Consider the following 57,279-nt stretch of genomic DNA (forward strand, 5'->3'; position numbering starts at 1 on the left):
GCTGTGGCTGTCGCGGCGGCGCGGGGCGGGGGGGGGGGCCGGCGGGCTGGCGGGGGCCCGCCCGGGGGGCCGCCCCCCCGCCCCCCCCCCCCGGCCAGGCGAGGTCGGTGCGCGGTGCCACGCCGAGCACCTCGCGGACGATCTCCGCCCCGGCGCCGTCCCCGGGTGCTGCCTCGTCGGCGGTGCTGTCGGCGGGTGCGCCGGTGGGCGCGGCCGCCGCGCCGTCGGTGAGGTCCCCGGCCGCGTCGTCCAGCGGCTGCCGCGCGGTGCCTGCCGGGGTGCCCGGCAGGGTGCGCAGCACCGCGGCCGGCCGGCCGGCCGCGACCAGCGCCTGGGCATCGACGTCGGCGTAGGGGAGGGCAGCCACCGGGTGGTCGTCGGCCAGCCGGCGCAGCCGCGCCAGCAGGTCCGCGGCGGCGGTGCTCCCGGTGCCGGCGCGCGGTTCGGCGTCCGGTGGGTCGACGGTGTACCCGCCGGCGGCCATCGTCGCGAGCTCCTCCAGCAGCGCCGGGTCGACGGCGAGGGTGACCGGCACCGCCGGCGCGCTGTCGCCGGGCGCCGCCGCCGGCACCCGCGGGAGCTGCTCCAGGGTGGCGAGCGCCCGGTCCAGGCGGCCGCCGGGCGCGACCTGGCCGGCGAGGTCGTCGTCGGTGAAGGCACCGCTGGGGCCCCGGTGCGGGCGGTCGGTCAGCGGCCAGAGCCAGGCGACGGTCGTGCGGGTGGTCGGCTCCGGTGGCTGGGCGACCAGCCAGGTGGAGCGGTCCCCCACCCGCTCGGTGAAGCCGTCCGCGCGGGTGCCGTTGACGTTCACCAGCACCCGGTAGACGCCGTCAGCGTCCAGCCGCAGCTCCTCGGCGGGGGTGACGAAGGAGAAGGGCTGGGTCTCCCCCGGCTCCAGCTCCCCGTCCAGCTGCTGGAACCGGGCCACGACGTTGGTGACGTCGTCCGGGTCGTCGGCGGCGTCGGCCAGCTCGGCCCGGCTGGTGAGCACCTCGCCGCGCTGCAGCCGCACGGCCAGGTCCGACCAGGTCTCGGCGCTGGTGTTCTCCAGCGTCCCGCTCACCTCGACGGCGGCGCCCGGCACGACCGTCCGCGGCTCGATCCGGTCGACGTCGACCACCACCGGCCGGTCGGTGCCCTGCTGGTCGGTGCCCTGCTGGTCCTCCGGGGCGGCGGCCGCGGGGGACGCGAGCAGGCCGCCCACCACCGCCAGCAACCCGGTGAGGACGCCGGCGCGCCGGAGGGGGCGGGAGGAGCGGTGGCCGTCGGCGCGGCCGGCGGCCCGCCGGCTCACGCGCTGTCGGCCAGCAGGCCCGGGGCCCGCTCGACGAGCGCCCGCTCGTCGGCGTAGGCCAGCCGGCTCCGCAGCTCGGTGAGGGGCACCCAGGCGACCTCGGTGACCTCCACGTCGGCGTCGGACAGCGCACCGCCGACGGCCCGCAGCAGGAAGTGGTGCACGGTCTTGTGCACGCGCCGCCCGTCGGCGACGAACCAGAAGTCGATGATGCCCAGCGGGGCGACCACCTCGCCGAGGATGCCGGTCTCCTCGGCGACCTCGCGGACGGCGGTGTCGGCCGGTGTCTCGCCCTCCTCGATGTGCCCCTTCGGCAGGGACCAGAGCAGGCGGCCGCGGCGGTCGGTGCGGCCGATCAGGGCCGCGCGCGGACCGGTGACGTCGTCGTCGGCGACCACCAGACCCCCCGCCGAGGTCTCGTCGACCCGGCGCAGCCGGCGGCCGGGGCGCTGTCGCCCGCCCGTCCCAGCCATGTCAGGAGGGTAGCGCGCGCGGGAGTCCCCGCCCGGTCGGCACTACCCTCGACCGTCGTGTCCGCGCAGCCCCCGCCCCGTCGTCCGAGCGAGCCCGTGCCCCCGGCGGTCCAGGAGACCGTGCGGGCGCTGGTCGACGTCTCCCCGGTGCTGGCCGAGCTGGGCCGCCGGTTCACGGCCGCCGGCTTCTCCGTGCACCTGGTGGGCGGGTCGGTGCGCGACGCGCTGCTCGCCGCCGGATCGGGTGCCCCGGTGCCGCCCGGCGACCTGGACGTCACCACCGACGCCCGTCCGGAGCAGACCCTCGAGGTGATCCGGGGCTGGGCCGGTTCCACGTGGAACGCCGGGATCGCCTTCGGCACGGTGGGCGCGGAGATCCGCGGCCAGCGGGTCGAGATCACCACCTTCCGGGCGGACCGGTACGACCGGGAGTCCCGCAACCCCGAGGTCGCCTGGGGGACGTCGCTGGTCGACGACCTGGCCCGGCGGGACTTCACGGTGAACGCGATGGCCGTGTCGCTCGGGCCCGACCGCACGGTCACCGACCCCTTCGGGGGGCTGGGCGACCTGCTGGCCCGGCGGCTGCGCACCCCGGGCGCGGCGGCCGACTCCTTCGCCGACGACCCGCTGCGGATGCTGCGCGCGGTGCGGTTCGTCGCCCAGCTCGGGCTGACCCCCGACGACGAGGTCGTCCGGGCGATGACCGACATGCACCGGGAGCTGGGCCGGATCACCGCCGAGCGGGTGCAGCACGAGCTGTCGCGCACCCTCCTCAACGACTCCCCGGCAGCGGCGCTGGACCTCTTCGTCTCCACCGGCCTGGCCGACGTCGTGCTGCCCGAGCTCTCCGCGCTGCGCATGGAGATCGACGAGCACCACCAGCACAAGGACGTCTACGCGCACTCGCTGACCGTGCTGGACCAGGCGATCGCGCTGGAGAAGGCGGACCCGGCGGTCGAGGGGCCGGACCTGGTGCTGCGGCTCGCCGCGCTGCTGCACGACATCGGCAAGCCGGCGACCCGCCGGCACGAGCCAGGCGGCCGGGTCTCCTTCCACCACCACGAGGTGGTCGGCGCCAAGCTGGTGCGCAAGCGGCTCACCGCGCTCAAGTACCCGAAGGACGTCGTCGAGGCGGTCTCCCGGCTGACGTTCCTGCACCTGCGCTTCCACGGCTACGGCCGCGGGGAGTGGACCGACTCCGCCGTCCGCCGCTACGTCACCGACGCCGGTGACCTGCTCCCCCGGCTGCACAAGCTGGTGCGGTCGGACTGCACCACGCGCAACCGGCGGCGGGCTGCGGCCCTGTCGGCGACCTACGACTCGCTCGAGGCGCGGATCGCGGAGCTGGCCGAGCAGGAGAACCTCGCGCGGATCCGTCCCGACCTCGACGGCAACCGGATCATGGCGCTGCTGGGCATCGAGCCCGGCCCGGAGGTCGGCCAGGCCTGGCGTTTCCTCAAGGAGCTCCGGTTGGAGCGCGGGCCGCTGGACCCCGCCGATGCCGAGGCCGAGCTGCTCAGCTGGTGGCGTTCCCGCTCGTAGCCGGCCGCGGGTCCCGGCCGAGCTCGGGCCGGCGGCGGGCGCCGGGGGCCGGCTGCTGCGGGTGGAGGGTGTCCGACACCCGGCGCTGGCGGACGGCGCACCAGCGGGCGAACGCCGCCGCGGTGAGCAGGTAGCCGGACCCGACCCCGGCCAGGGCCGCCCAGCTCATCCCCGACGCGGGCAGCAGGAACGCGCCGGCCATCAGGGAGAGCACGAAGGTGACGTTGAACAGGGTGTCGTAGACGGCGAACACCCGGCCGCGGAAGTCGTCGTCGATCGACTCCTGCAGGGTGGTGTCCACGCAGATCTTCACCGCCTGGGCGACGAACCCGAGGGTGCAGACCGCGGCCACCGTCGCCGCGGGCACGAACAGCCCCCCGAGCACCAGCTGACCGGTGCCGCCGACGGCCAGCATCAGGGTGATCCAGCGGGCCTTGCCCATCCGCCGCACCGCGACCGGTGTGACCACCGCGGCGAGCAGCGTGCCCACCGCGCCGAGCGCCAGCACCTGGCCCAGCCCGGCGAGCCCCCCGGGGAACAGCCGGCTGCCGCCGGTGAAGGTGTTGCGGTACAGCAGCAGGACCACCAGCGTCAGCAGCCCGTAGAACAACCGGTGCACGGCCATCACGGTCAGCACCGCGGTCGCCGGCGGGTGGGCGAGCACGTGCCGGGCGCCGGCGACCATCCCGTGCAGCACGTCCCGCGCGCCGGCGCGGTCCTGCACGGTGTCGTGATCGGGACCCAGGTGCCCTCGGGTGAAACCCGCGGCCACCGCCGAGGCGGCCAGGTAGGGGAGGGCGGCGCCGGCGGCGAGCAGCGCGTAGCCGCCGTTCGCGGAACCGGCCACGGCGCTCGCCACGATCGCGGACCCACCGCCGAGCACCGCGGCGACCGCACCCGAGGTGGTCGAGAGCGCATTGGCCGACACCAGCGCGGGCTCGTCTGCGGTGTGCGGAAGCCCCGCGGACAGCGCCGACAGCACGAACCGGTTCACCGAGATGACCAGCAGGCCCGCGGTGTAGAACGCGGGCCCGGCCACCCCGGCGAGGATCAGCCCGGCGACGACGGCCACCAGCGCGGCCCGCACGACGTTCGCCAGCAGCAGCACCTGCCGCCGGCTCCAGCGGTCCAGCCAGACGCCGGCGAAGGGGCCGACCAGCGAGTACGGCAGCAGGAGGACGGCGAACCCGGCCGCGACGTCGACCGGGTCGGCCGCGCGGGAGGGGTTGAACAGCACGGTGCCGGCCAGCGCGGCCTGGAACACCCCGTCGCCGAACTGGCCGGACAGCCGGGTCAGCAGCAGCCGGCGGAAGTCGGGGCGGCGGAGCAGGGAGCGCACGGTTCCCGCTCCCTGTCGCACGTACGCCACGGTACGTCGCCCGGCGCAACGACAGCCCACCCCTCAGGTCCCTCGCTGATGCACACTGGGAGGCGATGAACCCGGTGCCCGCCTCTCCCGATCCCGAACGCCGTCCCGCCGCCTCCCCGGCCGCCGGACGCCGCCGGGGAGCTGCCGTGCCGGCCCTCTCGGTCGGGTGTCTCGACGACGTCCGACCGGGGTCGCTGCTGGTGGCCATGCCGGCGCTGACCGACCCCACGTTCGCCGGCGCGGTCGTCTACGTGCTCGACCACTCCGACACGGGCACGCTCGGCGTCGTCCTCGGCCGGCCCAGCGAGGTGCGGATCGACGACGTGCTGCCCGGGTGGTCGGAGGTGGCGGTGCAGCCGGGGGTCTTCCACATCGGCGGGCCCTGCGAGAGCGACACCGCGCTGTGCCTCGCCAGCTGGGCCGGCGACGCGCCACCCGCGGCGGACAGCGGGCTGCGTCCGGTGGCCGGCGCGGTGCACCTGGTCGACCTGGACGCCGACCCCGCTCCGCTGGCAGGGCAGCTGGACGGTGTGCGGGTCTTCGCCGGGTACGCCGGCTGGTCGTCCGGGCAGCTGGCCACCGAGCTGGCCGAGGGCGCCTGGGCGTGCGTCGCGGGCAGTGCGGCCGATGTGCTCACCACGGCGGCGGGGCCGGAGCTGTGGCGCGCGGTGCTGCGGCGGCAGACCGGGCGGCTGGCGGTGCTCTCCACGGCGCCGGCGGATCCGTCGGCCAACTGACCGATCCGCCCGCGTGTCGCCTCCCGGCCCGGGCCGGGTTCTGGTACGAATGAGCTGCGGGAGGGGGCGGCCTGGGGAAGAGGCCGCCCCCTCCCGTTCTGTCTGCTGCTTCAGATGCCCAGCTCGGCGGCGATCTCCGGGTGCGCGGTGGCGTCGAGGGTCTCCTCGTCCGAGGGCGTCGACATCTCCCGCGGGCCGTGGTCGGACAGCGTGATGGTCACGTCGAACTCCTGGTCGGTGATCCGGCCGACGTACTGGACCAGCAGCTCGCTGTCGGCGGCCACCGCGACCGTCGTCCCCTGGCCGTTGTCGAAGCGGGAGGCCAGCTCCCCGTCGATGAGCTCGCTGCCCTGCCAGGTGTAGCCGGAGAACGACCGCGGGTCCTGCTCCTGCTCGCTGGCCAGCCGCAGCACCATCGTCACCAGGACGTCGATCAGCGCGGCGTTGCCGTCGGTGGCCCCCGCGTCCAGGGGGCGGCGCACGTAGGAGGCCTCGGGCAGGTCGGCAGCGGTGAGCGCTCCGTCGAGCCCGGGGACGTCGCCGAGCCAGAGCGCCTCGTCGGTGAAGAACAGGGTGCGCGCGTCGTCCGGGGTGCCGTCGTCGAAGGCGGTGACCGCCTGGGCCCGCCCGGTTGGCTGGCTGAAGTCGACCTCGCCGGTGAGCGTCAGGACCGCACCCTCGGCGTAGGGCGCGGTGACCACGAAGTCCGCGCCGCCCTCCTCGACGTTGCGGGTCAGCAGCTGGGCCAGCACCGCCGACTCCGCGTCGCTCACCGGGTCCCCGGGGGGCCGGGGGGTGTCGTCGTCCGACGAGCACCCGGCGAGCAGGGCCAGCACGAGACCGAGGACGAACGCCCGCAGCAGCACCAGCGGACGGCGGTGGGAGGGCATGGCCGTCAGCGTAGGAGGAACGGCCGAGGGGCCCGGGCCAACCGGCCCGGGCCCCTCAGCCGTCCTTCATTCGCCGCGGATGAACGCCTCGACGGCGTCGCGGGCCTCGCTGTCGCTGTACTGCACCGGCGGGCTCTTCATGAAGTAGGACGACGCGGACAGGATCGGGCCACCGATGCCGCGGTCCTTGGCGATCTTCGCCGCGCGGACGGCGTCGATGATGATCCCGGCGGAGTTCGGGGAGTCCCAGACCTCGAGCTTGTACTCCAGGTTCAGCGGGACGTCGCCGAACGCGCGGCCCTCGAGCCGGACGTAGGCCCACTTGCGGTCCGACAGCCACGGCACGTGGTCCGACGGGCCGATGTGGACGTTGTCCTTGCCCATGTCCCGGTCGACCTGGCTGGTGACGGCCTGGGTCTTGGAGATCTTCTTGGACTCCAGGCGCTCGCGCTCGAGCATGTTCTTGAAGTCCATGTTGCCGCCGACGTTGAGCTGCATCGTGCGGTCCAGCTGCACGCCCCGGTCCTCGAACAGCTTGGCCAGCACCCGGTGGGTGATGGTGGCGCCGACCTGGCTCTTGATGTCGTCGCCGACGATCGGCACCCCGGCGGCGGTGAACTTGTCCGCCCACTCCTGGGTGCCGGCGATGAACACCGGCAGCGCGTTGACGAACGCGACACCGGCGTCGATCGCGGCCTGCGCGTAGAACTCCGCGGCCTGCTGGGAGCCGACCGGCAGGTAGCAGACCAGCACGTCGGCGCCGGACTCGCGCAGGGCGCTGACCACGTCGACCGGCTGCTCGTCGGACTCCTCGATGGTCTCCCGGTAGTACTTGCCGAGGCCGTCGAGGGTGGTGCCGCGCTGCACGGTGACGCCCAGCGGCGGGACGTCGCAGATCTTGATGGTGTTGTTCTCGCTGGCGAAGACCGCCTCGGAGAGGTCGCGGCCGACCTTCTTGGCGTCGACGTCGAACGCCGCGACGAACTCGACGTCGGAGACGTGGTACTCCCCGAACCGGACGTGCATCAGGCCGGGGACCGAGGCGGTCTCGTCGGCGTCCTTGTAGTACTCGACGCCCTGGACGAGCGAGGCGGCGCAGTTGCCGACGCCGACGATGGCGACCTTGACCGATGCCATGGACTGTCTCCCTCCGGCGGACCCGTGCGGGTCCGGACGATGTGTGCGTGTGCGGTGCGGGTGGTGCTGGTCAGGGGGTGGCGGCCGGGGGCGGCCGGTCCGCCCGGGCGGCGGCGTCGCGGGCGCCCTCGTCCCGCTCGCTGTCGATGAGCTCGGTGAGCCAGCGCACCTCGCGGTCGACGGAGTCCAGGCCGTGTCGCTGCAGCTCGAGGGTGTAGCGGTCCAGCCGTTGCTGGGTGCGCCGCAGCGACTCCATGAGCCGGTCGCGCTGCCGCTCGACGGTGCGCCGCCGGCCTTCCAGGATCCGCAGCCGGACGTCGGCGGCGGTGTGCCGGAAGAAGGCCAGGTGGACGCCGAAGCGGCCCTCGTCGTCGTAGGCCTCGGGGCCCGCGGAGCCGAGCAGGTCGGCGAACCGCTCCTTGCCCTCGGCGGTGATCGAGTAGACGACCTTCCCGCGCCGCCCGGTCAGCGCCGGGGCGTCGGCGGGCAGCAGCGCGCGCGGGGTGGGCTCGTCACTGGCGATCAGCCCGGCGGCGGCCATCCGCTTGAGCGCGGGGTACAGCGAGCCGTAGGAGATGCTCCGCCGCCCGCCAAGGACCGCTGCGAGCTCCTTGCGCAGCTCGTAACCGTGCATGGGTGACTGGTGGAGCAGCCCGAGGATGGCGAGTTCGAGCACGTCGCCTCCTCGTCGCCGCCGGCCGTTCACCGGATCGATGTATCGAGACGATACATCGGAGAGGTGTGGCGCTCGCAACTCGAGCGGGGCCGCGGACCGGCCTGGGCGGGCCCTGGGGTGCGTACATTGGCGCCGTGCCCGGACGCCGGTCGGTGGTGGACTACGCGCTGCAGCGGCGTGCGGTCCTCGCCGCGGTCGCCGCCGGGCGGACCGGGCTGTTCGAGGTCTGCGACGCCGGCCCCTACCTGTCCCGGGCGGCGAAGTACCACGGGGAGCCGGCGGAGGCGCCCTGCCCGATCTGCCGCCGGGCGCAGCTGACCTGGGTCAGCTACGTGTACGGCGACGGGCTGGGCCCGGTCTCCGGGCAGGCGAAGACCGGCCGGGAGCTCGCCCGGATGGACGCCGCGCAGGACGAGTTCTCGGTGTACACCGTGGAGGTCTGCCGCGGCTGCGGCTGGAACCACCTGGTGACCTCGTACGTCCTCGGTGCCGAGCCGGTTCCCGGTCGGGCACCCCGGCGCACCCGGCGCCGGGCCGCGACCGAGTAGTCACTCCCGCCCGCCCTGTCCGTCGGGCCCCACGTGTGGTGCGTGCCACCACCCGTCCACAGCTGAACGCGTCATCCTGATGGGTGCCGGCGCACCCGCCGCCGCCCACACACCCGAGGAAGGGGCCTGTGCGTGCCTCCCCACGACGAGACCGCCCGCGTCTCATCGGGCCCGGTCCGCCGTCCGCCGGCCGCCCGTGCCACCACCGCCGGCAACGGCGGCAGCCGTAGTCGCACTACCGCCTCTGGCGGCGGGACCAACGCCTCCCGGAGCGGTTCCGGCGCTGCCCGGAGCGGTCCCGGCGCTGCCCGGTCGGGGTCGCCCGGCCGGCCCGCGGGCGCCCGCCCGGCCTCCGGCGGGGGCGGTGGTCGCCCGCCGGGCAGCCGGCCGCCGACCGCCAAGGGCGGACGCGGGGGCGGTGGCGGGAAGAAGAAGCGCGGCGCGAAGCAGCGGCGCCACCGTTGGTACAAGGTGGTCGCCGGCGTCCTGGTGAGCATGCTCGTGCTGCTCGGGGTCTTCGTCGGCGTCGTCTACGCCAGCACCGAGGTGCCCTCGGTCGAGGCCATCCAGAACGACCAGACCACGGTCGTGTACTACGCCGACGGCGTCACCGAGATGGCCCGGCTGGGGAGCGAGAACCGGACGAACGTGTCGCTGGACCAGGTGTCCGAGCCGGCCCGGAACGCGATCCTCGCCGCGGAGAACCGCAGCTTCTACACCGACCCGGGCATCTCCTTCACCGGGATCCTGCGGGCGGCGTGGAACAACCTCACCGGCGGCTCGACGCAGGGTGGTTCGACCATCACCCAGCAGTACGTGAAGAACGCCTTCCTGAGCTCCGAGCAGACCTTCAGCCGGAAGTTCAAGGAGCTCTTCCTCGCCGTCAAGCTGGACAACCAGTACTCCAAGGACGAGATCCTGGAGAACTACCTGAACACCATCTACTTCGGCCGCGGGGCCTACGGCATCGAGGCGGCGGCGAACACCTTCTTCGGGGTCACGGCGGCCGACCTCACCGCCGAGCAGGGCGCCGTGCTCGCCGTCCAGGTGCGCAGCCCCAGCTCCTACGACCCGGAGAACAACCCCGAGGGCGCGCAGGACCGCTGGGCCCGGGTGCTCGACGGCATGGTCGAGGAGGGCTGGTACGACTCCGCTGCCCGCGCTGCCGCGCAGTACCCCGCCGTGCTGCCCAACAGCGGGTCCGGCCTGGGCACGCCGGCCGGCCCGGAGGGGCTGATCGTCGACCAGGTCATCGCCGAGCTCGCCGACTACGGCTACAGCCGGGACGAGGTGGAGGCCGGTGGGCTGCGGGTGACCACCACCGTCGACAAGGGCCGGCAGGACGCCGCCGTGGCGGCCGTGCAGGGTGTCATGGCCGGGGAGGACCCCGCGCTCCGCGAGGCGCTGGTCGCGATCGACCCCGCGACCGGTGGCGTCGTCGCCTACTACGGCAACGACCGGCGCAGCAGTGACGACCCGGCTGCCGACACCACCGACTACGCGCAGGCCTTCAAGCAGCCGGGCTCGTCGTTCAAGCCCTACACGCTGGCCGCCGCCCTGGAGCAGGGCATCAGCGTGGAGGCGCGGCGGGACGGCAGCTCCCCGCAGGAGTTCGAGGACCGCCCCGGGCAGCCGGTGGTGAACTCCGGCAACGCGCAGTGCGGGGCCTGCACGCTGCGGGAGGCGATCACCCGCTCGCTCAACACGACCTTCTACGGGCTGGCGCTGGAGGTCGGCCCGGCCCAGGTGGCCGAGGTCGCGCGGAAGGCCACCGGGATCCCGGAGAGCTGGCCGACGGACAACACGGTCCCCAAGAGCCTGCGGGGCCTGCCCTCGCTGGTCAGCCCGGAGAGCCAGCAGACCGGTGGTGCGATCGGGATCGGCGAGTACGAGGTGCGTCCGATCGACCAGGCGTCCGGCTTCGCCACGTTCGCGGCGGGCGGGGTCTGGCGAAAGCCGCACTTCGTGGCCCAGCTGGTCGACAGCACGGGCACGGTCTCCAAGACGATCGACGGGAGCACGGTCGAGTCCCGGCAGGCCATCGCGCCCAACGTGGCCAGCGACGTCACCTACGCGCTCGAGGACGTCGCGTCGTACTCGAAGCGGTCGTTGAGCGGCAACCGTCCGGTGGCCAGCAAGACCGGCACCCAAGGGCTGGACCGCACGAACAACTCCGACGCCTGGATGGTCGGCTACACCCCGTCGCTCTCCGCAGCGGTGTGGGTGGGCACCCAGGGCCTCGCCCCGATCCGGAACGCCCAGGGCAACATCATCTACGGCTCGGGACTCCCCGGGCAGATCTGGCAGGACTTCATGGACGCGGCCCTCGCCGGCACGCCGGTGGAGGAGCTGCCCAGCCGGGCGCTGATCAAGGGCGACACCGGGGAGGGCGTGCCCGAGCCGGCGCCGGCCCCGGTGGAGACCTCGCGGGCACCGGTGCAGACCACCCGGGCGCCGGCGCCGGCGCCGGTGACCAGCTCGGCGCCGTCGTCCTCGTCGTCGTCCTCCTCCTCGGCCGTCGCTCCCCCGCCCGGGAGCGAGGACGACGGCGGCACCGGTGAGGACGCCGGTGGCGGCGGCACCGGCGGGGACACCGGCGGGGACACCGGCGGGGACACGGGTGGCGACGCCGGTGGCGGTGGTGCCGGGGGTGGCGGTGGCGCCGTTGCGCCGGCTCCCGGTGTCCCCGGCACCGATCGGTGAGCACCCCGGCAGACTGATCGCGTGAGCACCTCCTCCGCGGGCCCGTCCGTCCCGGCCGACCAGCCGGGGGGCGGGCCCGCGGTCTTCGGGCCCGAGGCGTCCGGACGGCCCGACCGGGTGGTGCCCACCTGGACCGACCCGGTGGCGATCCAGGCGAGCGAGGCGGTCGGCGGCCCCTGGGGGCGTCACGCGGTCACCGGCCGGGCCCGGTTCTGGACGCCGCTGCGGGTCTGCCTGCTCTTCACCGTCAGCGTGCTCGCGGCGGCCTGGGCGAAGCAGGCGCCGTGCGCGGCGGGCGACTGGAGCGGCTCCAAGCAGTACACGCACCTCTGCTACAGCGACGCCGTCGCGCTGTTCGGCAGCCGCGGGCTGTCCGAGGGGCAGGTGCCCTACCTGGACTCCGCCGTGGAGTACCCGGTGCTGACCGGCGCGATGATGCAGCTGGCCGCCGTTCTCGGTCGGGGGTACGACGCGCTGGCCCGCAGCACCGGGCTGCTGCCCGACCCGGTGCCGGTGCTCTCCTTCACCGTCGTCACCGCCCTGCTGCTGTCGGTGCTGGCCCTGGTGGTCACCCGCGGCGTCCTGGCGCTCAGCGGACGGCGGCCCTGGGACGCGGCGATGGTGGCGCTGTCCCCCGTGCTGTTCGTCTACGCCTTCACCAACTGGGACCTGCTCGCCGTCGCGCTCACCACCCTGGGCATGTGGGCGTGGGCCCGGCGCCACCCGGTGCTGGCGGGGGTGCTGCTCGGGCTGGCCGTGGCGGCGAAGTTCTACCCGCTGATCGTGCTGGGGGTGTTGTTCGCGCTCTGCCTGCGGGCCGGCCGGCTGCGCGCCTGGCTCAGCACCGTCGTCGCCGCGGGCGTCGCCTGGCTGGTGGTGAACGTGCCGGTGGCGCTGGCGGCGCCGGAGAACTGGGCGCGCTTCTTCACCCTCAGCGACACCCGCCCGGCCAACCCGGAGTCGATCTGGGCGCTGCTCATCGACTGGTCCGGGGACCGGTTCCTCGACGGTCCGCTGGCCGAGGGGCAGGCGCCGGAGCAGCTGAACACCGTGGTGGCCGTGGTCCTGGTGCTGGCCGCGGCCGGGGTCTGCTGGCTGGCGCTGGCCGCCCCGCTGCGGCCCCGGCTGCCGCAGCTGGCGTTCCTGCTGGTCGCGGCCTTCCTGCTGCTGAACAAGGTCTACAGCCCGCAGTTCGCACTGTGGCTGCTCCCGCTGGCGGTGCTGGCCCGGCCGCGGTGGCGCTCGCTGCTGGCGTGGCAGGTCACCGAGGCGCTGGTGTGGGCGATGACGATGCTGTACTACCTCGGCTCCGACGCCCGCGGGGTCGGCGTCGAGTGGTTCTACACCGCCGTCGTCCTGCGGGACGTCGCGATCGTCGCCCTGATGGTGCTGGTGGTCCGCGAGGTGTGGCAGCCGGACCGGGACCTGGTGCGGCGCAGCTGGCCGGGGGTCGACGACCCGGCCGGTGGCGTGCTGGACGGTGCCGTCGACCGGGTGGTCCTGCGCCGCAGCCGGCGTTCCGGCGGGGCGCACCGCCCCGTCAGGACAGGGTCGACCGCAGCCGGCTGATCTCCGCCGCGTGCGACGCGGCGTCCCCGGGTGTCTCCAGGACGACGGGGCAGCCGGCCTCCCGTGCGACGTGCAGCAGCAGCTCGACCGGGATCTCCCCGGCCTCGAGCGGCGCGTGCCGGTCGCGGCCGGAGCCGGCCGGGTCCCGGCTGTTGTTCAGGTGCACCAGGTCGATGCGCCCGGTGACCGCGCGCACGTCGTCCACGACGCTCGCCAGATCCCAGCCGGCCGCCCAGGCGTGGCAGGTGTCGAGCACGAACCCGGCGCCGAACCCGCCGACCGCCTCCCACAGCCGGCCCACCGCGGCCAGCTCGCGGGCCATCGCGTGGTCGCCACCGGCGGTGTTCTCGATCAGCACCGGGACGCCGAACCCGCCGTCGTCGGCCTGCCGGGCGAAGGTCTTGCGCCAGTTCTCCACGCCGGCCGCCGGGTCGTCCGCGGCCAGCACGTGGCCGCCGTGTACCACCATGCCGCGGGCGCCGATCGCCGCCGAGGCCTGGGCGTGCTGCCCGAGCAGCTTTCGGCTGGGGATGCGGATCCGGTTGTTGGTGGAGGCGACGTTGAGCACGTACGGCGCGTGCACGAAGACGGCGACGTCGGAGGCGAGCAGCGCGTCGGCGTCCGGGCGGGGCTTCGGCGCCTTCCAGCCCTGCGGGTCGGCCAGGAAGACCTGGACGGCGTCGGCGTGCAGCTCCGCGGCCCGGGCCAGCGGGCCGCCCTCGTCGAGCTCGTTCGCCTCGGTCAGGCCCGGTCCGACGTGCACGCCGATCAGCTGCTCAGCCACCCGAGGAGCGTAGATCGCCGGTCCGACGCACCGGTGGTGTCACCTGCGCTGGTAGCCTGGCCGGTGCGCGTCTGTCCTGCTGTCCGCAGGTCCGGCGCGCGACGCATGTACGACCCTCCTGCCGCAGATGTGCTGCGGCCGCTGAGACCAGAGGAGGTGGGGTTCTCCGTGCGCAACTACGAACTGATGATCATCCTCGACCCTGAGCTCGAGGAGCGGACCATCGCTCCCAGCCTGGACCGGTTCCTGACCGTCGTCACCAACTCCGGTGGCACGGTCAAGACCGAGATCTGGGGCCGCCGCCGGCTGTCCTACGAGATCAAGAAGAACGTCGAGGGCATCTACGCCATCGTCGAGATCCAGGCCGAGCCGGCCGCCGTCGCCGAGCTCGACCGGCAGCTCAACCTCAACGAGTCGGTGCTCCGCACGAAGCTGATGCGGCCCGAGGTCCACTGACCATGGCCGGCGAGACCGTCATCACCGTCATCGGGAACCTGACGGCCGACCCGGAGCTGCGGTTCACGCCGTCCGGCGCCGCCGTCGCCAACTTCACCGTCGCCTCGACGCCCCGCACCTTCGACCGTCAGTCGCAGGAGTGGAAGGACGGCGAGGCCCTGTTCCTGCGGTGCAACGTCTGGCGTCAGGCGGCGGAGAACGTCGCTGAGTCGCTCACCCGCGGTTCGCGGGTCATCGTCTCGGGGCGCTTGAAGCAGCGCTCGTTCGAGACGAAGGAAGGCGAGAAGCGCACCGTCGTCGAGCTCGAGGTCGACGAGATCGGCCCCAGCCTCCGGTACGCCACGGCCAAGGTCACCCGCGCTGCGCGCAGCGAGGGTGGCGGCGGCGGTGGGTTCGGCGGCGGCGGCGGCGGTGGCGGTGGCTTCTCCGGCGGCGGGGCGAGCGACCCCTGGTCCACCCCGCCGGCGTCCTCCGACGAACCGCCGTTCTGATCCTCACTCTGTACTGATCTCTGGAGAACCCAGTGCCCAAGCCCCCTCTGCGCAAGCCCAAGAAGAAGGTCTGCCAGTTCTGCAAGGACAAGGCGACCTACATCGACTACAAGGACACGACCCTGCTGCGGAAGTTCATCTCCGACCGCGGCAAGATCCGTGCCCGCCGCGTCAGCGGCAACTGCAGCCAGCACCAGCGTGACGTCGCCGTGGCCGTGAAGAACAGCCGCGAGATGGCCCTGCTGCCCTACACCTCCACGGCGCGCTGATCATGAGCACGATGAAGCTGATCCTGACGCAGGAGGTCACCGGTCTCGGGTCCTCCGGCGACACCGTCGAGGTCCGGGGCGGCTACGGCCGCAACTACCTCCTGCCCCGCGGGCTGGCCATCGTCGCCACCCGGGGTGCCGAGAAGCAGGTCGACAGCCTGCGCCGGGCGCGTGCCGCCCGCGACGTCGCGTCGCTGGAAGACGCCCAGTCGATCGCCGCGCGGCTCGGCGGCCTGACCGTCACGCTGCCGGCCCGCGCCGGTGAGGGTGGCCGGCTCTTCGGCCGGATCACCACCGCCGACGTCGCCGCCGCGGTCGCCGCCGCCGGTGGCCCGGAGCTCGACCGTCGCCGGATCGAGATCCCGAGCAGCATCAAGACGACGGGCGCCCACACCGTCACGGTGCGGGTGCACCCCGAGGTCTCCGCAACGGTGAACCTCGACGTCGTCGCTGGTTGATCGGCCGCCGGCTGACACAGCCGGCACGCAGCACCGCCCACGAGGGGCGTCGGACTCCGGTCCGGCGCCCCTCGTGGCGTCTCCGCGGCCGGCCGCCCGGGCGAGGCCACCGCCGGTCCACCCGCCGTCCACAGGGCCGCCGCGCCCGGAGGCAGCATCGGGGCCACCGGCCGCGGCCCCGTGTCGACTTCTCCACAGTCTGTGGACATCACGGTGCACAACGGTCCCCGCGGATGGGGAGCGAGGGGCCGCGGCGGTGGCCGTGGAAGCGCTCCCCGCGGCTCACGCGCCGCCGCCGTGCCCGTCGTGCCCACCGTGCCCGTCGCAGCCGCGACGTGGGGCGGGTCGTGCACCGTTCACCGGCCGGCTGCGGCTCCGCTGCCGGGACGACGTGGTCGGGCACGGTCGCTGGGCGGCGCGGTGCCCAGCGATGTGCGTGTGACCAGCGGGAACGCGGGCGACACGCCGACGGAGCGGCGCGCCGGGGAAGTGGCGGACTTTCTCCCGTCCACAGGCTGGGCCCGGCTGCACCGCAGGTGACGAGGGGGTTGCCGGAACACGACGAGCCGTCGTCCCCCGGGCCGTCCACACGGCGACCACGCTCGTCCACCGATTTGTCCACAAGTTGTGCAGATCGACGTGCACAGCGGTGTTGGACGTGCGGCCGACAGCTTCCTAACGTCCTCCCCAGCTGCCGCCGGGCACCGAACTGTCGGTGCCCGGCGGTAGCAACGACCCGACGGTCGGCGCCCGCACGGCTGGGGCCGCCGTCGTGCGGTCAGCACCAGGTGCACAGCAGCAGCCGGTCCCGACGTGGGCCGGCGGACAGGAGGATCCAGCGTGGCGGTCGTCGACGACATCAGCCGGCCGAGGCCGACGGCTCCGGAGTACGACCGGCAGCCGCCTCAGGACGTCGCGGCCGAGCAGTCGGTGCTCGGCGGCATGCTGATGAGCAAGGACGCGATCGCCGACGTCGTGGAGGTCCTCGCCGGGCCGGACTTCTACCGCCCGGCGCACCAGATCATCTTCGACGTCATCCTCGACCTCTACGGGCGCGGCGAGCCCGCCGACGCGATCACCGTCGCCGCGGAGCTCAACCGCACCGACCAGCTGTCCAAGATGGGCGGCGCGGTCTACCTGCACACGCTGATCGCCTCCACGCCGACCGCGGCGAACGCCGGGTACTACGCGGCGATCGTCGCCGAGCAGGCCGTGCTCCGGCGGCTGGTCGAGGCCGGCACCCGGGTGGTGCAGCTGGGCTACGGCGCGGCCGGCGGGAAGGGCGACGTCGACGACATCGTCGACCGCGCCCAGCAGGAGATCTACGACGTCACCGAGAAGCGGATGAGCGAGGACTACTCGCGCCTCGAGGACGTCCTGCAGCCCACCATGGACGAGCTGGACGCGATCGCCTCGCGCGGTGGCACGGCCCGCGGCGTGCCCACCGGCATCCGCGACCTCGACGAGCTGACCAACGGCCTGCAGGCCGGCCAGATGGTCGTCATCGCCGCCCGCCCCGGCGTGGGGAAGGCGTTGGCCTTGGACACCCCCATCGCCACGCCCTCTGGCTGGACGACGATGGGCGAGGTCGCCGTCGGCGACCAGGTGATCGGCTCGGACGGCCGTCCCACCACGGTCGTGGCCGCCACGGACGTGATGACCGGCCGCCCCTGCTACGAGGTCCACTTCTCCGACGGCTCGGTGATCGTCGCCGACGCGCAGCACCAGTGGCTCACCGACACCCGCGCGAGCCGCCGGGCGGCCCAGGAGGCGCGCGTCCGGGGTGGCGAGCCACGGGAGGTCGCCGCCGTCCGGACGACGGAGCAGATCGCACGCACCGTTCGGTGCGCCACGGCCGATGCCAGGCTCAACCACTCGGTCCGCAACGCCGCGCCGCTGGAGCTGCCGGCTGCGGAGCTGCCGCTGCCGCCGTACGCACTCGGGGTGTGGCTGGGCGACGGCACCTCCGCCGCGGCGCACTACACGAGCGCTGACCCGGAGATCGCGGCCTACATCGAGGCCGACGGCCTGGTCGTGGTGCCCACCAACGTCGACCGCCGGTTCTCACTCCAGCTGCCAGAGCGGCTGGGGCCGGTCGCCCGTCCCTGCCCGATGTGCGGCGAGCTGTTCGTGCCGCGGACGTCGCAGGTGCAGACCTGTGGCAAGACCTGCGGCGGCGCGCTCCGTGCCAGCGGCGGGGTCGGCCGCACGGCGACGTGCCCCGACTGCGGCGGGCCGTCGGCGGGGCTGGCGCAGTGCCAGGCGTGCCGGGAGGACCACGGCACGGTCACTGCGCTCCTGCGAGGTCTGGGCCTGCTGGGCAACAAGCACATCCCCACCAGCTACCTGCGGGCCTCGGTGGCTCAGCGACGGGCCCTGCTGGCCGGGTTGCTGGACACCGACGGCACCGTGGCGCCGAACGGGGTGGTGCAGTTCGCCGTCACCAGCCGTCGACTCGCCGAGGACGCGCGGGAACTCATCGCCGGTCTCGGGCACCGGGTACGGATGTCGCGCAAGCCGGTCAAGGGGCGTACGGCGGAGTCCTCCACCTGCTACACCTTGACCTTCACCAGCGACGACGAGGTCTTCCGGCTGGAGCGCAAGAAGCTGCTGCACAAGGAGCGCGGCGTCCGCACCTTCACCGCTCGCGGCGTCCGGTTCATCACCGACGTCCGCCCCATCTCCAGCGTGCCGGTGCGCTGCATCCAGGTCGATGCTGATGACCACCTGTTCCTGGCCGGGCGCAGCTTCATCCCTACCCACAACTCGACGCTGGGCCTGGACATCGCCCGGTCGGCGACGGTCAAGCACCACCTGCCCGCGGCGATCTTCTCGCTCGAGATGAGCAAGCACGAGATCACCATGCGTCTGCTGTCGGCCGAGGCGAAGGTGCCGCTGCACCACATGCGCGCCGGCACGCTGTCGGACGAGGACTGGTCGAAGCTGGCCCGCCGGATGGGCGAGATCGCCGACGCCCCGCTCTACATCGACGACTCACCGAACATGACGATGATGGAGATCCGGGCCAAGGCGCGACGGCTGAAGCAGCGCAACGACCTCAAGCTCATCGTCATCGACTACCTGCAGCTGATGACCTCGGGCAAGAAGGTCGAGAGCCGCCAGCAGGAGGTCTCGGAGTTCTCCCGCGCGCTCAAGCTGCTGGCCAAGGAGCTCGAGCTCCCGGTGATCGCGATGAGCCAGCTGAACCGTGGCTCCGAGCAGCGTCAGGACAAGAAGCCGATGCTCTCCGACCTCCGTGAGTCCGGCTCGATCGAGCAGGACGCCGACATGGTGATGATGATCCACCGCGAGGACATGTACGAGAAGGAGTCCCCGCGGGCCGGCGAGGCCGACATCATGCTGGTCAAGCACCGCAACGGCCCCACCGCGAACGTCACCGTCGCCTTCCAGGGCCATTACAGCCGCTTCGTCGACATGGCGAACTGACGACTCCCCACTGACCTGCACGAACGCGACACGCCGCGGCTCCGGCGGTCGGGGTTACGCGGCCACCGGGCGCACTACCTTCCCGCTCACACGGCGCACACAGGTGCACCCGTGCCCGGACAGCGGGGAGCTCCAGTGTTCGGTCTGCGTCGATCCGTTCGGCGGCCCGGTGGCCGTGTGCGGGCGGTCGGTCTCGCGGCGGTCGCGGCGGCGGCGCTGCTCGGCGCGCCCGGGGTGGCGTCGGCGGAGGAGCCGACGGCGGCCGAGCGCGGCGCCGGCTGGGCCACCGACGTCGCCCCTGCCCGGGCCGCCGCGGTCGATCCGGTCCCCGTGCCCAGCGGTCCCACGCCGATCAGCACCAAGTACGCCGCGACCGGCGGCGCGGGCGGTCCGCTCGGTGCCGTGCTCGGCGCCGAGGACTGCACCCTGGTCGGCGGCGGCTGCGTCCAGGAGTACGAGTACGGCGAGATCGTCTGGTCCGCCGCCACCGGCGCCCGGGCGCTGACCGACCCCGACATCTTCCTCGCCTGGTACGACGCCGGCCTGGAGGCCGGGTCGCTGCGCTACCCGACCAGCGACACCTTCTGCGGCCTGCCGGATGACGGCTGCGGCCAGCACTTCCAGGGTGGCTCGATCTACTGGTCCCCGCCCGCCGACGCCGCGGTCATCGTCCCCGACGCGGTGCGCCGCATCTGGTCGAGCGCCGGCTGGGAGCGGGGCAAGCTCGGCTACCCCCTGCAGGACCAGGAGTGCACCCTCCGGGACGGTGGCTGCCTGCAGCGCTTCCAGAAGGGCGGCGTCTACTCCAGCCCGGCGACGCCGACGGTCGCCGTCCTGAACGGCGTCGTCCGCAACCGTTGGGGCGCCGGCGGGTGGGAGCGCGGCTGGCTGGGCTACCCGACGAGGGACACCTTCTGCGGGCTGGCCGGCGGCGGCTGCGGGCAGCACTTCCAGGGTGGGTTGATCTACTCCTCCCCGGCCGGCGCGTTCGCGGTGTCCGCCGGGATCCGCGACCGCTGGGCCGCCCAGGGCTGGGAGCGTGGCATCGGCCTGCCCACCAGCGAGGCCTTCTCGATCGGCGCCGGGACGGCGCAGCACTTCCAGCGCGGGTCGATCTACCCGACCCCCGGCGCGCCCCCGCTGGTCGTGCCGGGCGCCTTCCGGGACGCCTACGCCCGGCAGGGCTGGGAGCGCGGCTTCCTCGGCTACCCGCTGTCCGGCGTCTTCTGCGGGCTCGAGGACGGCGGCTGCGGCCAGCACTACACCGGCGGGTCCATCTACTCCTCGCCGGCCGGGACGTACGTGATCCCGAAGGCGATCGTCGACGCGTGGTCGAAGCAGGGCTACGAGCGCGGCGGCATGGGCTACCCGACCTCCGCGGTGTTCTGCGGTCTGCGCGACGGCGGCTGTGGCCAGCACTTCCAGGGCGGGTCGGCCTACGCGGGTGGCCCGATCACGAACGGCTACCGAGCGATCGTCAACTTCGTCTCCGGGCCCATCCGGGACGCGTGGGCCGCACAGAGCTGGGAGCGGGGCCGGCTGTCCTACCCGGCGGGCGCCATGACCGTCCGCAACGGGCTGGTGAGCCAGCCGTTCGTCGGTGGTGGGATCTCGGTCCGTGACGGGCGGGTGTCCGTCTGGTACCGCTGACCCTCCGGGCACGGTGCCACGGTCAGCCGATCGGGTGATCGACCTCAAGGTGCCGCCGCAGCTGCCGATCACTTCCGAGAACGTTTGTTCTCGATGAGGAGTGCCCCATGCTCGGACTGGTTCCTGCCCTGCTCGCCAAGGTCGCCTCGGCGGGCCTGGGTGTGAAGCTCACCGCGGGCGCCGCCGCCGTCGTGGTCGCCGGTGGAGGTGCGGCCGCCACCACCCAGGTGGTGCAGTCCGCCTCGGAGAGCACGTCGGTGACCGCGCCGGACACGACGGTCGAGGCAGTCAGCACCGATGCCTCCACCACCGAGGCCCCGGTAGAGGAGGAGTCCCCGGTCACCGAGCCGGTCGCCGAGGAGCCGGTCGCCGACGAGCCCGTCGTCGACGAGCCGGTCGTCGACGAGCCCGTCGTTCCCGAACCCGTCACCGACAAGGTCCCGGACACCGAGACGTCGCAGAACCACGGTCAAGCGGTGTCCGAGGTGGCCCACCAGAGCTTCGAGTCCGGGCGCGAGCACGGCCGGGCCGTCTCCTCGGCCGCCCGGCAGAACGGCGGCGCGAACCGCCCGGCGCCGGCTCCCCTTCCTGCACTCGCGCCGGCCCGGAGCGAGGACACCGCCGAGGTGGCTCCGCAGCCGGCCGCCGTCGACCAAGCCGGCAACGGCAACGGCAACGGCAACGGGCGGGGTCGCCAGGGCTGACCCCCGGCCGGCCCGGTCAGGACCGGGCCGGCCAGCGCACCGCGCCGTCGTCCCCGAGCACCGCGCCCTCGGCCGGCCGGTGCGGGGCCAGCCGGCCGTCGGGCATCAGGTGGTGCACCGGCGTCCCGTGCGCCAGGACGGCGACGTCGGCGATCAGCCGCCGGTGGCAGCGCCACCACACGTTCTCGCTGCACATCACCGCGACGACCCGCTCCCCGGCGGCGGTGAGCACCTCGTCCAGCGCGGTCGCGAACTCCGCCGTCCGGGTGTGCGCGGCGTAGGCGGCGAACTGCGCCACCGTCCACCAGTCGTCGACCACCGGCTCGCCCGGGGGCAGCCGCCGCCGGCCGCCCAGCCGCGGCTCCCAGCGGTAGGCCACGCCCCGCTCCGGCAGCCAGGCCGCCAGCGCCTCCCGCCGGACGTCGGGGTTCACCCGGCTGCCGGGGAAGCGCCGCACGTCGACCAGCTCGACGATCCCGGCGGCCCGCAGCCGGTCGCCCAGGCGGGTGCGGTCGTCGGGCCCGTGGCCGACGGTGAGCAGCGGCACGCCGGTCAGTCGCGCAGGTTGAGCTGGTCGTGCCGCAGGGCGAAGGCGTCGACCTCCTCGGTGCTGGGCGTGCGACCGCCGGCGTGCAGCTCCAGCAGCCCGGTGAAGTAGTCCTCGCGCGGGATGCCCGGGGTGAACAGGATGAGGAACCGCGCGCCGACGTCGGGGCCGGCCGACCGGAAGGCGTGCACCCCCGAGCGCGGCACGTACAGCAGGTCGCCGGCGTGCGCGGTCGTCCACTCCCCGTTCGCCAGCACCGCCAGCGAGCCCTCCAGCACGTGGAACGCCTCGCTGAAGGTGCGATGCAGGTGCGGCCCCGGCCCGCTGCCCCCGGGCGGCATGGTGACCTCGAACAGCCCGAAGTCCCCGCGCGTCTGCGCTCCGGTGGCGACGAACCGGGTGCGCCCGGCGCTGGGCTGATCACCCCGGCGGGAGAACGTGGCCGGGTCGGGCAGGTGGGTCATGCCGCCGTCCTACCTCGTCCGCAGCACTGCGACCAGGAAGTCCGACTCCGGCGTGAACGGCCGCAGGTCCCAGGTGGACAGCAGCAGGTCGGGCACCAGCCCGGCGGCCCGGACGTCGTCCAGGAACTCGGCGAAGTCGTAGCCCCGGCCGGCGCCGAAACCGATCGCCGCGCGACCGCCGTCGGCGAGGTGGGCGGCGAAGCGCTCCAGCACCGTGCGCCGGGTGCTGGGCGCCAGGAACGCCATCACGTTCCCGGCGCAGACGATGCCGTCGAAGCGGTCGGGCAGGTCCAGCTCGGCGAGGTCGCCGACCAGCCACCGGGGGCCCGGGTGGTCGGCCTCGGCGGCGGCGATCAGCACCGGGTCGACGTCCACCCCGACCACGTCGTGCCCTTCCGCGGCGAGGAAGGCGCCCACCCGGCCCGGGCCGCAGCCGGCGTCGAGCACCCGCGCGCCGCGTGGCAGGAACGCGTCGACCAGCCGCGCCTCGCCGGCCAGGTCGGCGCCCTGGGCGGCCATCACCCGGAACCGCTCGGCGTACCGCGCCGAGTGCTCCGGGTCGGCCTGCGTGATCTGCACCCACTGGCTCTGCTCGGTCATGCCCTCGTCGCTCCTCGTGCTCGGTCGGTCGGGGAGATGATGGATCCCCCGGGGGAGCAGCCCCGCGGCGGCCCGGCGTGTTCCCGGGAGGCGAGAGGGGGACCGACGGCGTGCGGCGCGAGCCGAGCATCATGCACCTGGACCTCGACGCCTTCTTCGCCGCCGTCGAGCAGCGTGACAAGCCCTCGTTGCGTGGTCGTCCCGTCGTCGTCGGCGGCACCGGCGGCCGCGGCGTCGTCGCCACCGCCTCCTACGAGGCCCGGGCGTTCGGCGCCCGCAGCGCCATGTCCACCGCGGAGGCCCGCCGGCTCTGCCCGCCCGGCACCGCGTTCCTCGGCGGCCGGTTCGCCGCCTACCGGCGCACGTCGGAGGTGGTCATGGGCCTGCTGCGCGAGCTCTCCCCGCTGGTGGAGCCGGTCTCCATCGACGAGGCCTACGTCGACCTGGCCGCCGGCGGGCACGACCTGTCCGTCGCCGGTGTCACCGCGCTGGCCCGCGACCTGAAGGAGCGCATCGCCGCGGCCACCGGCGGCGTCACCGGCTCGGTCGGCGTGGCCACGTCCAAGTCGCTGGCGAAGATCGGCTCCGAGCTGGACAAACCGAACGGGCTCACCGTCGTCCCGCCCGGCTCCGAACTGGAGGTGCTGCACCCGCTGCCGGTGCGCAGCCTGGGTGGGGTCGGCCCGGCCACCGCCGAGCGGCTGGCCAGCATCAAGGTCACCACCGTCGGGGAGCTGCACCGGCTGTCGCTGGTCGACCTGACCAGCCTGGTGGGCCAGGCGCACGGCAGCGGCCTCCACCGGCTGGCCCGCGCCGACGACGACCGTCCGGTGGTGCCCGACCGGGAGGCGAAGTCGGTCAGCGCGGAGGAGACCTTCGCCCGCGACCTGACCGACCCGGCGCGGCTGGCCGCGGAGATCGAGGCGCTCGCGGTGCGGGTGGGCACCCGGCTCCAGCGCTCGGGCACCTCGGGGCGCACGGTGACGCTCAAGGTGCGCCGCTACGACTTCACCACCATGACCCGCTCGCAGACCCTGCCGCACCCGGTCGACGCCCCCCGGCAGATCGCCGAGGTCGCCCACCGGCTGCTCGCCGGGGTCGACCGCAGCGGTGGGCTGCGGCTGCTCGGCGTCGGCGTCTCCGGATTGTCGACGTTCGTGCAGGGCGACCTGTTCGCCGAGCAGGACACCGGTGCGGTGGTGAGCACGGAGGAGCCGGTCGAGCCGGTGCCGGCCGATCCGGCCCCCGGTCCGTCGGTGACCGCCTGGTACCCCGGTCAGGACGTCGTCCACGCCGAGCTGGGCGCGGGGTGGGTGTGGGGCAGCGGGCTGAACCGGGTGACCGTCCGCTTCGAGGGGCCGCGCACGGCGCCCGGGCCGGTCCGCACCCTGGCCGCCGACGACCCGGACCTCGCCCCCGGCGAGCCACCGGACTGGACCGGCTGAGACGGCCCACCCCTGCAGGCTCCCCCGGACTGGTCAGTCCGCGTGCGCAGCCGTCGACGGGCCGTGCGCAGCCACCCCAGACTGCCCGCATGACCCGGGACGGCGCGGCGGAGGCCGAGATCGACGACCTCATCAACCGTGGCTGCGACCTGGCCAAGGCCGGGGACCACGCAGCCGCGGTGGTCGCGTTCGGCCGGGCCGCCGCGCGCGGCTCGGCGCTGGCCTGGTTCAACCTGGGCAACAGCCTGGCCGAGCTGCGCCGCTGGGACGAGGCGGCGCACGCCTACCAGCGGGCCGCGGCCGACGGTGAGGACGACGCCTGGCTCAACCTGGCGATCGCCTTGTTGCACGTGGAACGGTGGGCCGACGCCGAGGAGGCCGCGCGGGAGGCGCTGGCCGCGGGTGACCGCGCCGCCTGGGCCACCCTCGGCACCGCCCAGCTGGAGCAGGGGCAGCGCGAGGAGGCCCGGGCCACGTTCCGCCGCGGCGCGGAGCTGGGTGACCCCGACGCGGCCGTCCACCTCGCCTGGTCGCTGCGCGAGGAGGGCGACCTGTCCGAGGCGCAGGCGTGGCTGCAGCGGGCCGTCGACGCCGGGGACGCCCACGCGCGGGCGGTGCTCGCCTGCTGGCGGTGGGACGAGACGCGGGACCCTGCGCTGGAGGGCGAGCTGCGGGCCGGGGTCGACCGGCACCCCTCCACCCGGGTCGACCTGGCCGACCTGCTGCGCACCGCCGGCCGGCTGGACGAGGCGCGCAGCGTGCTCGAGGCCGGGGCGCTGCGCAGCGAGGAGGAGAGCTGGCGGCCGCTGGGCAGCCTGCTCGCCGAGGAGTTCGACCACCCGGTCGCGGCCGCGGCCGCCTACCGGGCGGGCATCGACGCCGGTGACCTGCACTGCCACCACGACCTGGGCGTGCTGCTGCTGGAGCAGGGCGACGTCGACGGCGCCATCGAGCAGCTGCTGCGCGGGGCCGAGGGCGGCGACCAGATGGCCGCCCGGCTGCTGCGCCAGGTGCTCGACGCGGAGAGCTGAGCGCTCACCACCAGCCGGCGAAGTGGTGCACCGGGCCGTGCCCGGAGCCGATCCTCAGCGCATCCCCGGCGGCCAGGGCGGCCTGCAGGTAGTCCCGCGCCTGCTCGACCAGCGGCGCCCAGTCCACCGGCCGCCCCGCCTGCCGTTCGCGGGCGGCCAGCGCGGCCAGCGCGGAGGAGAGCGTGCACCCGGTGCCGTGCGTCGACGTCGTCTCGATGCGGGGCCGCCGGGTCTCCACCACGCGATCAGCGGTGACCAGCACGTCGACGCTGTCGTCCCCGCCCAGGTGCCCGCCCTTGAGCAGCACCACGGCCGGGCCGAGGGCCAGCAGCGCCCGGGCCTGGTCGGGCAGCTCGTCGACGGTCGTGGCCGGGGCGACGTCCAGCAGTGCGGCGGCCTCGGGCACGTTCGGGGTGATCAGGTCGCTGACCGGCAGCAGGTCGGCGCGCACGGCCGCGACCGCCTCCTCGGAGATCAGCCGGTCACCGCTGGTCGCCACCATCACCGGGTCGCAGACCACCGGGCCGCCCGGCCGGCCGGCCAGCGCGGCGGCCACCTCGCGGACCACCTCGGCGGTGCCCAGCATGCCGAGCTTGGTGGCGTGCACCGTCACGTCGGCGAACAGGGTGCGCAGCTGCTCCCCGACGAACTCCGCCGGGACGCCGTGCACGCCGGTGACACCGCGGGTGTTCTGCGCGGTGAGCGCGGTCAGCACCGCGGTGCCGTAGGCGCCCAGCGCGCTGAACGTCTTCAGGTCGGCCTGGATGCCGGCGCCGCCGCTGGGGTCGGAGCCGGCGACGGTGAGGGCGACGGCGGCGGTCATCGGTCGATCAGCTCCTGGGTCAGCGCGGCCCGCAGCTCACGGGCGGCGGCGGCGGGATCGGGGGCGGCGCAGATGCCCGAGACGACGCAGACGCCGTCGACGCCGGTCGCCCGCACCTCGGCGGCGTTGGCGGCGGAGATGCCGCCGATCGCGACAGCGGCGATCCCGCCGGCGTGCGCCCGGGCGGCCAGCGACCGGGCGCCGGTCAGCCCGAGCCCCGGGCCGGCGTCGGGCTTGGTCGGGGTGGCCCACACCGGGCTGAGCCCCACCACGTCGACCGTGCCCGGCGGCAGGGCCAGCACCCCGTCCAGGTCGGCGTCGTCCCCCACCGAGACCCCGACCAGGGCGTCGGGGCCGAGCAGGGTGCGCACCTCGCCGGCCGGCAGGTCGTCCTGGCCGACGTGCACCCCGTCGGCGCCGGCGAGCAGCGCGACGTCGACGGCGTCGTTCACGAACAGCCGCACCCCCGGGGTGGGGGCGAGCACCGCCTGGACGGCGCGGGTGAGCGCGAGCAGGTCTCGCCGGCCCGCGGTCTTGTCCCGCACCTGGACGGCGGTGACCCCTCCGGCCACCGCGGCGGCGACCACCTCCGGCACCGATCGCGGCGCGCACAGCAGGGTGTCGGTGACCAGGTAGAGCGTGGGGTCGAAGGCGCGTCGCATCAGGCGGCGCGGACGTCGGCGCGGGTGAGCGCCTCGCCGTCGAGGGCGTCGAGCGCGTCGAGCCACTGCGGGGCGAAGGTGCCCGGCCCGTCGGCGAGGTCGGCGGCGACCTCGGCGGCCAGCGCCACGTGCGCGTGGGCGGCGACGGCGCCCAGCAGCGGGTCGCCGGTGGCGGCGACGTAGGCGGCGGTCAGCGCGCCCAGCGCGCACCCGGCGCCGGTGGTGCGGGTGAGCAGGACCGAGCCGCCGCCGACGCGCAGCGTGCGCTCACCGTCGGTGACGACGTCGACCGGACCGCTGACCGCCACCACCCCGCCGGTGCGCCGGGCCAGGGAGGCGGCGATCTCCACGGCGTCGTCGGGGGCGGCGGTGCTGTCGACACCGCGTCCGCCGGCCCCGGCGCCGGCCAGGGCGAGCACCTCGGAGGCGTTGCCGCGGACGACCGTGGGCCGCAGCTCGACCAGGTCGGCGGCGAGGGCGGTGCGGAACCCGAGCCCCCCGACGGCGACCGGGTCGAGCACCCACGGGGTCCCCGCCTCGCCCGCGGCACGAGCGGCCAGGCGCATCGCGTCGGCGGTCCGCTGGGAGACGGTGCCGACGTTGATCAGCACCGCGGAGGCGACGGCGGCGAACTCGCCGGCCTCGGCCGGGTCGTCGACCATCGCCGGGGCCGCGCCCACGGCGAGCAGCGCGTTCGCGGTGATCGTCTGCACCACGGTGTTGGTGAGGCAGTGCACCAGGGGTGCGGTGTCGCGCAGCGCCTCACGGGCGGTGCGCAGGGAGGTGGCGTCCACGCGGTGACATCCCTTCGCCAGTGCGAACTGGAGCAGGTTCGACGGGTGTGATCTCAGTCCCGGGCGGGACACCCCGTGTCAGGACATCGACGCTAACACCGGCGGAGTCCTCGCTGACCGGCCAGGGGCTGGTGCTGGACACCTTCCAGCTGCCGGACATCCAGGCCGAGGGCAGTTACCTGGGCCGACCTGGGCCGACCTGGGCCGCCGGGTGCTCAAGGAGGAGAGCATCGCCGAGGCGCGCGCCCGGGAGACCGCCCAGCAGGAGCAGCTGCTGGCCGACGAGGCGATCGCGGTGGCCCAGCGGCAGCTGCAGCTCAAGCAGGCCGAGATCGACGCGGAGATCGACGCCGGCAAGGAGAAGGTCGCCGAGCGGACCGCCGCGCTGACCCAGGCCCAGCTGGACACCAAGGTGCGCCGTCCCGCGGACGCCGAGCGGTACCGGGCCGGCGCGCGACTGAGGGCCGCCCCGCGATCGAGTCGCCGGCGTTCCCGCGGGAACGCCGGCGGGCCGCTGAGCTGCAGTTCTGTCGTACCCCCTCGGCAGCATCGCGTCATGGGTGCAGTCGGAGCGGTGCAGGACGTGGCGGAGCAGCGGTCGGTCGAGGAGCTGGCCCGGGAGATCCGGTCCGGGGCGGTGCGGCTCGCGGCGGCGACGGCTGCCTGGCTGCGGCTGGTCGCGGAGTTCGACGCCCGCGGAGGCTGGGGCGAGGCCGGGGTGCAGAGCTGTGCGCACTGGCTCGCCTGGCAGTGCGGCATGAGCCCGGGCGCCGCACGGGAGCACGTCCGGGTCGCCCGGGCGCTGGGTCCACTGCCGGTGACGGCAGAGGCGTTCGCCGCCGGTCGGCTGTCGTACTCGAAGGTGCGGGCGATCACCCGGGTGGCCGACGCCGCCACGGAGGTCGAACTGGTCGAACTGGCGCGGCACGCCACGGCGTCCCAGGTGGAGCGGGTGGTGCGCGCCTGGCGACGGTCGGACGCCGTCGACGAGGGGCGGGTCGCCGAGCAGCGTTCCTTCCGGTGGCACTGGGACGCCGACGGCATGCTCGTGCTGCAGGTCCGGATGGACGGCGAGTCCGGCGCGGCGCTGCTGGTGGCGGTCGAGTCACTGGCCGAGCGGGATGCGCGCCGGGAACGCGCCGCCGCGACCAGGGCGGCTGCGGCCGACGCCCCGTCCGACCGCACGGCCGACCGCACGGCCGATCCCGAAATGTTCCCGCGGGAACGGATGAGCGCCCGCCGCTGCCGCGCGCTGGCCCAGCTGGCCGAGGTCGCCGCCGACAGCGGACGTCGAGCCGGCGACCCGCCACGCCGGGAGGTGGTGGTGCACGTGGACGCCGACGTGCTCGCCGACGACGCCGCGGCCGGACGGGCGCACCTGGAGGGCGGCCCGGCCCTCTCCCCTGCCCAGGTGCGGCGGATGGCGTGCGAGGCGTCGCTGACGGTCATCGTCGAACGGCACGGCCAGCCGCTCGCACTGGGCCGCCGCCGGCGGTTGGCGACCCGGGCCCAGCGGCGGGCGTTGCTGGCCCGGGACGGCGGCTGCGCGCGGCCGGGCTGCACCGAGACCCGGATCGAGCGGCTGCACGCCCACCACCTGACCCCGTGGCGGCTGGGCGGTCGCACCGACGTGTCCGCGATGGTGCTGCTCTGCGACGTCGACCACGGACTGGTGCACGACGAGGACATCGTGCTGGACCGCCGGGGCCGGCAGCTGGTCGCCCACAACCGGGCGGGGCAGCGGATCTGGGCCCCGGCCGATGCCGCGTTCGAGGCCGGCCTGCCCGTCGAGGGGACCGGGCCGGCCCGGTCGCTGCTCTCCCTGGTCCCGGACGGCCCGCTCCCGGACGCCCTGCCGGCCGGCGGGGAACGGATGGACCTCGGCCACGTCGTCTGGGCGCTGCTGGCCCACCGCGACCACCTGCGGCGGGCGGCGGCCTGATCGGTTGCGACGATGACGCGGTGACCGATGCACGGGTGACCGGTTCGCCCCGCCTCCGCCAGGCGCCGTTCGCCGAGCTGACCCCGGCCGAGCTGTACGGCATCCTGCGGCTGCGGGTCGACGTGTTCGTCGTGGAGCAGGCCTGCCCGTACCCCGAGCTCGACGGCCGGGACACCGAGCCGACCACCGAGCACCTCTGGTTCGCCGACGACGACGGCACGGTGCTGGCCACGATCCGGGTGCTGCACAACGGCGAGGACCGCGCCATCGGCCGGGTGGCCACCGCCGTGGGCGCGCGAGGTCGGGGGCTGTCCGCGGCGCTGATCCGCCGCGGTCTCGAGCTGTGCGCGGGCCGCACCGTCGACATCGGCGCCCAGGCGTACCTGGAGAGCTGGTACGAGCGCTTCGGCTTCCGCCGGTCGGGCCCGGACTACGACGAGGACGGCATCCTGCACCTGCCGATGCGGCTGGTGGCCCCGCAGCGCTGAGCTCGGCGGCGTCGGACCACCCAGCGTGACCGGCTCGCCCGGCCCTGAGTCGCACCTCCCACATCCAGTCACCCAGTGGAGTGGCACGGTCACCAGGAGTCTTCCCGGGTCGGGCCGCCCGGTCCTAGCGTCGAGGGCTGCAGGAGGTGGCCGGCGCGGCCGACTCCCCCGGATCCCCGGAGAGCCAGGCATGACGAGGGTGACCCTCCGCCGTCCCACCCGTCGCGCGACGCGACGCGGGATCGTCGTGTCCTCGGCCGGCGCGCTCGTCGTCGCTGCCGCGCTGGTGTGGCAGGCCGCGTACGCCGGGTTCACCGCCACCACCCCGTCGTTGGCCGCCGGCGTCAGCACCGGCACGGTCGCGGTGACCAACGAGATCGAGGGCCTGGGCACGGTCACCCTGCCCGCGCTGCGCCCGGGGGTCACCTACACCGAGTGCATCACCGTGACCTCCACCGGCTCCGAGCCGGCACAGGTGCGCCTGTACGTGCAGCAGCGGACGGCCACGGTCCCCGGGTTGACCGACGCCCTGGACTTCAGCTGGACCGCCGGGACCGGTGGCGGCGTCAACGACGACTGCGCCGGCTTCACCGCCCTCACCGCGCCGCTCGCGACGACGCTGGCCCGGTTCCCCACCACCTACGCCGACGGCGTCCTGCCCTGGGACACCGCCGGCGGCGCCGCGCCCGAGCGCCGGACCTACCGGGTGAGCTTCGCGCTGTCCGCGGACGCGCCGACCAGCGTCAAGGGCGCCTCGGCCAGCGTCATCTTCGCCTGGGAGGCGCAGCAGCGATGAGCAGCACCACCTGGCGGCAGGGCTGGACCGCGCTCGTCCTGAGCACGCTGAGCCGCATCGCGCTCGGTGCCCTGGCGCTGCTGCTGGCGGCCTCGGTGCTCCCCGCCCTCGTCGGCTGGCAGTCCAGCGTGGTGATGTCCGGCTCGATGGAGCCCACCTTCTCCCCTGGCGACGTCGCCGTGGTCCGCCCGGTCGCCACCGCCGCGCTGGAGCCCGGCTCGGTCGTGCTCGTGGACGACCCGGACCTGCCCGGTCAGCTGCGGCTGCACCGACTGGTCGCCGTGGAGTCCGGCGGGCTGCAGCTGAAGGGCGACGCCAACCCCCGGGCCGATGGCTCCCTGGTCGATCCGGCCGACGTCCACGGGGCGGTCGCGTTGCGCCTGCCGCTCGTCGGCGAGCCGGCCGTCTGGTTCGCCGAGCGGCGGGTCTGGCCGCTGGTCGGCACGGCCGTCGCGCTGGCCGCGCTGCTGGCGCTCGCCGTGGCCCACCGCCGTCCCGACGACGCCCCTCCGGCCGGACCACCGGCCGAGCGGACCGACGACGGGAAGCGACCCGGCTGGGGCGGCGTCCGGCGATCACCGGCCCGCGTCCTGCGCCGGGGCACCGTGCTCACCGCCGCCGTGGTGCTCACCGTCTCGCTGCCCGGCGCCACCGCGGGTTTCAGCGACACCGCGTCCACCCCGCGACTGACCGTGCCGATCGCGGCCGCCTGGAACTGCACGGATGTCGCCGGCGGGGCCAACGCCGCGCAGTACTTCCGCCTCCAGGAGACCCGGGGCAACGTCGCGAGCAACACCGGTGCGGCCCGGACCGCGGGCAACGGCACCTACGCCGGCAACGTCGCGTCGACCGCGAGCGGCCCGCCGTGCGGAGCGGGGGACGACCGGGCGATCGTCTTCGACGGCAGGAGCGCCAGGATCTACAGCACCCAGGCCGTGCCCGGCCCGCAGACGTTCTCGCTGCAGCTGTGGTTCCAGACCACGACCGGCGGAGGCGGCAAGCTGATCGGCTTCGGCAACGGTACGAACGGCGACCTGTCCAGCAGCTACGACCGGCACGTCTACATGACCGACAGCGGGCAGCTCGTCTTCGGCGTCTACAACGGCTCGATCAGCACGGTGACCAGTCCGCGGGCGTACAACGACGGTGCGTGGCACCTGGTGACCGCGACCTTCTCCGCCGGCGACGGGCTGCGCCTCTACGTGGACGGTGCCCAGGTCGCGAGGGGCTCGGCGACGGGGGCGGAGCCCTTCACCGGGTTCTGGCGGATCGGCTTCGACAACCTGAACACCTGGCCGTCGGCTCCCACGAGCAGGTACTTCGCCGGGTCGCTGGCGCACGTGAGCATCTACGGCACGGTGCTCAGCGCCGCCCAGGTGCGGGACGCCTGGCAGATCACCCGCTGACGGGGATCAATCACCACCGGTCAGCGAGGCAGCGGGCAGCCAGTCGGCGTCCAGCAGCTCGGCGATCTGCTGCAGCCCGGCGGTGTCCCCGCCCGCGGTGGACCCGGTGACCGCCAGGCGCTCGACCATGACCCGGGCGACGTCCTCCTCGACGGTGTCGGCGGCGAACGCGACCCGCCACGGCGACACCTGGTGGTCGCGGTGCGTGCGGCCGGTGACCTGCCGGGCCGCGATGCCGGAGAACCGCGGCTGGTGGAACAGCCCGACCCGCGGGGTGGTCGAGGCGACGAGGCCGCCGGGCAGCTGCTCACCGGCGTGCAGGCTGATCGAGGCGGTCACGGTGAACACGCACACCGGCGCCTCACCGGTCTGGAACCGCAACCGCTCGGCCTCGACGTCGAACCGGTCGCGGCCGTAGATCCCGGCGACGGCGATCCCGCCGTCCAGCAGCGCCTCGCGGATCGGGTCGGCGGCGGTCTCCACGAACTCGACCGACACGGCGACCTGCCGCCCGGCCTCCACCTGCGCCGTTACCCAGTCGACGGTGGCCGCGGCCCGGATCAGCCCGGCCTTCTGCCGGAAGCGCAGCAGCGCCGCCCGGCCGCGGGCGGTCTCCCGCTTCCGGCGGGCCAGCTGCATCTCGGCGCGGAACTCTGACCACTCCGCCTCGTACTGCGCGCGCTCGGCCGGGGTCAGCTGGACCGGGGTGCCGGTGACCGACACCGGCCCCCAGGGCGCGGGCCGGTGCAGGGTGGCCGGCGGGTCGGTGTCGGCCAGCCAGCTGCGCAGCCGGGCGAGGTCGGCACGGCGCTCGTCGGCGTCCTCGGTCCACGCCCAGCCGTAGCGGCCACGTTCCACGTGGAACCCGTGCGCGGCGAGCCGGGCAGGGAGATCGGCCCACTCCCGCAGCGGCTCGCCGTGCAGCGTGGCGAAGTGCGGCGCCAGGTAGGGGAGCTCGAGCGGGGTGTGCGCCGGCGTCGCCGTCGCGAGCAGCACGAAGGGTGCGTCCTTGACCCGGCCGCTGCCGGAGACCGCCTTCCAGTGCTTCCACCGCTGGGTCGTCGTGTGCCGGACCATGTGCGCCTCGTCGGCGACGACGACGTCGAAGCCGTGCCCGGTGGCCTTCGTCGCGGCGGCCACCTTGCCCAGCCGGTCCCAGGTGGTCACGCACCAGCGCAGGCCCTGCCCGTCAGGTGCGGCGCCCCCGAACCCGCCGATGGAGCGCGCCCAGTGCGGCACGGTGATCGCCGCCGGGCGGTCGGCGACGACCAGCACCCGCCGCACCGGGCGCGGGGTGGCCGCGCGCTGCTCGGCGATCCGCTGGACGGCGAGGACGGCGGTGCCGGTCTTCCCCACCCCGGGGTCGTCGCCGAGCAGGAACATCCGCCCGCCGGCGGCCGCGTGCGCCGCGATCACGCCCGCGCCGGTGACCTGCTGCTCCCGCGGGGTCATCGGCCGGGCGGCCGGCAGCGGGCGGGGGACGGTGTTGAGCTCGTCCTCCAGGTACCGCTCCAGGCTGTGCGGCGGCGGGTCGTAGGGCTGCAGCGCCGCGGGCAGCGCGGCGCCGACGTACACGTGCGCCGACAGCCCGGCGTGCCAGCTCGCCCCCGGCGCGGGAGCCCGGAAGGGGACGGCGAGCACCCACACCCGCTCCCCCGGCCCGGCCACCGGCAGCTCCGGCGCTGCCTTCTTCGGGGCTGCCTTCCGGGCGGCCGCCGTGCGGGCCGGGGCCGCCTTCCGCGTGGGGGTGGCCTTCCGGGTGGTCGTCGTCCGGGCGGTGGTGCTGGTGGACGAGCGGGTGGCACGCCGGCGGCGTCCGGGCACGGGGATCTCCTCGGAGAAGGCGGTGCGGTGAGCGGGTCGACGGTAGGCGTGGGTACCGACGGTGGCCGGCAGCGACATCGGGTCTGGTGGGATGAGGGGCATGACCGACCCGAACCGGCTGGCGGCCCGCACGCTCGGCGACACCGGGCCCCGGGTGGTCTTCGTGCACGGCCTCTTCGGCCAGGGGCGCAACTGGACCACGATCGCCAAGGCCCTGGCCGACGACGGCCATCGGGTCACCCTGCTCGACCTGCCCAACCACGGGCACTCGCCGTGGACCGACCGGGTCGACTACGGCGACATGGCCGAGTTCGTCGCCGCCGAGCTCGCCCTGCTCGGCGAGCCGGTCACCCTGGTCGGGCACTCCATGGGCGGCAAGGTGGCCATGCAGCTGGCGCTGCGCTGGCCGGAGCTGCTGCGCGCGCTCGTCGTCGTCGACATCGCGCCGGTCGACTACCCGGAGACCGGCGGGCGCACCGACGACCCGGACGAGGAGGCCTCGCCGTTCGCCGCGTTCATCGCCGCGATGCAGGCGGTCGACGTCGATGCGCTGGAGACCCGGGAGGACGCGGACCGGGCGCTGCGCGAGGCGGTGCCCAGCACGATGGTCCGGGGCTTCCTGCTGCAGAGCCTGGTCCGCGACGGGCAGGAGGGCTGGAAGTGGCGGCTGAACCTGGAGACCCTCGCCCGCGACCTGGGTGAGCTGCGGCGCTTCCCCGAGCCCGAGCCGGGAGCGACCTACGACGGCCCCGTGCTGTGGATCGCCGGGGGGAACTCGCACTACGTGCTGGACTCCGACCGGCCGCGGATGGACGAGCTCTTCCCCGCCACCCGGTTGGTGCGGGTGAAGAACGCCGGGCACTGGGTGCACTCCGAGCAGCCCGAGGTCTTCCTGGAGACCGTGCGGCACTTCCTCGACGCAGTCGAGCGACGGGATGGCCTGCAGCAGGTCGAGCGATGACCTGGCCTCGGCCGGTGCCGCTGATCGGCGACGGCACCGCCGCCTCCGAGCGCGCCGCCGACCCGACCGGCTGGGCGCTCCCCGAGGCCGACCGGTCCGGGCTGTACCGCACCATCGGCGCCCGGCGCGACGTCCGCCGCTACCGGCCCGATCCCGTGCCCGACGCGGTGCTCACCCGGGTGCTCACCGCCGCCCACCAGGCGCCGTCGGTGGGCCACAGCCAGCCGTGGCGGTTCGTCGTCGTCCGCGACCCGGCGATCCGCGACCGGGCCGCCGTGCTCACCGACCGGGAGCGGCTCCGCCAGGCCGCGCAGCTGGAGCCCGAGGCCGGCGCCCGGCTGCTGGACCTGCAGCTGGAGGGCGTGCGTGAGGCGCCGCTGGGCGTCGTCGTCTGCTGCGACCGTCGTACCCCGGCGGCCGGGGTGCTCGGCCGGGCCACCTTCCCCGACGCCGACCTGTGGAGCTGCGCCACCGCGATCCAGAACCTGTGGCTGGCCGCCCGCGCGGAGGGGCTGGGCCTGGGCTGGGTGACGCTGTTCCGCCCCGAGGAGCTCGGCGAGCTGCTCGGCCTGCCCGAGGGCGTGGTCACCCTCGGCTGGCTGTGCCTGGGCTGGCCCGACGAGCGGCCGCCCGCGCCGGGGTTGGAGCGGGCCGGCTGGTCGCGCCGGCAGCCCTTGGACGACGTGGTCCTCACCGACCGCTGGCCGGACGCCGACGCCGCTCCCCCGCCGAACCGGCTGCGCAGCCCGGCGCCGGCCGCCGTGGTCGGCGCACGTGACCAGGCCGACCGGCTGCTCACCCCGCCCGGCTCGCTGGGCGTGCTCGACCGGGCGGTCGACCGGGTCGTCGCGCTGGGCCGCACCGGGCTGACCGGCGGCACCCTGCTGCTCGCCGCCGCCGACCACCCCGTCACCGGCTCCGGGATCTCCGCGTTCCCCGTGGCCACCACCCGGGACATCGCCGCGGCCGCCGTCGCCGGGCAGGCGCTGGGGGCGACCGCCGCGCGCTCGGCCGGCCTGGACGTCGTGGTCGTGGACGCCGGGGTGCAGGGAACCGCGGTGCCCGGGGCGCTCGACGTCCGGCCGGCCGGGGTGCGCGGCGACCTGGTGACCGGCCCGGCGCTGACCGCCGACGACGCCGCGGAACTCCTGGCCGCCGGCCGCCGGCTGGGCGCCGAGCACGGGGCGGCGACCGGGCTGGTCGCGCTCGGGGAGGTCGGCGTCGGCAACACCACCGTGGCGGCGGCACTGGCCTGCGGGCTGTTGCACGTGGAACCGGGCGACGTCGTCGGGCTGGGTGCGGGCGCGGACTCGGCGATGGTCGAGCGCAAACGCGCCGTGGTCGGCGCCGCGCTGGACCGGGCCGGCGCACGGCTCGACCCGCTCACCGCGCTGGCCGAGCTGGGCGGCCCGGAGTTCGCCGTCCTCGCCGGCGCGGTGCTGGGCGCCGCGGAGGCCGGGGCGGTCGTCGTCGTCGACGGGTTCGCCACCTCGGTGGCCGCGCTGGTCGCCGTCGGGCTGGAGCCGGCCGCGCAGTCGGCGCTGGTGGCCGGGCAGCGCAGCCGGGAGCGCGGGCACGAGCTGGTGCTGCACGCGCTCGGCGTCGAGCCGCTGCTGGACCTGCGGCTGCGCGCAGGGGAGGGCGTCGGCGCGGTGCTCGCCGCCGGGCTGCTGCGGCAGGGGCTCACCCTCCGCCGGGAGGCCGCCCGCGTCGATCGCTGAGCAGCCCCCCGGACGGCGCGGGTCAGCGGTGGTGCCTGCCCTGCAGTGCGATGTCCACCCACACCATCCGGTGGTCGGAGCTGGGGAACCCGTTGGTGAACTGCGGGTCGTAGACGCCGGTCAGCCGCGACAGCGGGTCGTCCGACGACGGCCAGAAGACCCCGGCGCCGCAGACCCGGAGCCGCTTCGACGGCAGCACGTGGTCGACGCGGAGGTTGCCCGGGCCGGCCTCCCCGTCGGCGAAGTCGGCGGTGTCGAGCGCGGGGTCGCCGTCGTGCCCGAGGTTCGCCCCGCCCTGCCGGGCCGCCGCCTCGGCCGCCCCCTCGCTGGTGGGCTGCGGGTCCCGGACCTGCCGGAGCCCGAACACCTGGTCGGCCGCGCCGGGCAGGCCGTTGCCGTCGTCGGCCGGGTCGGCGTTGAGGTCACCCATGATCACGAACCGGTCGCGCGGGTGCAGACCGCCGGTTCCCCCCTGGTCGTCGTAGATGTAGGACCCCTTCCCCGGGGTGACGTAGTCGGCCCAGAACCGGATCTCGTCCGCGTTGCGCAACCCGTTGCGGTCCTCCGGCCCGTCGAAGGTCGGCGGGGTGGGGTGGCTGGCCAGCACGTGCACCGTCCGGCGGCCGATCTGCACCGGGACGTCGACGTGGTTCTTGCTGGACAGCCGGAAGACGTCCAGCTCCTCGGCGGAGTAGAAGTCGGCCGGCTCCGGGGTCGCCGGGTCGTCGGGCAGCCGGGCCCCGGGCATGTCCACCCACCGGAACCCCTGGAAGGTGCGCACCTGGTCGGTGTCGATCGGGTGCTTCGACAGCACCGCGAAGGCGTACTGGCCGGGGAAGGTGCCGAAGCCGAACGAGTCGTCCCCGTAGGCCTGCCCCTCCGTGCCCACCGTGCCGTCGGCGTTCAGGTCGAAGCCGCTCGCAACGCCGGTGTTCGATGCGAACACCATCGCGAACGGGTACTCGATGGGCTCCGCCTCCTCCCCCGCGGGGCCCTGGCCGACGGCGAGGAAGTTCTCCTGGAACCGTTCCAGGGCCAGCCCTTCGGCGTCGTGGTCGAACTCGTTCAACAGCAGCACGTCGGGCCGCTGCCGCTGGACGACCTCGGCGACGTTGCGCACCTCGGCGTCCTGCGCCTCGTCGTCGGCGTCGGCCAGGTCGTCGGCCAGCTCGCCCTCGATGGTGCGGAACATCGAGACGTTGTACGTGGCGAAGCGCACCGGCTCGGCGGCGCGGCTGGGACCGCCCGAGCCCGCGGCCGCCGGGCCCGCGGTGACCAGCGGGACGGCGAGGGCCGCCGCGAGAGCCAGGGCGCCGGCGGAGGCGCGCGGTGCGCTGAGGTGGGACGGGTGCACGGGGACCTCCGAGGGAGTGGGACGCCGCGCGGGAGGGGCCGGCGCTGACCGACACGCTGCGAGGAGAGGATGGCGGCCCGGCGCCTGCCACGGCGACCGCAGGCGACGGGACCGCGAACCCCGGGTTGCCGGCGGCGTGGCGGTGACGGAGCGCAGGTCGGCGCGTCCGCGTGCCATCCTCGGACCGTGACCAGCGAGTGGGTCGGGCACCGGCCGCACCCGGCGCTGCGCGGGCTGGTCGCCGAGGCCACCGGGTACCGGCAGGACGGGCTGGCGCCCGGCCTGCACCGCGGGCTGCCCTCTCCCACGCTGACGTTCGTCGTCACCCTCGACGACCCGCTGGAGATGGCCGCGCACCCCGATCCGAGGCAGGCGCCGGGCCGCTACGCCGGGCTCGTCGGTGGGCTGCACACCGCGCCCGCGCTGATCCGCCACCCGGGGCGGCAGGCCGGCGTCCAGTTCGCGCTGACCCCGCTGGGCGCCCGTCGGCTGCTCGGGGTGCCCGCCGGTGCGCTGGCGTCCCTGGACTGCCCGGTCGAGGACGTCCTCGGCCCGGATGGAGCCGAGCTGGTCGAGCGGTTCCGGGCGGCGCCCGACTGGCCGGCCCGGTTCGCGGCCCTGGAGCAGGTGCTGCTGCGCCGGGTGCGCCCGGACAGCGCGCCGGCGCCGGAGGTCGCCGAGGCGTGGCGGCTGGTGCTGGCCTCGGGTGGGCGGCTGCGGGTGGCCGACGTCGCCGATCGGGTCGGCTGGTCGGCGCGCCACCTGCTCACCCGGTTCCGGGCCGAGACGGGGTTGACCCCCAAGGAGGCCGCCCGGGTGGTCCGGTTCTCCCGCGCCCGCCGGGCGCTGCAGGCCCGGGCCGGGGCGGGCCGGCCGCTGGACCTCGCCGGCCTGGCCGTCGCCGCCGGCTTCGCCGACCAGGCGCACCTGACCCGGGAGTGGCGGGCGTTCTCCGGGCTGCCGCCGTCGCGCTGGCTGGCCGAGGAGTTCGGATACGTCCAAGACGGGCGGCCGCCCGTGTCGACAACCTGAGCGCATGACCGATACCGCTCCCCCGCCGCCCACCGTCTGGCCCGCCTTCCGCGCCCGCGACGCCCGCGCCGTCATCCGCTTCCTGGTCGACGCCCTCGGGTTCGAGGAGACCCTGGTCGTCGCCGACGGTGACCACGTGGTACACGCCGAGCTGTCCTGGCCGCCCGGCGGCGGGGTGATGCTCGGCTCGGTGCGCGACGTGCCCGACGACCCGTGGCCCGCGCAGCCCGGCACCGCCGCCGCCTACCTGGTCACCGACGACGCCGATGCGGTGCACGCCCGCGCGGTCGCCGCGGGGGCGGAGGTCGTGCAGCAGGTGCACGACACCGACCACGGGGGCCGCGAGTTCGCCGTCCGCGACCCGGAGGGCAACCTGTGGAGCGTCGGCACCTACCGGGGTGAGCCGCGGCGCGGCTGAGCCTGACCCGCTGCTGCCACGCGGGTTGACCCGCCGGGGGTGACGTTGAGCCGCGGCACGACGCGGCTCGACGTCTGCTGGGCCGGGTTGACCCGCGCTGGCGCTGCCCCCCGCCCCGGCCGGACCCCTCCGTTGGGAGGGTCGGTGCTGTTCGTCGCCCGGATCGGCTTCTACGGTCGGTGCGTCCGACCCATGGGGGCGGCTCCCGCACGGCGGCGAACACAGGGGACGAGCAGATGAGTCAGGACGACGGCAACTGGCACCCGCGGCCGCAGGCGCAGCAGTACGGCCAGCCCTACGGCCAGCCCTACGGCCCGCCTCAGGGGCCTCCCGGCCCGCCCTACGGTCCACCCGGTCAGCCCTACGGTCCACTCCCGTACGGGTACGGCTACCCGCCGCCGCAGCGCACCAACGGCCTGGCCATCGCGTCGATGGTGCTGGGCATCGTCTGGATCTACTGGATCGGCAGCATCCTCGCGCTCGTCTTCGGTTACGTCGCCAAGCGGCAGATCCACGAGCGCGGGGAAGGCGGCGACGGCATGGCGACAGCGGGGATCGTGCTCGGCTGGGTCGGCATCGGCTTCCTCGCCATCCCCTTCCTGCTGGCCGTCGCTGTGCGCTGGAGCTGACTGACGACGCCTGACGCGGTCGAGCCGCGGCAGCGCTGATCGGAGCCGGCTGCTGCTCCGCGGGTTGAGCCGCCGCAGGTGACGTTGAGCCGCGGCAGGACACGGCTCAACGTCTGCTGGGCCGGGTTGACCCGCGGCACGGCAGGGTGGATCGGGTCAGCCGAACAGGCCCCGGACGTCGTCGGCGGTGAGCGCGCCGGAGGCGAGCGCGCCGTCGTCGACGACCCGGGAGAACAGCGCCGACTTCCGCGCCTTCAGCTCCATCACCTTCTCCTCGATGGTGCCGACCGACACCAGCCGGTAGACGATCACCGTCTTGTCCTGGCCGATCCGGTGCGCCCGGTCGACGGCCTGGGCCTCGCTGGCCGGGTTCCACCACGGGTCGAGCACGAACACGTAGTCGGCCTCGGTGAGGGTCAGCCCGAAGCCGCCGGCCTTGAGGCTGATCAGGAACACCGGTGCGGTGCCGGTGCGGAAGGCCTGGACGACGGCGTCGCGGTCGCGGGTGCGCCCGTCGAGGTACTCCCAGTCGATGCCCTCGGCGGTCAGCCGGTCGCGGATGCTGCGCAGGAACCGGGTGAACTGGCTGAACACCAGCACCCGGTGGCCCTCGGCGACCACCGCGCGCAGGTGCTCGAGGAAGGCGTCGGCCTTGCTGGAGGGGACGTCGGCGTAGGCCGGGTCGACCAGCGCCGGGTCCAGGCTCAGCTGCCGCAGCAGGGTCAGCGACCGGAAGATCGTCATCCGGTTCTTCGACATGTCCTCGACCAGGCCGAGCACCTTGATCCGCTCGCGCTGCAGGTGGGTCTGGTAGAGCTTCTCGTGCCGCGGGTTGAGCACCACCTCGAGCACCTGCTCCTGCTTGGGCGGCAGGTCGGCGGCGACCATCTCCTTGGTCCGCCGGCGCACCAGGGGGCGGATCCGGCGGCGCAGCACGGCGAGCTTCTCGGCGTCGCCGTCCCGCTCGATCGGGATGCGGTAGGCCTCGGTGAACCGCTGCGGGTCGGGGAAGAGCCCGGGCGCGACGATCGACATCAACGCCCACAGGTCCATCACGCTGTTCTCCAGTGGCGTGCCGGTCAGCGCCAGCTTCACCGGGGCGCGCAGCCGCCGCGCGCACTGGTAGGTGCGGGCCTGGTGGTTCTTCACGAACTGCGCCTCGTCGAGCACCAGCCCGCGCCACGGCAGCTCGGTCCAGGCGTCCTCGTCGATCCGGAACAGCGCGTACGAGGTGACGACGACGTGCGCGCCGGCCACCTCGGACCGCAAGGCCGTGCCCCGCTTGCGCTCGGTCTCCGACACGGTCACCACCCGCAGGCCCGGGGCGAACCGCGCCGCCTCCCGGGCCCAGGTGGGCACCACGCTGGTCGGCGCCACCACCAGCACCGGCGCGTCATCGAGGTCGCCGGTCTCGTGCGCGCGGACCAGCAGCGCCAGGGTCTGCAGGGTCTTGCCCAGCCCCATGTCGTCGGCGAGCACCCCGCCCAGCCGGTGCTCCCAGAGGAACGCCAGCCAGCCGTAGCCCTCCCGCTGGTACGGGCGGAGCTCGGCGGCCAGCCCGGCCGGGACGGGCGGTGGTTCGGCGTGCTCGAGGTCGAGCAGCCCGCGCACCTCGCGGGTCCAGCGCTCGCTCTGCTCCTCGACCACCCCGAGCCCGAGCAACTGCTCCCAGAGCCCGGCGGAGAAGCGGCTGACCTTCACGCCGTCACCGGGCACGTCCTGCAGCGCGCGGGCCTCCTCGATGAGCAGCCGCAGCTGCTCGAACTCCGGCCGCTGCAGGGAGAAGTACGTGCCGCTGAGCAGCACCAGCCGGGTGCGCCCCGCGGCGAGGGCCTTGTACAGGGTCTCGAAGGGCACGCTCTGGCCGTCCACGCTCACCGAGACGCCCAGGTCGAACCAGTCGGACTCGCGGCTGTCGCGGGTGGTGAAGCTGATCTGCGGCGCCGCGGTGTTCTGCCGGTAGTCGGGCGGGCTGCCGACCAGCGTCACGTCGACGTCGGGCGCGTCCTGCAGCGCGGGCAGCACCTCGGTGGTGAACTCCAGCGCCTCCACCCCGGCCAGCTCCACCGCATCGGCCAGCCGGCGCCCCGGCGTCCACAGCTCGGGGAGCCCGGCGACCGGTTCGGGCAGCTCGTCCAGCAGCCGCTGCTCGGCCACCGGGTCGCGCCCGGAACCCGGCACGGCGGCCTCCTCGCCGGTGGGCAGGGGGAAAGCGCGGTCGGCGCCGTAGCGGACCGTCCAGGCCACGCAGACCGTCGCGTCCCCGGGGTAGCGCACCTCGACGGCCAGCCGCGGCCGGGGCACCTCCGGCAGGGCGACCGAGCCGTCGCCGGAGATCACCGGCACCGCCTGGCGCAGCCCCGGGTACCAGTCGCGGAGGAACCGGTCGACGTCGGCGGGCGGGATGTCGATCCCCCCGCCGCGGGCCACCAGCCCGGCCAGCACGGGCGGAACCGGCCGGTCCAGGCGGGCGAGCACCAGCCCGGGGACGTCGCCGTCGGTGCCGACGGGGCACTCCACCGACACCCCGTGCGGGGGCATCCCGAGGAAGGACAGCCGGCCGGGGTCGGCCGTGCGGCCGTCGACCTGCAGCACGGCCGACAGCTCGGCGCGCTCGCCGTCCCGGCGCAGGTCGACGGCGACGTCCGCCGGCTCCCCCGCCAGCACCACCGGCCGGGCCGCCCGGTCGGCGGTGACCAGCGGGACGCCGTCGGCCACGGCCTCGGCGAGCAGCCGCCACAGGCCGGGGCCGAACTCGTGCAGGTACACGTCGGCCGGGGCGTACGACCAGTACTGGTTGCGGGCGGCCTGGTGGGTGGCGTGCAGCGCGCGCATGGCGGCGAGGTGCGCCGGGTTCCACGAGGCCTGGGCGCTGTCGTACTGGAGCTGCCGCCACGAGACGCCGCTGCGCACCCACTGCCCGCGCTTTCCGGGCACCACCGGCCGCAGCCGGATCAACCGCTGCCGGGTGCCCGGTGCGGCGACCGAGGCACGCCCCCGGCCGGGTTCGGGCTCGACCAGCTCGAACTGCAGCCCGATCGGCACGGTGGCCGGTGCCGGTCGGCCGGCGGCGCTCACCAGCTCGGTGAGCTCCTGCTCCCAGGTGCGCGCGGCCGGGCGCCCCGGGCGCGGTCCGCCCGACGCGCGCTGGATGTCCGGACGCAGGTGCAGCAGCACGGCCACCGCGTGCTTGCAGTCGTCACCCACGGGGCACGTGCAGGCCGCGGCCCAGCCCACCCGGCCGCCCTCGGTGCGCACCACCGTCGTCCGGTAGGGCTCCGGCGCCCCGCCCTGGACCAGCCCGGTCAGCCGGCGGGCGTCCTCGGCCACCCGGACGTCGAGCACGCTCCGGGCGGCGTAGGGCCGGGCCCGGTCGAGCACGTGCTGCCCGACCGCGTCGGTCAAGGCCGCGTCGGTGACCATCTCCCGCCAGTCCCCGAGCACCCGACCAGGCTACGACCGACCCCCGACAGGGCGTCCCCGGTCGCGGGAGGGTGGGGATCCGGGTCAAGATCAGGCCATGTCCTCCGACCGCGCCGGTCAGCCGGCCCAGCCTCGCGACCTGGTCGACGTCCCCCACCTGGTCACCGCCTACTACACGGTCGAGCCCGACCCGGCCGACGTCGCCCAGCAGGTCACCTTCGGCACGTCGGGGCACCGCGGCTCGTCGCTGGACGGCGCGTTCAACGAGGCGCACATCCTGGCCACCACCCAGGCCATCTGCGAGTACCGCGCCCAGCAGGGGTTCGACGGCCCGCTGTTCATCGGCCGGGACACCCACGGGTTGAGTGAGCCGGCCTGGGTCAGCGCGCTGGAGGTGCTCGCCGCCAACGACGTCACCGTGCTGGTCGACTCCCGCGACGGCTACACCCCCACCCCGGCGGTCAGCCACGCCATCCTCACCGCCAACCGGGGGAAGACCTCCGGGCTGGCCGACGGCATCGTCGTCACCCCGTCGCACAACCCGCCGCGCGACGGTGGCTTCAAGTACAACCCGCCCTCGGGCGGGCCGGCCGACACCGACGCCACCGGCTGGATCGCCAAGCGGGCCAACGAACTGCTGGCCGACGGGCTGGACGGCGTCCGGCGCACCCCGTTCGCCCGGGCCCGCGCCGCGGCGCAGCCCTACGACTTCCTCGGCACCTACGTCGACGACCTGCCGAACGTCCTGGAGCTGGCCGCGGTGAAGGACGCCGGCGTCCGGATCGGTGCCGATCCACTGGGCGGCGCCAGCGTCCACTACTGGGGGGAGATCGCCGATCGGCACGGGCTGGACCTCACCGTGGTCAACCCGCTGGTCGACGCCACCTGGCGGTTCATGACGCTGGACTGGGACGGCAAGATCCGGATGGACTGCTCCTCGCCGTCCGCGATGGCCTCGCTGATCGGGTCGAAGGACGAGTACCAGATCGCCACCGGCAACGACGCCGACGCCGACCGGCACGGCATCGTCACCCCCGACGGCGGGCTGATGAACCCCAACCACTTCCTGGCCGTGGCGATCTCCTACCTGTTCAGCCACCGGCCGGAGTGGGGGGCGCAGACCGCGGTGGGCAAGACGCTCGTGTCGTCGTCGCTCATCGACCGGGTCGTCGCCGACCTGGGCCGGCGGCTGGTCGAGGTGCCGGTCGGGTTCAAGTGGTTCGTGCCCGGACTGCTCGACGGGTCGGTCGGGTTCGGTGGGGAGGAGTCCGCGGGCGCGTCCTTCCTCCGCCGGGACGGCGGGGTCTGGACGACGGACAAGGACGGCATCCTGCTCGCCCTGCTGGCCTCGGAGATCCAGGCGGTCACCGGGAGCTCACCCTCGCAGCTGCATGCGTCACTGACGGAACGGTTCGGGGAGTCGGCCTACGCCCGGGTCGACGCCGCCGCCACCCGGGAGGAGAAGGCGAAGCTCGGCAAGCTCTCCCCCGGGGCGGTCACCGCCACCGAGCTGGCCGGTGAGCCGATCACGGCGAAGCTCACGAAGGCCCCGGGCAACGACGCCGCGATCGGCGGGCTGAAGGTCACCACCGAGAACGCCTGGTTCGCCGCCCGCCCCTCGGGGACGGAGGACGTCTACAAGGTCTACGCGGAGTCGTTCAAGGGCGCCGACCACCTCGCCCAGGTGCAGGAAGAGGCCAAGGCGGTCGTGTCCGCGGCCCTCGCCGGCTGATCGACCCCCGGTTCCGCCACAATGGCCATTGGTGCGGAACCGGGGTGGGTCACCGCTCCTGGACCAGACAGCCGTACCAGCCGAGGCCCTCATAGGTCTCGTAGCCGGGGGTGCGGGCGAAGCCCACGGTGCGCGTGCCGTCGGGGTAGGAGCCGCTGGCCGCGCCCTGGGTGCGCAGCTCCACCCGCTCGGTGAGCACGTCCTGCCCGTCGGAGGCGGCGAGCACCCGGCCGTCGGCGTCCAGCAGCAGGCTGCGGGTGCGGGCCCGCTCGTCGTCGGCCAGGCGGAGCCCGTCCAGGATCGCCCGGGTCTGCGGCGCCCAGTCGAAGAAGACGCCCAGCGCCCCGATCACCTCGCCGTCGGTCTCGCCGTCCCGGCGCACCGCGGTCGCGTAGGTCGCGACCGCCGAGCCCAGCTCCGGTGACTCCCGGACGTCCTGCACGGCGTAGGCGTCGCCGTCGGCGGTGGCCAGCGCGTCGCGGAACCAGCGCTGACCGCTGACGTCGCTGCCCACCACGCCCGGCCATCGCTGCGGTGCGGCGTTGGCCAGCACCCGGCCGGAGGCGTCGGCGATCCAGAGATCGAGGTAGACGGTGTAGTTGCGCAGGATGACCCCCAGCCGGCGGGTGGCCGTGGCGGCGGCCGGGCCGTGCGGGTCGGCCTCGGCGGCCGCGTCGACGACGGCGGCGTCGGTGGCCCACCAGCGGACGTCGCAGGTGCGCTCGTAGAGATGGCGGTCGACCAGTTCGATCGCGGTCAGCGCCAGGTCGGCCAGTCGCTGGCCGCGGACCTGGGTGACCAGCCGGGCGCCCAGCTCGTGCAGCTCGACGACGGTGGGCCCGAGCTCGGCGGACAGCCCGGTGCTGATCCCCGCGGCCAGCGCGACGACTCTCTCCGGCACTGCTGACCTCGTTCCCGAAGGCTGCTCCTGCTCCCCCGGTGATCGACACCGTGGGAACGGTTGTGCAGCCGACGGACGTGACGTTCAGGTCGACAAGACCGCACACCGTCGCCGTGGGCGTCCGGGAGGCAGGTTCCTGGAACGAGGTCGGCTGCCCTGCCGTGCGCCATGACCGAGCCGGCCGCGTCGCCCTCCCCGCCCGAGAAGTGCGGCTGGCAGGTCGGCACCGGCATCGCGCTGGGGCTCGTGCTGGGCACCACCCTCGGGTCCAGCCTGGACAACCTGGGTCTCGGCCTGGGGCTGGGCCTGGTGATCGGGGCATCGATCGACGCGGCCCGGGCGCGCCGGGACTGAGCGCCGGCCGCTCAGCGCATGAGCAGGCCGGCGGCGAGCGTGCCCAGCAGGAGGGTCAGCGGGGTGCCGACCAGCACGACCACGGCCCACCTCGGCAGCGGCACCATGTCGGCGCCGGTGCGCGGATCGGTGACCCGGTCGCCCGAGGTGCGGACGGCACGCACCACCCGGGCGATGCAGAGGGCCAGCACCAGGGCGGCGATCACGCAGACGACCCAGGCAGGCGGCCCGAGCAGCGACGTCTCCCCGGCGCCGAGGGCCCAGAGCGCGTCGGAGAGCAGGAAGGCGCTGACCCCGATGACCATCGCCGTCGCCCAGTCGCGCCACGACACCCCGCGCACCGCGTCGCGCCAGCCCTGACCCGGCGGGGCGCCGATCGCGTCGGCGACCTGATCGGCGTACTCCCTGGCCGGGCCGAAGGCCTCCTGCGGGTGCTCCCCGGTCTCGGCGACGTGGCTCTGCACCTCGGCGAGCACCTCGCCGATCCGGGCGCCCGGGACGTCGCGCATCCGCAGCCGCATCAGCAGGTCGCCGGTCCAGCCCTGCTCCGTGTCGTTCGAGACCTCTCCCATGACGGGTTCCTCAGGCGGGGACGGACGGGGACGACAGCAGGCCGGCGGCTCGCTCGGTGAACACGCGCCACTGCTCGGACCGCTGCTGCAGCGACTCCATACCGGCCCCGGTCACGGTGAAGACCTTGCGGCCGGGGCCACCGTCACCGGCCTCCCAGGCGGCGGTCACCAGCCCGTCGGTCTCCAGCCGGGTGAGGATCGGGTAGAGCGTGCCGCCCTTGACGGTGCCCAGGCCGGCCTCGGCCAGCCGGCCGGCGATCGCGTAGCCGTGGGTGGGGCCGTCGGCGACGACGCGCAGCACGCACAGCGACAGCACGCCGCGCATCCACTCGCCCGGCCACCGCTCCTCGCTCACGGACTGGACAGTACGACTGACTAGTCAGTCGCACAAGCTACTCGACCGTGACCCCGCTGCCGGGTGGGGCAGCGGGGCCCTTCGTCAGTCGACGTCCTCGTCCACCCAGTCCAGCGACTTGGTGACGGCCTTCTGCCAGTTGCGGTAGTTCCGCTCCCGCTCGTCCTCGGGCATCTGCGGCTCCCAGCGCCTGTCCTCGGCCCACTTGGCGGTGAGCTCGTCGAGGTCGGACCAGTACCCCACCGCGAGCCCGGCCGCGTAGGCGGCGCCCAGCGCCGTCGTCTCGGCGATCTTCGGCCGGATCACCGGCACACCGAGCAGGTCGGCCTGGAACTGCATGAGCAGCTCGTTGCCGACCATCCCGCCGTCCACCCGGAGCTCGGTGAGGTCGACGCCGGAGTCGGCGTTCATCGCGTCCAGCACCTCGCGGGTCTGGTAGGCGGTGGCCTCCAGGACGGCGCGGGCCAGGTGACCCTTGTTGACGAACCGGGTGAGCCCGACGACGGCGCCGCGCGCGTCGGAGCGCCAGTGCGGGGCGAACAGGCCGGAGAACGCGGGCACGAAGTAGGCGCCGCCGTTGTCGTCGACCGAGCGGGCCAGGTCCTCGATCTCCGGCGCGTTCCTGATGATGCCCAGGTTGTCCCGGAGCCACTGCACGAGCGAGCCGGTGACCGCGATCGAGCCCTCCAGGGCGTAGACCGGCTTGGCGTCGCCGAGCTGGTAGCACAGCGTGGTCAGCAGGCCGTTCTCGGAGGGGACGGCCTCCTCGCCGGTGTTGAGCAGCATGAAGTTGCCGGTGCCGTAGGTGTTCTTGGCCATGCCCTTGCTGAAGCAGACCTGGCCGAACGTCGCCGCCTGCTGGTCACCGAGCGAGCCGGCGATCGGCACCCCGGCCAGGAACCCGGCCTTGCGGCCCCGGCCGTACTCCTCCGAGTTCGAGCGGATCTCCGGGAGCATGGACATCGGGATGCCCATCTCCTCGGCGATGTCGGCGTCCCAGGCCAGCTTCCGGTAGTCCATCAGCATGGTGCGCGAGGCGTTCGAGACGTCGGTGAGGTGCAGGCCGCCGTCGGCCCCACCGGTCATGTTCCAGATCAGCCAGGAGTCGATGGTGCCCATCAGCAGGTCACCGCGCTCGGCGCGCTCCCGGGCCCCGTCGACGTTGTCCAGGATCCAGCGGACCTTGGGGCCGGCGAAGTAGGTCGCCAGCGGCAGGCCGACGGTGTCCTTGTAGCGGTCGGCGCCGCCGCCCAGCGCGCCGAGCTCGTCGCAGATCTTCCCGGTGCGGGTGTCCTGCCAGACGATGGCGTTGTAGACGGGCCTGCCGGTGGTCCGGTCCCAGACCACCGCGGTCTCGCGCTGGTTGGTGATGCCCACCGCGACGATGTCGGAGGCGCTGGCGTCGCTGCGGGCGATGGCCTGGGCCACCACCTCGCGGGTGTTGCCCCAGATCTCCATCGCGTCGTGCTCGACCCACCCGGCGCGTGGGAAGATCTGCTGGTGCTCCTTCTGGCCGACGGACACCACCGCGCCGTCGTGGTCGAACAGCATGCAGCGCGTGCTGGTGGTGCCCTGGTCGATGGCGGCCACGTACTGGGCCATGGGGTTCCTCCTGCGGACGGGGGCCGGCAGCCGGCCCGATGGGTCGGGGTCAGAGGTTGACGTGGGAGAGCCCGCCGGCGATGACGGCGCCGATGAGCGGGCCGACGATCGGCACCCAGGCGTAGCCCCAGTTGCTGTCGCCCTTGCCGCGGATGGGCAGGACGGCGTGCGCGATGCGCGGGCCGAGGTCGCGGGCCGGGTTGATGGCGTAGCCGGTCGGGCCGCCGAGCGAGGCGCCGATGCCGACGACCAGCAGGGCGACGGCGAGCGGGCCGAGCTGCGTGGGGGTGTCCCCGAACCGCAGGATGATGTAGACGAGGACGAACGTGCCGACGACCTCGGTGACCACGTTGTCCTTGACCGTGCCGATGGCCGGGCCGGTGGCGAAGGTGCCCAGCTGGGTGCCGGCGGCCTCCGGGTCGTTGTAGTGCCCGTAGTAGGCCAGGTAGGCCACGACCGCGCCGATGAAGGCACCGACCAGCTGCCCGGCGAAGTACGTCAGCGTGCTCGCGACGCTCACCTCGACGCCAGGCGCGTACGTGTCGGTGCCGCTGACCAGCAGCCCGACGGTCACGGCCGGGTTGATGTGCGCCCCCGAGGTCGCCCCGGCGAAGACGCCGGCGAAGACGGCGAGCCCCCAGCCGAAGATGATGACGATCCAGCCGCTGCCGTTGCCGAGGGTCTTGGGCAGCACGACGTTGGCGACCACGCCGACGCCGAGCAGGATCAGGATCCCGGTGCCGAGTACTTCACTGCCGAAGACGGTCCAGAGACCGACGGTGTCCACGGGTAGGCGCTCCTTCCGACGGGTCCGCGGCTCTGCGGACCGGGGTGGTACCGGTCGGCCCTGTGGCGGTGATCACCCCGGGTCGTCCCGTGCCAGGACCGTAGGGAGCGGGCTGTGAGCCGGACAACACGTCGGGTCCGACATCATCGGACAAGCTCGGTCAGGGCGCGCCCCAGGCGATGCTGAGCTCCACCGCCCGCTCCCAGCGGGGGTACTCCGCGGTGAGCGCGACCGCGCGCGCCGGTGTCGGCGTCCACTGCGCCGACCGGTGCCAGTTCCGGCGGAGCGCCTCGACGTCCGACCACACCCCGACCGCGAGGCCAGCCGCGTAGGCCGCCCCCAGCGACACCGTCTCCCCCACCATCGGGCGCACCACCGGGGTGTCCAGCGCGTCGGCGACGAACTGCATGAGCAGGTTGTTGGTGGTCATCCCGCCGTCCACCCGCAGGGCCGGCAGGCAGAGCCCGGAGTCCGCGGCCATCGCCTGGACGACGTCGCGGGTCTGCCAGCCGGTGGCCTCCAGCACCGCCCGGGCCAGGTGCCCCTTGGTGACGTAGGAGGTCAGCCCGGCGACCAGGCCGCGGGCCTCACCCCGCCAGTGCGGGGCGAGCAGGCCGGAGAACGCCGGGACGACGTAGCAGCCGCCGTTGTCCGTCACCGTGCGGGCCAGCGTCTCCACCTCCGCGGCGGAGCCGATCAGGCCCAGCCCGTCGCGCAGCCACTGCACCAGCGCCCCGGCGACGGCGACCGACCCCTCCAGCGCGTAGCGCACCGGCTCGCCGGCCAGCTGGTAGGCGACCGTGCTGATCGAGCCCGACCGGGTGTGCACCAGCTCGGTGCCGGTGTTCTGCAGCAGGAAGCTGCCGGTGCCGTAGGTGCACTTGGCCTCGCCGGGGGCGAAGCAGGCCTGGCCGAACAGCGCCGCCTGCTGGTCGCCGAGCGCGCCGGCGATCGGCAGCGCCGGCGACAGGGCGGTGGCGTGCCCGAGGACGCCGACCGAGGGGCGGATCTCGGGCAGCATCGCCGCCGGGATGCCGAAGAAGGTCAGCAGGTCGGGGTCCCAGCGGCAGCTGCGCACGTCCATCAGCAGCGTGCGGCTGGCGTTGGTCACGTCGGTGACGTGCACCCCGCCGTCCTTGCCGCCGGTGAGGTTCCAGATCAGCCAGGTCTCCATGGTGCCGAACAGCAGCTCGCCCCGTTCGGCGCGCTCGCGGGCCCGCGGCACGGAGTCGAGGATCCAGCGCAGCCGCGGCCCGGAGAAGTAGCCGGCGATCGCCATCCCGCTGCGCTCGGCGACCAGGTCGGCGTCGGGACGGGCGGCCAGCTCGGCGACCAGGTCGGCGGTGCGGGTGTCCTGCCAGACCAGCGCCCGGGTGATCGGCCGGCCGGTGGCCCGGTCCCAGACGACGGTCGTCTCGCGCTGGTTGGCGATGCCCAGCGCGACCACCTCGCCACCGCCGGGGAGGTCGGCGAGCACCTGGGCGGCGGTGCGCCGGGTGTTCGCCCAGATCTCCATCGGGTCGTGCTCGACCCAGCCCGGGCGGGGGAAGTACTGGCGGTGCTCCCGCTGGCGGACGGCGACCATCCGGCCACCCCGGTCGAAGACCAGCGAACGGGTGGACGTCGTCCCCTGGTCGACGGCGAGCACGTACCGCTCAGGCACCGCCGCCCCCCAGTTCCCGGGACACGCCGGACGCGGCGTCGGTGACCATGCCGACGAGCGGGGCCCGCGGGGCACCCCGGCCGTCGAACAGCGAGCCCACCGGCCCGTTGATGCCGAGTGCGGCGACGACCAGGCCGCCGGAGGCGCGCACCGGGGCGGCAATGCAGCCGCGACTGGGCTGGTGTTCCCCGCGCTCGACGGCCCACCCCCGGGCCCGGACCTCCGCCAGGTCGGCCGCGACCGCCCCGGTGCCGACCCGGCCGGGCCGGCGCCGGGGAGCGGAGGCGAGCAGCACCCGGCCGAGCGCCGTGGAGTGGGCCGGCAGCGTGCTGCCGACCTCGAGGACCTGCGCGGAGTCGTCGGGCCGGAACACGTGGTGGACGACGACGACCTCGTCGTCCCCGGCCAGCGTGACCAGCCGTACCGCCTGCCCGCTGCGGGCGGCCAGTGCGTCGGCCCAGTTCGAGGAGCGGGCGCGCAGCTCGTTGGCGTCCAGGTGGCTGCCCAGCTGCAGCAGGCCCGCGCCCACGGCGTAGTGGCCGGTCGCCCGGTCCTGCTCGACGAAGCCGACGTGCAGGAGGGTGCGCAGCAGACTGTGCGCGGTGGTCTTGGCCAGCCCGACCGCCTCGGCGATGTCGGTGACGCCCAGGGTGCCGCCGGAGGTCGCGACGACCTGCAGGATGGCGGCTGCCCGCTCGATCGACTGCACGGTCCCCGGCACGGCGCCCGACGCTAGGGCATCCGGGGTCGGGATGGTGATCCCGGCCACGCGGGCTGTCCGACGATGTCAGACGGCGGGCGTCGACGGCCTTCCCGGCGCCGACCTACCGTGGGTGCATCGTGCGCCGTCGTCGCGACGGCCCGTACCGAGGAGTTCGCATGACGGCAGTACGCCCGCTCGGTCCCCAGCAGCGCGCCCAGGCGTGGGAGGAGCTGGTGAAGGCCGAGTTCGAGGTCCTCGTCATCGGGGGTGGAGTGACCGGTGCGGGCGTGGCGCTCGACGCCGCCACCCGCGGGTTGCGGACGGCGCTGGTCGAGGCCCGCGACTTCGCCAGCGGCACCTCCTCCCGGTCCTCGAAGCTGTTCCACGGCGGGCTGCGCTACCTGGAGCAGTTCGACTTCGGGCTGGTGCGCGAGGCGCTGCACGAGCGCGACCTGTCGGTGAACCGCATCGCCCCGCACCTGGTCAAGCCGGTGCCGTTCCTCTACCCGCTGACCCGTCACTGGGAGCGGCCCTACGTGACCGCCGGGCTGACCCTCTACGACGGACTGGCCCGGCTGGGTGCGCTGGCCGACCCGATGCCCGGGCAGAAGCACCTCACCCGCACCGGCGCCCGCCGGCTGTTCCCGGCGCTCAAGCCCGACGCGCTGGTCGGCGCGATCCGCTACTTCGACGCCCAGGCCGACGACGCCCGGCACACCCTGACCGTGGCGCTCACCGCCGCCGCCTACGGCGCGACCGTGCTGAACTCGGCCGAGGTCGTCTCCTTCCTGCACGCCGGTGGCCGGGTGGTCGGTGCCCGGGTCCGCGACGTGGAGACCGGCCAGGAGGTCGAGGTCCGCAGCGAGGTGGTCGTCAACGCCACCGGGGTGTGGACCGACGACGTCCAGACCCTGGTCGGTGGCCGTGGCCGGTTCCACGTGCGGGCCAGCAAGGGCGTGCACATCGTCGTCCCCCGGGACCGGATCAACGGCGAGACCGGGCTGATCCTGCGCACCGAGAAGTCGGTGCTGTTCGTCATCCCGTGGGGCAGCCACTGGATCGTGGGGACCACGGACACCGACTGGGAGCTGGACAAGGCCCACCCGGCCGCCAGCAGGGCCGACATCGACTACATCCTCGAGCACGTCAACGAGGTGCTGTCGGTGCCGCTGACCCACGACGACATCACCGGGGTGTACGCCGGGCTGCGCCCGCTGCTGTCCGGGGAGCAGGAGTCGACCAGCCAGCTCTCCCGGGAGCACGCCGTCGCCCGGCCGATGCCCGGCGTGATCGCCGTCGCCGGCGGCAAGTACACGACGTACCGGCCGATGGCCGCCGACGCGGTGGACGCCGTGGCCGAGGACGTCACCCGGCGGGTGCCGCCGAGCGTCACGGAGAACATCCCGCTGGTCGGTGCCGAGGGCTACGTGGCGATGGTCAACTCCCTCGACGGCCTCTCCGACCGCTGGGGCATCCCGCGCTTCCGCGCCGAGCACCTGCTCAACCGGTTCGGCTCGCTCACCCCGCAGCTGCTGGCGCTGGCCGCCGACCGGCCCGAGCTGCTGGACCCGGTGCCCGGCGCCGAGGAGTACCTGATGGTCGAGATGGTCTGGGCCGTCGAGCACGAGGCCGCGCTCCACCTGGACGACCTGCTCGCCCGACGCACCCGGATCTCCATCGAGACCCCGCACCGCGGGGTGGACTCCGCCGAGCCGGTGGCCCGGGCCGTGGCGCCGGTCCTCGGCTGGGACGAGGCCCGCATCGCCAGTGAGGTGGAGAGCTACACGGCCCGGGTGGAGGCCGAGCGGCGCTCGCAGGAGGCCGCGGACGACCAGGAGGCCGACGCCGCCCGGGTCGCCGCCCCGGACACCCGCGCCGTCGCCGTCGGCCGCGCCCTGGGCTGACCCCCGCGCTGACCGGAGTGATCAGGTGACCTGATCACCGACTGTCCCCCCGCGCCAACGCTGGTGCGGGGGGACAGTCGTTGCTGCCGGGGGATGGCCGGTCATAAGGGGCAACGCACGTCACACCCGTCTCGACTTCTGGATACAGCTCTGTATCCAATACATTCGCGCATCGTGACGACGACCGATCTCGACCGGCCCAAGCGCCGACGTGAGGTCACCGTCGAGCGGCTCCTGGACGCCGCCCTGGCCACCTTCGCCGAGCAGGGGTTCGCCGCCGCCAGCGTGGAGGACATCTGCAGCCGCGGTGGGTTCACCCGCGGCGCCTTCTACTCCAGCTTCCGCACCAAGGACGAGCTGTTCGAGGCGTTGATGACCCGCGAGGTCGAGCGTGACCTCGCCCGGGTCACCGAGCTCCTCACCGGCCTCGCCGACGAGCCCGATCCGCTGGCCGCCGCCGTCGACCGGGTGCTGGGCGCCTTCCGGTGCGACCGCACCTGGGCGCTCGTGGTCACCGAGTACACGCTGCACGCCGCCCGGCACCCCGAGGCCGCCGCGGTGCTCCGCCGGCACGACGAGCAGGTCGGCGGCCGGCTGGTCGAGCTGGTCGACCGGACGGCCGCCGAGGCCGGGCTGACCCTCATCCTGCCGGCCGCCGACCTCATCGGGGCGGCGACCGCCCTGCTCAGCGGCCTCACGGCCATGTCGCTCACCGCGGAGGGCGACCTCGAGCCGCTGCGCCGCACCGCCCTGCTCACGCTCGTCCGCGGGGCGGTCGCACCCGCGCCACCGTCCCGCTGACCCTCCCCGCCGCCGATCCGCCGACCCAGGAGAACCGATGTCCACCCTGCTCTACCGGCTGGGCCGTGCCGCCTACCGCCACCGCGTGCTGTTCACCGCGGCCTGGGTCGCCGTGCTGGGCGCGGTCGTCGCGCTCTTCCTCACCGTGGGGGGCGAGTTCGACGACGAGTTCACCATCCCCGGCTCGGAGTCCCAGACCGCGCTGAACCAGCTGCGCGAGGTCTCCCCCGCCGCCGCGGGCGCCGGCGCCGACCTGGTCTTCGTCGCCCCCGACGGCGCCACCGTCGTCGATCCCCAGTACGCCCAGGCGATCGGCGAGGCCGTCGCGGCCGCCGGTCAGGTCGACGACGTCGCCGCCGTGCAGGACCCCTTCGCCACCCAGCAGATCAGCCCCGACGGGCGGGCCGCGCTGGCCACGGTGCAGTACTCCGTGCAGGCCATGGAGCTGGCCGACGACGCCCTGGAGGACCTGCAGCGGGCGGTCGCCCCGGCGGTGGACGCCGGCCTGGAGGTCGAGGTGGGCGGCGGTGCGTTCAACGCCGGCGCGGTCACCGTCGGCCCGCTGGAGCTCATCGGCGTCGTCGTCGCCGTCGTGGTGCTCGTGATCACCTTCGGGTCGCTGCTCGCCGCCGGGATGAACCTGGTCGTCGCCCTGGTCGGGGTGGGCATCGGGCTCACCGGCCTGCTCGCGCTCTCCGGCGTCATCACCCTGTCCTCCACCGCGCCCACCCTGGCGCTGATGATCGGCCTGGCCGTCGGCATCGACTACACGCTGTTCATCCTCAGCCGGCACCGCTCTCAGCTCGCCCAGGGGATGGCGCCCGAGGAGTCCGCCGGCCGGGCCACCGGCACCGCCGGCTCCGCGGTGGTCTTCGCCGGCCTGACCGTCGTCATCGCGCTGTCCGGGCTGGCCGTCGTCAACATCCCCTTCCTCACCGTGATGGGCCTGGGCGCCGCCGGCACCGTGGCCGTGGCCGTGCTGGTCGCGCTGACACTGGTCCCCGCCCTGCTCGGCTTCGCCGGGGCGCGGCTGATCCCCGCACCGGGCTCCCGGGCGCACCGCCGCGAGCTGGCGCTGGCCGCGCACGCCGACGCCCCCGCCAGCACCGGCGGCGCCCGCTGGGCCCGGCTGGTCACCCGTCGTCCGGCGCTCACCGTGCTCGGCGTGCTGGCCGCGCTGGTCGTCTGCGCCATCCCGGCCGCCCAGCTGCAGCTGGCCCTCCCCGACGCCAGCAGCGCCGGTGAGGAGACCCCGCAGCGCCAGGCCTACGACGCGATCGCCGAGTACTTCGGTCCCGGCGTGAACGGCCCGCTGCTGGTGTTCCTCGACGGCCTGGACCCGGCGGCCGCCGAGCAGACCGCCGGCCAGGCCGCGGCGGCCATCGGCGGCACCCCGACCGGGACGCCGGGGCAGTTCGAGGGCGGGCTGGACGACGTCGCGTACGCCGTGCCGCAGGTGGTCGGCGACGGCACCGCGGCGATCGTGCAGGTCGTGCCGGAGAGCGGCCCGCAGAGCGAGGAGACCAGCGAGCTGGTCGGTGCGCTGCGCGACCTGGGCGCGGACCTGGAGGACCAGACCGGCGCGGACGTCGCGGTCACCGGGCAGACCGCCGTCGCCATCGACGTCTCCGACCGGCTGGCCGACGCGCTGCTGCCGTTCACCGTGGTCGTCGTCGGCCTGGCGCTGATCCTCCTGCTGCTGGTCTTCCGCTCGATCCTGGTGCCGGTCAAGGCCGCGCTGGGCTTCCTCCTCTCGGTGGCCGTGTCCTTCGGCGCCGTCGTCGCGGTCTTCCAGTGGGGCTGGCTGATGGACCTCTTCGGGGTGCCGACCACCGGCCCGGTGATCAGCTTCATGCCGATCCTGCTCATGGCCGTGCTCTTCGGGCTGGCGATGGACTACGAGGTCTTCCTCGTCTCCCGGATGCGCGAGGAGTACGTGCACGGCGCGCAGCCACGTGAGGCGATCGTCGGGGGCATGCGCCACGCCTCTCGGGTGGTCGTCGCGGCCGCGCTGATCATGTTCTCCGTCTTCGGCAGCTTCGTGACCATCGAGGACGTCACGGTCAAGGCGATCGCCTTCGGGCTGGCCGTCGGTGTCCTGGTCGACGCCTTCGTCGTGCGGATGACGCTGGTCCCCGCGGTGCTCGCGCTGCTGGGCCGCTCGGCCTGGTGGCTGCCGCGCTGGCTGGACCGGCTGCTGCCCGACCTGGACGTCGAGGGCGCCAAGCTCACCGCCCGGGACGACCAGCAGCGGGTCCCGGAGCCGGTCGCCGGCTGAGCCGTGGGGCAGGCTGGGCGCATGCCGAACCTCGTCGGACGGGAAATGCGCCCGCCTGCCCCTCCCGCTC

General features: G+C 74.6%; 52 protein-coding genes and 1 riboswitch (1 of these 53 only partly in view). Of the genes, 29 read left to right on the forward strand and 23 right to left on the reverse strand.

All coding sequences use genetic code 11. From position 1 onward, the window contains the following. A partial coding sequence (locus tag ACI783_RS04570) for a DUF6049 family protein (RefSeq protein WP_457139335.1) occupies window positions 1–1,294 on the reverse strand: 1,294 nt, incomplete at its 3' end. Next, window positions 1,291–1,767 (reverse strand): NUDIX hydrolase, encoded by a 477-nt coding sequence (locus ACI783_RS04575; protein ID WP_457074030.1) that lies wholly within the window; start codon window positions 1,765–1,767, stop codon window positions 1,291–1,293. The genes ACI783_RS04575 and ACI783_RS04570, both read right to left, overlap by 4 nt. A gap of 57 nt (window positions 1,768–1,824) precedes the next feature. Between ACI783_RS04575 and ACI783_RS04580 the strand changes: the two genes are divergently transcribed. Then, entirely contained in the window at window positions 1,825–3,309 is a 1,485-nt protein-coding gene (locus ACI783_RS04580) for a CCA tRNA nucleotidyltransferase (protein WP_457139336.1), read from the forward strand. On the opposite strand, the gene ACI783_RS04585 is transcribed toward ACI783_RS04580, so the two are convergent. After that, window positions 3,284–4,648 carry an MFS transporter gene (locus tag ACI783_RS04585; protein ID WP_457139337.1) on the reverse strand — a complete coding sequence of 455 codons (1,365 nt, stop codon included), beginning with the start codon at window positions 4,646–4,648 and terminating at the stop codon, window positions 3,284–3,286. The genes ACI783_RS04580 and ACI783_RS04585 overlap by 26 nt on opposite strands. A 176-nt stretch (window positions 4,649–4,824) precedes the next feature. Between ACI783_RS04585 and ACI783_RS04590 the strand changes: the two genes are divergently transcribed. Then, window positions 4,825–5,415 carry a YqgE/AlgH family protein gene (locus ACI783_RS04590; RefSeq protein WP_457139338.1) on the forward strand — a complete coding sequence of 197 codons (591 nt, stop codon included), beginning with the start codon at window positions 4,825–4,827 and terminating at the stop codon, window positions 5,413–5,415. Window positions 5,416–5,525: 110 nt separating this feature from the next. Here the strand turns inward: ACI783_RS04590 and ACI783_RS04595 are convergent, their stop codons facing one another. From ACI783_RS04595 to ACI783_RS04605, 3 genes are all read right to left on the reverse strand, one after another. Further along, complete coding sequence (locus ACI783_RS04595; protein WP_457139339.1) at window positions 5,526–6,305, reverse strand: hypothetical protein; 780 nt, start codon at window positions 6,303–6,305, stop codon at window positions 5,526–5,528. Window positions 6,306–6,371: 66 nt separating this feature from the next. Further along, complete coding sequence (locus ACI783_RS04600) at window positions 6,372–7,442, reverse strand: inositol-3-phosphate synthase (RefSeq protein WP_457139340.1); 1,071 nt, start codon at window positions 7,440–7,442, stop codon at window positions 6,372–6,374. 70 nt (window positions 7,443–7,512) lie between these two features. Further along, window positions 7,513–8,118: a PadR family transcriptional regulator gene (locus tag ACI783_RS04605; RefSeq protein WP_457139341.1), complete on the reverse strand. Its 606-nt coding sequence runs from the start codon at window positions 8,116–8,118 to the stop codon at window positions 7,513–7,515. Window positions 8,119–8,252: 134 nt separating this feature from the next. Here ACI783_RS04605 and ACI783_RS04610 point away from each other — a divergent pair, with 134 nt between their 5' ends. The 3 genes from ACI783_RS04610 (at window position 8,253) to ACI783_RS04620 (ending at window position 12,938) form a co-directional block, all read left to right on the forward strand. Beyond that, window positions 8,253–8,666, forward strand: coding sequence for a DUF5318 family protein (locus tag ACI783_RS04610; protein WP_457139342.1), 414 nt, complete (start codon window positions 8,253–8,255; stop codon window positions 8,664–8,666). Between the two features lie 471 nt (window positions 8,667–9,137). Next, on the forward strand, window positions 9,138–11,369 hold the full coding sequence (locus ACI783_RS04615; protein WP_457139343.1) for a transglycosylase domain-containing protein: 2,232 nt from the start codon (window positions 9,138–9,140) through the stop codon (window positions 11,367–11,369). Between the two features lie 21 nt (window positions 11,370–11,390). Beyond that, on the forward strand, window positions 11,391–12,938 hold the full coding sequence (locus tag ACI783_RS04620; RefSeq protein WP_457139344.1) for a glycosyltransferase family 87 protein: 1,548 nt from the start codon (window positions 11,391–11,393) through the stop codon (window positions 12,936–12,938). Here the strand turns inward: ACI783_RS04620 and ACI783_RS04625 are convergent. Next, complete coding sequence (locus ACI783_RS04625; RefSeq protein ID WP_457139345.1) at window positions 12,910–13,722, reverse strand: deoxyribonuclease IV; 813 nt, start codon at window positions 13,720–13,722, stop codon at window positions 12,910–12,912. The genes ACI783_RS04620 and ACI783_RS04625 overlap by 29 nt on opposite strands. A 168-nt stretch (window positions 13,723–13,890) precedes the next feature. On the opposite strand from ACI783_RS04625, the gene rpsF reads away from it, so the two are divergent. The 7 genes from rpsF to ACI783_RS04660 all read left to right on the forward strand — a co-directional run bounded on the left by rpsF (window position 13,891) and on the right by ACI783_RS04660 (window position 21,197). Then, the gene (gene rpsF, locus ACI783_RS04630; RefSeq protein WP_457083517.1) at window positions 13,891–14,178 is read left to right on the forward strand and encodes a 30S ribosomal protein S6; all 288 of its coding nucleotides are present in this window, start codon (window positions 13,891–13,893) and stop codon (window positions 14,176–14,178) included. A gap of 2 nt (window positions 14,179–14,180) precedes the next feature. Further along, window positions 14,181–14,669: a single-stranded DNA-binding protein gene (locus tag ACI783_RS04635; protein ID WP_153359405.1), complete on the forward strand. Its 489-nt coding sequence runs from the start codon at window positions 14,181–14,183 to the stop codon at window positions 14,667–14,669. A gap of 32 nt (window positions 14,670–14,701) precedes the next feature. Next, complete coding sequence (rpsR, locus tag ACI783_RS04640) at window positions 14,702–14,938, forward strand: 30S ribosomal protein S18 (protein WP_457139346.1); 237 nt, start codon at window positions 14,702–14,704, stop codon at window positions 14,936–14,938. Between the two features lie 11 nt (window positions 14,939–14,949). Continuing rightward, window positions 14,950–15,396 carry a 50S ribosomal protein L9 gene (gene rplI / locus ACI783_RS04645; protein ID WP_457139347.1) on the forward strand — a complete coding sequence of 149 codons (447 nt, stop codon included), beginning with the start codon at window positions 14,950–14,952 and terminating at the stop codon, window positions 15,394–15,396. A gap of 840 nt (window positions 15,397–16,236) precedes the next feature. Continuing rightward, the gene (gene dnaB / locus ACI783_RS04650; RefSeq protein ID WP_457139348.1) at window positions 16,237–18,843 is read left to right on the forward strand and encodes a replicative DNA helicase; all 2,607 of its coding nucleotides are present in this window, start codon (window positions 16,237–16,239) and stop codon (window positions 18,841–18,843) included. Between the two features lie 177 nt (window positions 18,844–19,020). Next, window positions 19,021–20,493, forward strand: a complete 1,473-nt coding sequence (locus ACI783_RS04655) for an LGFP repeat-containing protein (protein WP_457139349.1) — start codon at window positions 19,021–19,023, stop codon at window positions 20,491–20,493. A gap of 107 nt (window positions 20,494–20,600) precedes the next feature. Next, window positions 20,601–21,197 (forward strand): hypothetical protein, encoded by a 597-nt coding sequence (locus ACI783_RS04660; RefSeq protein ID WP_457139350.1) that lies wholly within the window; start codon window positions 20,601–20,603, stop codon window positions 21,195–21,197. A gap of 16 nt (window positions 21,198–21,213) precedes the next feature. Here ACI783_RS04660 and ACI783_RS04665 read toward each other — a convergent pair whose 3' ends face one another. The 3 genes from ACI783_RS04665 to ACI783_RS04675 are packed head-to-tail and all read right to left on the reverse strand — an operon-like array spanning window position 21,214 to window position 22,808. After that, window positions 21,214–21,744, reverse strand: coding sequence for a DUF488 domain-containing protein (locus ACI783_RS04665; protein WP_457139351.1), 531 nt, complete (start codon window positions 21,742–21,744; stop codon window positions 21,214–21,216). Window positions 21,745–21,749: 5 nt separating this feature from the next. After that, entirely contained in the window at window positions 21,750–22,208 is a 459-nt protein-coding gene (locus tag ACI783_RS04670; RefSeq protein WP_457139352.1) for a cupin domain-containing protein, read from the reverse strand. 9 nt (window positions 22,209–22,217) lie between these two features. Continuing rightward, a complete protein-coding gene (locus ACI783_RS04675; RefSeq protein WP_457139353.1) occupies window positions 22,218–22,808 on the reverse strand; it encodes a class I SAM-dependent methyltransferase in 591 nt (196 codons plus the stop codon). A 110-nt stretch (window positions 22,809–22,918) separates the two neighbouring features. Between ACI783_RS04675 and ACI783_RS04680 the strand changes: the two genes are divergently transcribed. Both ACI783_RS04680 and ACI783_RS04685 read left to right on the forward strand, forming a co-directional pair. Then, window positions 22,919–24,253, forward strand: a complete 1,335-nt coding sequence (locus tag ACI783_RS04680; RefSeq protein ID WP_457139354.1) for a DNA polymerase IV — start codon at window positions 22,919–22,921, stop codon at window positions 24,251–24,253. An 89-nt stretch (window positions 24,254–24,342) separates the two neighbouring features. Further along, complete coding sequence (locus tag ACI783_RS04685; protein WP_457139355.1) at window positions 24,343–25,284, forward strand: tetratricopeptide repeat protein; 942 nt, start codon at window positions 24,343–24,345, stop codon at window positions 25,282–25,284. Window positions 25,285–25,288: 4 nt separating this feature from the next. On the opposite strand, the gene thiD is transcribed toward ACI783_RS04685, so the two are convergent. From thiD to thiM, 3 genes are all read right to left on the reverse strand, one after another. Further along, window positions 25,289–26,107: a bifunctional hydroxymethylpyrimidine kinase/phosphomethylpyrimidine kinase gene (gene thiD / locus ACI783_RS04690; protein ID WP_457139356.1), complete on the reverse strand. Its 819-nt coding sequence runs from the start codon at window positions 26,105–26,107 to the stop codon at window positions 25,289–25,291. Further along, entirely contained in the window at window positions 26,104–26,769 is a 666-nt protein-coding gene (gene thiE, locus ACI783_RS04695; protein WP_457139357.1) for a thiamine phosphate synthase, read from the reverse strand. Before thiE ends, thiD begins: the two co-directional genes overlap by 4 nt. Next, window positions 26,769–27,563 carry a hydroxyethylthiazole kinase gene (gene thiM / locus ACI783_RS04700; protein ID WP_457139358.1) on the reverse strand — a complete coding sequence of 265 codons (795 nt, stop codon included), beginning with the start codon at window positions 27,561–27,563 and terminating at the stop codon, window positions 26,769–26,771. The genes thiE and thiM overlap by 1 nt, the downstream gene beginning before the upstream one ends. Continuing rightward, window positions 27,556–27,649, reverse strand: a riboswitch (TPP riboswitch). Its footprint overlaps the gene before it by 8 nt. Before the next feature lie 125 nt (window positions 27,650–27,774). Between thiM and ACI783_RS04705 the strand changes: the two genes are divergently transcribed. From ACI783_RS04705 to ACI783_RS04720, 4 genes are all read left to right on the forward strand, one after another. After that, complete coding sequence (locus ACI783_RS04705) at window positions 27,775–29,505, forward strand: DUF222 domain-containing protein (RefSeq protein ID WP_457139359.1); 1,731 nt, start codon at window positions 27,775–27,777, stop codon at window positions 29,503–29,505. A 20-nt stretch (window positions 29,506–29,525) separates the two neighbouring features. Then, a complete protein-coding gene (locus ACI783_RS04710; RefSeq protein ID WP_457139360.1) occupies window positions 29,526–29,993 on the forward strand; it encodes a GNAT family N-acetyltransferase in 468 nt (155 codons plus the stop codon). Between the two features lie 190 nt (window positions 29,994–30,183). Next, entirely contained in the window at window positions 30,184–30,789 is a 606-nt protein-coding gene (locus ACI783_RS04715) for a hypothetical protein (protein WP_457139361.1), read from the forward strand. Continuing rightward, window positions 30,786–32,195: a LamG-like jellyroll fold domain-containing protein gene (locus tag ACI783_RS04720; RefSeq protein WP_457139362.1), complete on the forward strand. Its 1,410-nt coding sequence runs from the start codon at window positions 30,786–30,788 to the stop codon at window positions 32,193–32,195. Before ACI783_RS04715 ends, ACI783_RS04720 begins: the two co-directional genes overlap by 4 nt. Window positions 32,196–32,201: 6 nt before the next feature. On the opposite strand, the gene ACI783_RS04725 is transcribed toward ACI783_RS04720, so the two are convergent. Further along, on the reverse strand, window positions 32,202–34,019 hold the full coding sequence (locus ACI783_RS04725) for a DEAD/DEAH box helicase family protein (protein WP_457139363.1): 1,818 nt from the start codon (window positions 34,017–34,019) through the stop codon (window positions 32,202–32,204). A 100-nt stretch (window positions 34,020–34,119) separates the two neighbouring features. On the opposite strand from ACI783_RS04725, the gene ACI783_RS04730 reads away from it, so the two are divergent. Together ACI783_RS04730 and bluB are read left to right on the forward strand one after the other, a co-directional pair. Beyond that, a complete protein-coding gene (locus ACI783_RS04730; RefSeq protein ID WP_457139364.1) occupies window positions 34,120–34,980 on the forward strand; it encodes an alpha/beta fold hydrolase in 861 nt (286 codons plus the stop codon). Then, on the forward strand, window positions 34,977–36,701 hold the full coding sequence (gene bluB / locus ACI783_RS04735) for a 5,6-dimethylbenzimidazole synthase (RefSeq protein ID WP_457139365.1): 1,725 nt from the start codon (window positions 34,977–34,979) through the stop codon (window positions 36,699–36,701). The genes ACI783_RS04730 and bluB overlap by 4 nt, the downstream gene beginning before the upstream one ends. 22 nt (window positions 36,702–36,723) lie before the next feature. Here the strand turns inward: bluB and ACI783_RS04740 are convergent, their stop codons facing one another. Then, window positions 36,724–38,055, reverse strand: coding sequence for an endonuclease/exonuclease/phosphatase family protein (locus ACI783_RS04740; protein ID WP_457139366.1), 1,332 nt, complete (start codon window positions 38,053–38,055; stop codon window positions 36,724–36,726). A gap of 186 nt (window positions 38,056–38,241) precedes the next feature. Between ACI783_RS04740 and ACI783_RS04745 the strand changes: the two genes are divergently transcribed. From ACI783_RS04745 to ACI783_RS04755, 3 genes are all read left to right on the forward strand, one after another. Then, on the forward strand, window positions 38,242–39,087 hold the full coding sequence (locus ACI783_RS04745) for a helix-turn-helix domain-containing protein (RefSeq protein ID WP_457139367.1): 846 nt from the start codon (window positions 38,242–38,244) through the stop codon (window positions 39,085–39,087). Between the two features lie 4 nt (window positions 39,088–39,091). After that, window positions 39,092–39,505, forward strand: coding sequence for a VOC family protein (locus tag ACI783_RS04750; protein WP_457139368.1), 414 nt, complete (start codon window positions 39,092–39,094; stop codon window positions 39,503–39,505). 236 nt (window positions 39,506–39,741) lie between these two features. After that, entirely contained in the window at window positions 39,742–40,134 is a 393-nt protein-coding gene (locus tag ACI783_RS04755; RefSeq protein ID WP_457139369.1) for a DUF4190 domain-containing protein, read from the forward strand. A 156-nt stretch (window positions 40,135–40,290) separates the two neighbouring features. On the opposite strand, the gene ACI783_RS04760 is transcribed toward ACI783_RS04755, so the two are convergent. After that, a complete protein-coding gene (locus ACI783_RS04760) occupies window positions 40,291–43,578 on the reverse strand; it encodes a DEAD/DEAH box helicase (protein WP_457139370.1) in 3,288 nt (1,095 codons plus the stop codon). Between the two features lie 76 nt (window positions 43,579–43,654). Here ACI783_RS04760 and pgm point away from each other — a divergent pair, with 76 nt between their 5' ends. Next, window positions 43,655–45,289 carry a phosphoglucomutase (alpha-D-glucose-1,6-bisphosphate-dependent) gene (gene pgm, locus ACI783_RS04765; protein ID WP_457139371.1) on the forward strand — a complete coding sequence of 545 codons (1,635 nt, stop codon included), beginning with the start codon at window positions 43,655–43,657 and terminating at the stop codon, window positions 45,287–45,289. A 49-nt stretch (window positions 45,290–45,338) separates the two neighbouring features. Here the strand turns inward: pgm and ACI783_RS04770 are convergent, their stop codons facing one another. Then, window positions 45,339–46,190 (reverse strand): cache domain-containing protein, encoded by an 852-nt coding sequence (locus ACI783_RS04770; protein ID WP_457139372.1) that lies wholly within the window; start codon window positions 46,188–46,190, stop codon window positions 45,339–45,341. Between the two features lie 168 nt (window positions 46,191–46,358). Here ACI783_RS04770 and ACI783_RS04775 point away from each other — a divergent pair, with 168 nt between their 5' ends. Further along, on the forward strand, window positions 46,359–46,544 hold the full coding sequence (locus tag ACI783_RS04775; RefSeq protein ID WP_457139373.1) for a hypothetical protein: 186 nt from the start codon (window positions 46,359–46,361) through the stop codon (window positions 46,542–46,544). A gap of 11 nt (window positions 46,545–46,555) precedes the next feature. Here ACI783_RS04775 and ACI783_RS04780 read toward each other — a convergent pair whose 3' ends face one another. From ACI783_RS04780 to ACI783_RS04805, 6 genes are all read right to left on the reverse strand, one after another. Then, window positions 46,556–47,116 (reverse strand): hypothetical protein, encoded by a 561-nt coding sequence (locus tag ACI783_RS04780; protein ID WP_457139374.1) that lies wholly within the window; start codon window positions 47,114–47,116, stop codon window positions 46,556–46,558. Between the two features lie 10 nt (window positions 47,117–47,126). Next, window positions 47,127–47,471 (reverse strand): PadR family transcriptional regulator, encoded by a 345-nt coding sequence (locus tag ACI783_RS04785; RefSeq protein WP_457139375.1) that lies wholly within the window; start codon window positions 47,469–47,471, stop codon window positions 47,127–47,129. Between the two features lie 84 nt (window positions 47,472–47,555). After that, window positions 47,556–49,073, reverse strand: coding sequence for a glycerol kinase GlpK (gene glpK, locus ACI783_RS04790; RefSeq protein ID WP_457139376.1), 1,518 nt, complete (start codon window positions 49,071–49,073; stop codon window positions 47,556–47,558). A gap of 49 nt (window positions 49,074–49,122) precedes the next feature. Next, the gene (locus ACI783_RS04795; RefSeq protein WP_457139377.1) at window positions 49,123–49,860 is read right to left on the reverse strand and encodes an MIP/aquaporin family protein; all 738 of its coding nucleotides are present in this window, start codon (window positions 49,858–49,860) and stop codon (window positions 49,123–49,125) included. A gap of 160 nt (window positions 49,861–50,020) precedes the next feature. Then, window positions 50,021–51,523: a glycerol kinase GlpK gene (gene glpK, locus ACI783_RS04800; protein WP_457139378.1), complete on the reverse strand. Its 1,503-nt coding sequence runs from the start codon at window positions 51,521–51,523 to the stop codon at window positions 50,021–50,023. Continuing rightward, window positions 51,516–52,244, reverse strand: a complete 729-nt coding sequence (locus ACI783_RS04805) for an IclR family transcriptional regulator (protein ID WP_457139379.1) — start codon at window positions 52,242–52,244, stop codon at window positions 51,516–51,518. The genes glpK (ACI783_RS04800) and ACI783_RS04805 overlap by 8 nt, the downstream gene beginning before the upstream one ends. A 158-nt stretch (window positions 52,245–52,402) precedes the next feature. Here ACI783_RS04805 and ACI783_RS04810 point away from each other — a divergent pair, with 158 nt between their 5' ends. From ACI783_RS04810 to ACI783_RS04825, 4 genes are all read left to right on the forward strand, one after another. After that, a complete protein-coding gene (locus ACI783_RS04810; RefSeq protein WP_457139380.1) occupies window positions 52,403–54,130 on the forward strand; it encodes a glycerol-3-phosphate dehydrogenase/oxidase in 1,728 nt (575 codons plus the stop codon). Between the two features lie 174 nt (window positions 54,131–54,304). Further along, entirely contained in the window at window positions 54,305–54,931 is a 627-nt protein-coding gene (locus ACI783_RS04815; protein WP_457139381.1) for a TetR/AcrR family transcriptional regulator, read from the forward strand. Window positions 54,932–54,968: 37 nt separating this feature from the next. After that, window positions 54,969–57,209 carry an MMPL family transporter gene (locus ACI783_RS04820; RefSeq protein ID WP_457139382.1) on the forward strand — a complete coding sequence of 747 codons (2,241 nt, stop codon included), beginning with the start codon at window positions 54,969–54,971 and terminating at the stop codon, window positions 57,207–57,209. Window positions 57,210–57,230: 21 nt separating this feature from the next. Then, window positions 57,231–57,279 carry the beginning of a hypothetical protein gene (locus ACI783_RS04825; protein WP_457139383.1) on the forward strand. It continues 185 nt past the right edge of the window, so only the first 49 of its 234 coding nucleotides appear in the window; its start codon is at window positions 57,231–57,233; its stop codon lies beyond the right edge, outside the window.

This window comes from Modestobacter sp. SYSU DS0511 (assembly GCF_054050755.1).

Bases quoted from the DNA above. Each gene is read 5' to 3' on its own strand.
- ACI783_RS04820 (WP_457139382.1), top strand. From the start codon at position 54,969: ATGTCCACCCTGCTCTACCGGCTGGGCCGTGCCGCCTACCGCCACCGC.
- ACI783_RS04775 (WP_457139373.1), top strand. From the start codon at position 46,359: ATGACCGAGCCGGCCGCGTCGCCCTCCCCGCCCGAGAAGTGCGGCTGG.
- rplI (WP_457139347.1), top strand. From the start codon at position 14,950: ATGAAGCTGATCCTGACGCAGGAGGTCACCGGTCTCGGGTCCTCCGGC.
- ACI783_RS04810 (WP_457139380.1), top strand. From the start codon at position 52,403: ATGACGGCAGTACGCCCGCTCGGTCCCCAGCAGCGCGCCCAGGCGTGG.
- pgm (WP_457139371.1), top strand. From the start codon at position 43,655: ATGTCCTCCGACCGCGCCGGTCAGCCGGCCCAGCCTCGCGACCTGGTC.
- bluB (WP_457139365.1), top strand. From the start codon at position 34,977: ATGACCTGGCCTCGGCCGGTGCCGCTGATCGGCGACGGCACCGCCGCC.
- thiE (WP_457139357.1), bottom strand. From the start codon at position 26,769: ATGCGACGCGCCTTCGACCCCACGCTCTACCTGGTCACCGACACCCTG.
- ACI783_RS04635 (WP_153359405.1), top strand. From the start codon at position 14,181: ATGGCCGGCGAGACCGTCATCACCGTCATCGGGAACCTGACGGCCGAC.
- ACI783_RS04670 (WP_457139352.1), bottom strand. From the start codon at position 22,208: ATGACCCACCTGCCCGACCCGGCCACGTTCTCCCGCCGGGGTGATCAG.
- ACI783_RS04660 (WP_457139350.1), top strand. From the start codon at position 20,601: ATGCTCGGACTGGTTCCTGCCCTGCTCGCCAAGGTCGCCTCGGCGGGC.
- ACI783_RS04595 (WP_457139339.1), bottom strand. From the start codon at position 6,305: ATGCCCTCCCACCGCCGTCCGCTGGTGCTGCTGCGGGCGTTCGTCCTC.
- ACI783_RS04755 (WP_457139369.1), top strand. From the start codon at position 39,742: ATGAGTCAGGACGACGGCAACTGGCACCCGCGGCCGCAGGCGCAGCAG.
- glpK (WP_457139376.1), bottom strand. From the start codon at position 49,073: ATGGCCCAGTACGTGGCCGCCATCGACCAGGGCACCACCAGCACGCGC.
- ACI783_RS04685 (WP_457139355.1), top strand. From the start codon at position 24,343: ATGACCCGGGACGGCGCGGCGGAGGCCGAGATCGACGACCTCATCAAC.
- ACI783_RS04780 (WP_457139374.1), bottom strand. From the start codon at position 47,116: ATGGGAGAGGTCTCGAACGACACGGAGCAGGGCTGGACCGGCGACCTG.
- ACI783_RS04600 (WP_457139340.1), bottom strand. From the start codon at position 7,442: ATGGCATCGGTCAAGGTCGCCATCGTCGGCGTCGGCAACTGCGCCGCC.
- ACI783_RS04730 (WP_457139364.1), top strand. From the start codon at position 34,120: ATGACCGACCCGAACCGGCTGGCGGCCCGCACGCTCGGCGACACCGGG.
- ACI783_RS04575 (WP_457074030.1), bottom strand. From the start codon at position 1,767: ATGGCTGGGACGGGCGGGCGACAGCGCCCCGGCCGCCGGCTGCGCCGG.
- ACI783_RS04750 (WP_457139368.1), top strand. From the start codon at position 39,092: ATGACCGATACCGCTCCCCCGCCGCCCACCGTCTGGCCCGCCTTCCGC.
- ACI783_RS04720 (WP_457139362.1), top strand. From the start codon at position 30,786: ATGAGCAGCACCACCTGGCGGCAGGGCTGGACCGCGCTCGTCCTGAGC.
- ACI783_RS04675 (WP_457139353.1), bottom strand. From the start codon at position 22,808: ATGACCGAGCAGAGCCAGTGGGTGCAGATCACGCAGGCCGACCCGGAG.
- thiD (WP_457139356.1), bottom strand. From the start codon at position 26,107: ATGACCGCCGCCGTCGCCCTCACCGTCGCCGGCTCCGACCCCAGCGGC.
- ACI783_RS04715 (WP_457139361.1), top strand. From the start codon at position 30,184: ATGACGAGGGTGACCCTCCGCCGTCCCACCCGTCGCGCGACGCGACGC.